The following is a 57,671-nucleotide window of genomic DNA, read 5'->3' as shown; positions in this document are numbered from 1 at the left end:
ACCAAAGTACATTTTCACTTCACCGTCACTGGCCGTAATTTGAAAACCAATGTGGTGGAACGCGCGATCAAACTGTCGCATGACAAATACTGCTCGGCGTCGATCATGATGGAAAAGACAGCGGAAATTACGCACTCATTTGAAATCGTGGATGACTTGTCGGTAACACCTGCTGCAATCTGATCCTGAAATAGAAAACGACCGCTTTGCCTAAAGGCAGATGCGGCCATTTTTGATTTCCAAGCTTGGAGCTTCAACATTCCAACCACTACTTTCGCCGCGGCTCGCACTAAAAACTTAGCTTACTAAATATAGTAAGCAGCTGTCGTCATGATCTTCGACATGGCTTTCATACCCTTTTGCGCCAAAGGCGGCACAGCTTCAGCACCCAAAGCCTGAGCCGCGGCACCATGCGCAACTTCATCCGCGCTCATCTGCGCTACCACCGCTAGAGACTTCGCATCTTGTGGCGGCAATTTTTGCAGATGTTCATTTAAATGCGCCTCGACTTGACGCTCGGTTTCCACCACAAATCCCAAACTACGCGCATCGCCTAATTTGCCGGCAACCGCACCAAGCGCATAAGCACCCGCATACCAAAGCGGATTAAGCAAACTTGGGTGCGAACCCAATTCGCGCAAGCGCTGCGCCGTCCACGCCAAGTGATCTTCTTCTTCACGACCCGCAATCAAAAATTGCTGGCGTATCGCATCCGTATGCGCGAACTGCGCTTGCGCCTGATACAAAGCCTGCGCGCACACCTCGCCCACATGATTCACGCGCATCAAGCCTGCGCTATGACGACGCTCGGCATCCGCCAACGCACCATCCGCCAATCCAGTTGCTGGACTAGGACGCGACGCCACAGAAACGCCGCTAATAACGCGCAAAGCGCCATCGAAATGTTGAATAAACTGATCGAAAGGTGTCATGAGATTTCAAACCACGTTAAAACTAAAAAATTGTTGCATCCGAACGACAGACTATCACGACAGATCTGCCTGATTTAGCAAATGCTGACCGATATCAAAAGAAGAATATACGAATTACGTTTAGCCTGTGCTTGCTATACAGAAATCGACTTACTGGACGTAATACAAGAATGCTAAAAATAAAACGCTCCACTTTTCCTTCAATACCATTCACGCGCTTCGCTTTCGTTTTCACAAACGCGCTAATAAGCACTGCTTACGCAGACGCGCCGTCCATGACTATCTATGGGACTTTCGATCGCGATCCGCGTTCCCTAACAGCCGAGCCGGAAGGCAGCCAGTTTCGAAAAGCGCCGGCAATCTCGCAATCATCGATCAGCATCTACGGCACGATCGATGGCGGTATCCGTCATTTAACCAATGCGACACCTGCGGGCAGCACCACAAAGATCGGTTCGAACGGCGAGTATTACAACAATCGGCTCGGCTTCAAAGGAGTGGAAGATCTGGGCGGCGGCATGAATGCCCATTTTCATCTCGAAGGCGGTTTTAATACTGGAACCGGCGCAAGTGATAATAAAGAAGGCCGCGCCTTCAACCGTATTTCATCTGTCGGGATCGCAGGCCCTTTCGGCTCCATCGACTTTGGACGTCAACCATCGGTAGCGTGCAAAGCGGTTTATGCCTACGAGCCATTTCAATATCGCTACGTTCACATCATTCCTTTAGCCGGCGCCGTTGCTGGGAATAACGATGGAAACGTAAGTCGACCATTTGGAACCGCAGACGGCCCACGCTTTAGTAACGCCATTCAATACCTGGGAAAATTTGGCGGGTTTACCGCCAGCGCAGAATACGCGATGGGGGAAGTCGCCAGCAACATCAATAGCGGAAGCGCCAAAGCCTTAGGGCTCGGCTATACAGATGGCACATTTACAGTCGGTGGCGCCTACACTCGCCAAAACCCGAACGTCGCGACTACCGGCGCAGCCGATTATCGCGAACAAGACCAAGTCACTTTTGGCGGCGCCTACAAGATAGGCGACATCCGCATTGCCGGCGGCTATATCAATACAACGACCGAGCCGGCCGCTACTAGCCAGGCTAAAAATATCTGGCTAGGCGCACGCTATGACGTGACATCTATCATTAGCCTGACAACCGGCTACTACCGCACAACACTGGAAACCTCCAACCGCGAAATCGCCAGACGCAACTTTTTCATATTAGGCGCAACCTACGCCCTATCTTCACGTACCAGCCTTTATGCGGACATAGACCAAGCGGTCTTGCACGGAGTTGTCGCGCTAAGACCCGGAGAACCAACCCGGCAAATAGGCACGTCCATCGGCATCAACCATATGTTTTGATGTTGAAAGCACAAGAGCACATTAGTTGGCAGAACTACATGCACTTCTAAAATCGCCCATAACCGAGCCGACGCAAGGCGAAGTCTTCTCGATATTCAAAAAGATATTCAAGTTGTTTGCCTTTTTGCATCAAGACAACACAAGCGCGCCTCATTTTGGAATGCGAACGCACTATGCTGTTGCAAAAAAACGTCACTCACACCAATTCATCCATGCCCTTTTGATATTTTGGTTGTCAGCCCGGGCGTATTTTGTTTCAATCGATCTGTCGTCTCGCAAAGAGGTTAGGCAAGACAGGCAGCTTCGCAGAATATGTATGCACTTATATAAATAAGTGTGTATTTCTAAACAACATTTGAGGAAACATCTAAATGAAAAAATCGCTTTTGGCTCTTGCCGTTTTGGGCGCATTCGCTGGTGCAGCATCGGCACAATCGTCGGTTACCGTCTACGGTATCGTTGATCTGGGATTTGACAGCACAGACAACGGCGCAGCTGCTGGCCGTACAAACGGTATCAAATCGGGTGGCCAATCGGCTAGCCGTATCGGCTTCAAAGGTACTGAAGATTTGGGCGGCGGTTTGAATGCATTGTTCCAATTGGAAGCAACCATCCAAGCTGATACTGGCGCGGCATTTGGCGCAGGCGCAGCTGGCACAGGTCCAAACGCTGGTGCAAATCAAAGTGCTGGCGGTTTCAACCGTATCGCTACTGTTGGTCTGCAAAGCAATGCATTTGGTACTGTTAATCTGGGTCGTCAAACTTCAGTCATCAAAGATGCATACGACGTAGTTGATCCGTTCGGCGACGGCGGCACAATCGCTCCTATCAGCACGATTTTCTTCAACGGCGCTTTGACTAGCGACTTTGGCCGTATTTCAAACTCGGTTAAGTATTCGACACCATCGTTCGGCGGCTTCAAAGTTGCTGCTGCTTATGGCTTCGGTGAAACACCAGGCGATACCGGCGCAAACAGCAACTACGGCATTGGTGCTGGCTATGCAAACGGCCCATTGAATGTTCAGTTCGCTTACCATAACCAAGATCGTTCGACTGTTGCCAACCCAGCAGTTCAAACTATTGAAAACAAATTGGCTTTTGTTGGTGCAACTTACAATTTCGGCGTAGTGAAATTGCATGGCGCATATGCTGACACCAAACTGGAAACATTTGGCCCAGCAGCTGAAACAAAATATCGTAACTACTTGGTTGGCGTAAGCTTGCCACTGGGCGCAGCTGGTAACTTGTTTGCTTCGTACGCTGTCAACGACAACCGTACAACAAACAACGCTGATGCACAAAAAGCTGCAATCATGTACACCTACGATCTGTCGAAACGTACTAACCTGTACACAGGTTATTCACATACATCGAACGACAATGGTTCGCGTATCGGCTTGGACGCAACTGCTCCAGTTGGTGAAAGTGCTTCGGCAATCAACGTCGGTATCCGTCACAAGTTCTAATTCCCGGCAGGCCTAGCCTGCTTGGTTTGAAATGCAATAAAAAAGGCACCTTCGGGGTGCCTTTTTTATTTCCTTGATTTTCCAGGGCATTGAATTCACATCAATAACTGATTTCTAGGAAAGGACTGCTCACAAATCAATAGATCGCAAGTTAGCCGATTTCTATTTGTGCAATAACAAAGCTAGCGCGCGTCATATTTTCGTTTCGGTCGAAACACAGAAACATCCTGATAAAAGGCATCATCCTGCCCTTCCCACCATGTCGGCACGCCAAGAACTGGCAACGGTGAAAAATCAGCTGTACTCAAACCATTCGCCAACTGCAGCGCTACGTGAGCATCGATCCCACTGAGCTGATCGAGAAGTGTAAGAGCTTCGAGATCCAGATTCATATTAAGCGATACGATCCACGCATGCCCAGTAATAGCTTTATAGGGCGCCACCAGTTTTTCCATCAACGCATGGCCGAATAGAAAAACCCCACAATCCTGGGAAAAATCATTTCGACGCGCAATGAAAGCATCTTCCCACTCATGCGCACGCAAGGCTGTCACCAACTCACGATTGGATGTGACTAGCAAGATTGCATTTTCATCGAAGATCGTCGCTGCATCGCGTAGCTTGCCGCGCGGCGCAGTGGTACTTTGGGTGATCACGCGCTCAATCTCCATGGCTTGTAGCAAATTGAGTTGTACTTTGATTCGAGGGAAAGTCAGCCAAACCAGTGCATTGAAGAAATCATGCAGATTGTCGCGAGTAGGAACGCAACCAGTATTACTGATGAAGGTTTCGTAAGCGGTATCGGCAGGCAAATCTGCCTGCAAGACAAATCGAATAGAAAGCTTGCGATGATTGTGCAAAGCCATTGCAGCGGCACAAAGATTCAACTCCAACCGCCAATCAGGGGCGCTGGCGATGCGCTCGCCAATATTTCGCACATGCTTAAGCCACGGCCGGGACCAATCTATACAGTCCAGAAACGAAGTACTCACAGCTCACTCATATCGGTAATTTTCATTCGCCGAGCAAGCCTGCAGCTGCCCATCACGCTTAAACGAACTTCCAGCCTATCGTTTCGCCGCCATTCAAGGGAACGACAGTCGTATTCCCAAGCGGGAGTTCCGCCGGCAATTGCCATTCTTCACGTTTCAGCGTGATCGTGCCGGTATTGCGCGGCAGACTGTAGAAATCCGGTCCATTGAAGCTGGCAAACTGTTCCAGCTTGTCCAGAGCATTGAGCTGATCGAAAGCCTGGGTGTACAGCTCCATTGCATGCAAAGCGGTATAGCAACCGGCACAACCACATGCGTGTTCTTTCAAACCTTTAGGGTGTGGCGCAGAGTCTGTGCCGAGGAAGAATTTATTGCTGCCCGAAATCGCCGCCACCACCAAGGCCTGGCGATGGATTTCGCGCTTCAATACTGGCAGACAGTAGTAATGCGGACGGATGCCGCCTTTGAAGATTTCATTGCGGTTGTACAGCAAGTGATGAGCGGTAATCGTCGCGCCTACGTGGCCATCTGCTTCCGCAACATACTGCGCCGCGTCTTTTGTCGTGATGTGTTCGAACACGACTTTCAACTCTGGCATGTCGCGGCGCAAAGGCGTCATCACGCGATCGATAAACACTGCTTCACGATCGAAGATATCAATCTCAGGATCGGTAACTTCGCCATGCACTAGGAATGGCATGCGGACCTTTTGCATCATTTCCAGCGTCTTGTAGCATTTCGATAAATCGCTGACACCTGCGTCTGAATTGGTCGTCGCGCCAGCTGGATAAAGTTTAACTGCGTGCACAACGCCACTATCTTTAGCGCGCTGAATTTCTTCCGGTGGCGTATTGTTGGTCAGGTACAAAACCATCAATGGCTCGAACTGCATGCCCGCCGGCAAGGCAGCCAGAATACGGTCACGATAGGCAAGCGCTTGCTCGGTAGTCGTCACTGGCGGCTTAAGATTAGGCATCACAATCGCGCGTGCAAACTGGCGTGCTGTATCGGGCAGCACTGAAGCCATCGTCGCGCCATCGCGCAGATGCAGATGCCAATCGTCAGGACGTGTAATGGTGATGCTGGAAGGCTGAGCAGATGTTGTAGTCATAGCGGTTCTTTCTTGGATTGCCGCTATTTTACCTGTTCGCCTTGCGATACTGCAGCGGGCTGCGCTGTCATTCCCGCATAAATTACTTTGTCACTCGCCTAAAGCCGCACTGCCGTTTGTAATCAATATGTGAAAGTGCGGCCGTGCATAGATAAAATTACATCACTTTGACTCAGTGAATAATCTTCGCCAAGAAGTCACGCGCCCGATCCGAGCGTGGCGTACCAAAGAATTCATCTTTGGTGCAATCTTCAACGATCGAACCTTTGTCCATGAAGATCACGCGATTCGCTACTTTTTTCGCGAAGCCCATTTCATGCGTAACCACCATCATCGTCATGCCGTCTTGTGCCAGCCCGACCATGACGTCCAGCACTTCATTGATCATTTCAGGATCTAGTGCTGAAGTCGGCTCGTCGAATAACATCGCAATCGGGTCCATAGACAAGGCGCGGGCAATCGCCACACGTTGCTGCTGCCCACCAGATAACTGCCCTGGAAATTTGTCTTTTTGCGCGATCAAACCGACGCGATCCAGATATTTCAAACCGCGCTCAATCGCTTCATCCTTGCTTCGGCCCAGTACCTTGATTTGTCCCAGAGTCAGATTCTCGCGTATAGACAAATGAGGAAACAATTCAAAGTTCTGGAACACCATGCCTATGCGCGAACGCAGCTTGGACATATTCGTTCCAGCTTCACCCACACCAATACCATCCACAGTAATACGCCCTTTTTGAAATGGCTCCAATCCGTTAACTGTTTTGATCAGTGTTGATTTACCCGAACCGGATGGTCCGCATACGACGACGACATCGCCTTTGGCGACTTGCGTCGAGCATTCCGTCAGCACCTGAAAATCGCCGTACCACTTGCTTACGTTTTCCATTTCTATCATGGTCTTTTTTCCTTTAGCGAATGATGGCGTAGCGTTTTTGTACTTGCCGCACTGCCATCGACAGCGCAAAGCTCAACACAAAATATACAACGGCGACAAAGATATACATCTCAACAACGCGACTATCGCGTTGCGCAATCTTGACAGATGCTCCGACCAAATCCGTGACGTTGAGCAAGGACACCAAGGACACATCCTGGAACAAGATGATAGTTTGAGTAAGTAACAAAGGCAGCATATTGCGCACGGCTTGCGGTAAAACAATCAGCCGCATCGATTGGCCATAATCCAAACCCAGCGCATAACCGGCATTCACTTGGCCTCGCGGAATACTCTGAATACCGGCACGCATGATTTCGCAGAAATACGCCGCCTCAAACAAAATGAACGTGATGTAAGCCGAACGATCCGCTCCAATCGCGATGGGCCATTCCGATCCCATCAAGGATTGCAAGGCAATCGGCATCAAGAAGTAGAACCAAAAAATCACCAGCAAGAGCGGTACCGAGCGCATCACATTGACGTAAGCAGCGGCCAGCATGGACAAGGTTTTGTACTTCGATAGTCGAGCCAGCGCCAACAACGTGCCCAACACCACGCCGCCTATTGTTGCAATAACGGTCAGCTGCAAGGTGTATTTCAAGCCGAGCAATAGCAAGGGCCAGCTATCGAAAATAACTGCGAAGTCGAAATCAGACATGGCGACCTCCCGAGGCTTGGCCTGGAATCGCAAGCCTGCGCTCGATCAGCGCCATCACACGGTTTGCTGCCAGCGCAATCACAAGATACATCAGCGTCGCCGCAGCAAACGCCTCGAAATAACGGAAAGTCATCTCGCCCATTTCACGCGTGCGGAAGAACAGTTCGACCAGACCGATGGAATACGCGACAGCAGTATTTTTGATCAGATTCATCAACTCTGAAGTCAGTGGTGGGATGATCATCCGATATGCAACCGGAAGCAGCACATATAGATAGGTTTGTACCTGCGTCAAACCCAATGCGTAACCGGCATTACGCTGACCGCGCGGCAAAGCTTGAATGCCGGAGCGAACCTGTTCAGCGATACGTGCGGCAGTAAAACAACCTAGACAAATCACCGCCGTGATGAATTGCTGTTGAATCGGATCAAGTTGAATCACCAGCGTCTTGACCACAGGGATCACACCCGGCACGACGAAATACCACAAGAAAAATTGCACCAGTAATGGAATGTTGCGGAACACTTCGACGTACGCACCACCCAGAAAAACCAGCCAGCGTTTTTCAGATGTACGTGCAATACCAATCAGCGATCCGAGCACAAATGCCACGATCCACGACAAGGCGGCGACGGCCAGCGTCCAGCCTAGTCCCGATAACAACATGGCACCCCAGGTAGGATCGCCAGCCGCCATCGGCTCAAAAAATATACTCAGGTCCATGCGGCATTCCTTTTCCAGGAAAGTTCTTCACGTGGTGCGCGATAAGAACAACAACTAATGTCTGCAAAATGATTGATGCGTTCCGCCACAGCTCACACGCCCTTGTCATTCGGATGCTTGAATGCTTCTTCTAGTGCCGCCGGCACAGGGAAATTCAAATTCAATTTCCTCGGTGGAATCGGCGCCATAAACCACTTCGCATAAATTTGATTAATCTCGCCGGAAAGCATCACGTCACCAACCGACTTATCTACCAATGCCTTGAACTGCGGATCATCCTTGCGCAAGACCATGCTGTATGGCTCCTGCCGCAATGATTCAGGCAATATTTTGTAATTGCCGGGCCGCTTCGCATTTGCGATTTGTCCCGCCAACAAAATGTCATCCATCACGAAGGCAACCGCCCTATCTTCTGCCATCAGCAGAAACGATTCTGCGTGATCCTTGCCGTAGATTTCCTTGACGATTATTTCCTTGCCGCTCTGATCCTTACCTTTTTGATAGCTGCGCAATAAAGGGACAGAGGTAGTGCCGGATGTAGTCGAAACAGTTTTACCATTCAGCTCGGCAATCGAAGCTATGTTCGAGGTTTTTTTGACGGCGGCAGTGACATTGATCAGAAAGTAAGTTGGGCCAAACGCCACCTGCTTTTGCCGCGCGACGGAATTGGTCGTGGAGCCGCACTCCAGATCGATAGTGCCATTCTTGAGTAATGGAATGCGATTGCTTGAAGTGACCGGCTGCATGCGGACCTTCAAGTCGGGCATGTTGAGGTCACGCTTGACGGCATCGACGATCTTCATGCAAAGATCCATCGCATAGCCGATAGGCTCGGCGCGGTTATCAAGATAAGAAAAAGGAATGGAAGATTCGCGATGACCGATGGTGATCGTGCCGGTCTGCTTGATCTTCCTTAAAGTGCCAGTTAATTCCTGCGCCTGGACGATAGAAACAGTACTTGTCAGCACCAGCACGCCCATCGTCAGTGCAAAACATCTGCGTAGTTTCATGCTGTCTCCGAAAGGATGGACAAACTTGGGGAAGCAAGTGGCGTACTGTTCGCCACCGCGCATGATTCATCACTGCATATTAGATCGCGTTATGCGTTTATTCATTCGCAGAATAACATCGGCACGCGATTGCGCCAATACGACTTTCTAAAAAGAAGAGTGTAAGGTTCGGCTATCCGCAGATAGATACAGTTTTCCTGCTTGAGTTCCGCAGCGTAGGCATACGCGTCAAATCACCACGTATTGGGCGCTACCGCGCCATCAATATCATCACGGTCTAGCGGAGAAGAAATCGGCACGTCCTGACGCGCCTGCTGGCGCAACCACATCTGCGCATAGGCGCCATCAGCCGTCAGCAATTGCGCATGCGTGCCGCGTTCAACGATGCGGCCGTGATCCAGTACCAAAATCTGCGCCGCATCAACAATGGTCGACAAGCGATGCGCAATTACCAGCGTGGTTCTATCCTTGGCGATTTCTTTCAGCTGAGCCTGTATCGCCTGCTCAGCTTTTGAATCAAGAGCCGAGGTCGCTTCATCAAAAATCAAAATCGCAGGATGCTTCAACAAGGTGCGCGCGATTGCCACTCTTTGTTTTTCACCACCGGATAATTTCAACCCGCGTTCGCCGACCATCGTTGCGTAACCATCCGGCAACGATTCGATGAAGTCGTGAATGTAGGCAGACTTCGCTGCTGCGATGATGTCATCCTTGCTCGCGCCTGGCTTGCCGTAGGCGATGTTGTATTCGATCGTATCGTTGAACAGCACCGTATCTTGCGGCACGATCCCTATCGTCTGCCGCAGCGAAGCTTGCGTCACATCCCGCACGTCCTGACCATCAATCAAAATCGCACCATCATTCACATCATAGAAACGGAATAGCAAACGCGACAAGGTCGATTTACCGGAGCCGCTATGGCCCACTACCGCAGTAGTCGTCCCCGCAGCAATCGTGAAATCAACATCAAACAAAATCTGCCGCTTGGCTTCATAACTAAACTCGACATGTGAGAAACGTACTTCTGCACCTTGCACGAGCAACGCTTTCGTATTCGGCTTGTCAGCAATTTCCTTGTGCTGATCCAGCAGCGCAAACAGCCGCTCCATATCCGCCAGGCTTTGTTTGATTTCGCGATAAATCACGCCAAGAAAATTCAGTGGAATATACAGCTGAATCATGAATGCGTTGACCAATACCAAATCGCCCAGCGTCATCGAACCATCGATCACGCCTTCAGTGGCACGCCATAAAATCAAGGTCACAGCGACTGCAATAATGCTGGACTGGCCGGTATTCAATACCGATAAGGACGTTTGAGATTTAACGGCAGCAGTTTCGTAATGTTTTAAGCCTTCGTCGTAACGCTTGGCTTCGTAGTCTTCGTTGCCAAAGTATTTAACCGTTTCGTAATTGATCAATGAATCGATGGCTTTGGTATTCGCCTTGGAATCAAGATCATTCATCGTGCGGCGGAAATGCGTGCGCCATTCCGTCACGATCACTGTGAAAGCGATGTAGCTGAGCAGCGCAACGCCTGTGATGATCGAAAACCACATGTCGTAATGCAGGATCAGGTAACCCAACACCAATACGATCTCAACCAGCGTCGGCAGAATACTGAACAACGTGTACGACACCAGCGAAGAAATACCGCGCGTGCCGCGTTCGATATCGCGCGTCATGCCGCCAGTTTGGCGATTCAAATGAAAACACAAGGACAGCGAATGCAAATGTCTGAACACCTGCAATGCAACCGTGCGCACCGCACGTTGTGTGACTCTGGCGAAAGTATATTCACGCAACTCTGTGAAAAGCGTAGTCGATAGACGCAAAGCACCATAAGCGACCAACACACCAATAGGCAAAATCAGCAAGGCATGCGGATTGGTCGGATTGATCGTCAAACTATCGATCAGTCGCTTCAATACCAAGGGCACACCAACGTTGGCGAATTTCGCCGCGATCAAAAACAATAGCGCCAATGCGACTCGCCATTTGTACGTCCACAAATACGGAATCAAGGTCTTGAGCGTGGCCCAATCGTTACGATTGGTAGCAGGTGGAGCTGGCTCGGAGGATGGCGAAGAACGGCGCATGAAATGGGGCTTGGTTAGTTGGTTTATGCTTCAGAGTCAGGATTGTAGCGGCAAGCCCTATTCGCCGCTTATAAGCAACAGATATAAGCAAAGCACATAGCAAAGCCCGCCAGCGACCTTAAAAACCCTACGTAAGCACAGAGTAAGCATCAGCACCCAAAATCATCGCAACGGGAGACAACATGGCTAGCGAACACCACACCAACCTGCCTGCAGGGAAAATTCCACAAATGCGCGTTGTGCCTATGCCGCACGACGCCAATATGCACGGCGATGTATTCGGCGGCTGGATCATGGCGCAGGTCGATTTGGCTGGCGCGGTCTGCGCAACACGACGCGCGAATGGCCGCGTCGTTACGATCGCAGTGAATTCGTTTTTATTCAAGCATCCGGTATTCGTCGGAGATCTGCTTTCCATATACGCAGACATCGTAAAGGTCGGCAATACATCGATCACTGTGAATGTGGAATGCTACGCAGAGCGTAATCGTCTCGAAGTGGAAATCGTGAAAGTCACCGAAGCGACCTTGACTTACGTTGCAACCAGCGATGATCGCAAGCCGCGGCCATTGCCAGCGCCTATCGCACCCAATAAATAATCCGAGGGGCTTGATTCATCCACGATCACCAGGAGATCGTGGATGAATTTTTTTATCGTGAAATAAAGATACCGCAGCGCTTCAATATCAGCCAGCCTTGATTTCGTCGCGTAGTTCGCGGCGCAAGATCTTGCCTACATTCGACTTCGGCAATTCGGTACGGAACTCGATAGAGCGCGGTTTCTTGTAACCGGTAAATTGCTCTTTGCAATACGCCATCAAATCTTCTGCGGTCAATCCCGGATCTCTGCGTACCACAAATAACTTCACCGCCTCGCCAGTATGTTCATCCGGCACGCCTATGCATGCGCATTCCAATACGCCAGGATGTGCCGCGACTACGCTTTCAATTTCACTCGGATAAACATTGAAGCCGGAAACTAGAATCATGTCTTTCTTGCGATCGACAATTTTTGTATAGCCACGCGCATCCATGATGCCGATATCACCGGTTTTGAAGAAGCCATCTGCCGTCATCGATAATGCAGTTTCCACTGGATTGTTCCAGTAACCTGCCATCACTTGCGGGCCACGAATTGCGATCTCTCCTGGCTCACCCAGTGCGACTTCGTTGTCACTACTGTCGATGATTTTTATTTCAGTTGAAGAAACCGGCAAACCTATCGTGCCGGAAAATTCAGTCGCAGCAGCAGGGTTAGACGCAGCAACTGGCGAGGTTTCCGACAGCCCATATCCTTCAACAATAGAAACGCCAGTCACTGCGCGCCAGCGGTCGTTGACGACTTTCTGCACCGCCATGCCGCCGCCATTACACAGCTTGAGCTCGGAGAAATCGACCTTGGCAAAATCAGGATTATTCAACAAGCCGTTGTAGAGCGTATTCACCGCCGGCAGCAAATTGATTTTGTACTTCATCAATTCTTTAATCAGCCCCGGGATATCACGCGGATTGGGAATCAGAATATTCATCACGCCGAGTCGCGTGCCCAGCATGCAGCACGCCGTCAACGCGAAGATATGATACAGCGGCAGCGCGCAGACAAAGCTGAAAGATTTGCCGGCTGGCTCCTTGCTCAATACGGGCCAGATCCATGCTTCGTTTTGCAATACATTGGCGACGATATTACGATGCGTCAGCACCGCACCTTTCGCGGTGCCTGTGGTGCCGCCGGTGTATTGCAAGAACGCGATGTCTGACGCTTCAAGTACAGGCTTTTGCAAGGTCATGCTGGATGACTGCTCCAGCACATCATTGAATGAAACCGCTTGCGGCAACGAGAATGCCGGCACCATCTTCTTGACGTGGCGCACGACGAAATTAACTATCGTGCCTTTCAATCCGCCCAACATATCGCCCATGGTTGCAACCACCACATGTTTGACATGCGTAGTGCTGATTACTTTTTCCAGCGTGGTGGCGAAATTTTCCAGAATGATGATGGCTTCTGCGCCGGAGTCTTCGAGTTGATGTTGCAATTCACGTGGCTTGTACAAAGGATTGACGTTGACCACCACGTAACCGGCCCGTAGCACCGCCGCAATCGCAATCGGATATTGCAAAACATTCGGCATCATCAAAGCAACGCGCGCACCTTTTTGCATGTCTGTGCTTTGCAGCCACGCGCCGACTTTTAAAGAAAGTGCATCGACTTCACCATACGTAATGCGCTTGTCCATACAGACATACGCATCGCGATCAGCATATTTGCGGAAGGATTCCTCCAGCAACTGCACCAGTGAATCGTATTGAGTGAAATCAATCTCGGCAGGTACGCCTTCCGGATACGACTGCAACCAAAACTTGTCCATGTTTGCCTCTGTCTCTGTTGTAATTTATCTTGTCAGTCGAGCGGGTACTTGCATATCCATTTGAAACAATCATGTCACGGCTGCGCGATGAATGCAAACTCACGGCCCAGCCAGCGCCCTGTCTGTATTGTCCTTGACCGCGATAGGCTTGCTTGCGCCTAAAATCGCCAATTTTCTGTGTCGGTCTGGTTTATCCAATGCGGATAGATTGATTACGGCCTGATAGAAATCAACGAAAGCTTTATTCTCTTGTAACAGCGCCTTAAACCCAGGCACAAGCTCATGATAAGTCGCGATCGATGCGAGATGCGCGTTAGTGAGCGGCTCTGCAAACCAGCGATCGTATCCGGCAAAACCATTCCATGAGATTTTCAACGTTTGATAATCACGCTGTAACGCCGCAAAGATTTCGACTTTGCGTCTACGCTTTTCATTATCAGAGACCATACTCGCATAGTTGACGGCCAGCGCGCTTCGATAGCGCAGCAGCAAAGCAAGAAACTCATCGCGCCGCACTTTGAACTCAGCATACAACCGCTTGGTATTTGCATCACCATGCAAGTCGAACCAACGCTCAACACCGACTTCTTCTACCGTCGTTGCAAACGATTCATTGAACTGCGTATCGTCTTTTACATACACAACCTGATGCGCCAATTCATGAAAAATCAATCGTGCCAACTCGCCATCCGGATAACGTATGAACGTCGATAAAACCGGATCGTTGAACCAGCCCAATGTCGAGTATGTCGGCACGCCTATGACTTGCACATCATAGCCATCAGCCCGTAACGTGGCGGCAAAGGCATGCGCATTATCCTTGCTGTAGTAGCCGCGATAACTGACGCAACCCGCAATCGGAAAACACCATTGCAGTGGTCGCAACGATAACTCAGGAGTCGCCACCACATTCCACAATGCAAACGGCCGCTGCAAATCGGCATAACTTTTATAACTAGCGTTATCAGGCAGGCCAAATTCACTGACGGCAAACTCGCGTATCTGTTTTGCCTTCAGCAATCGCTGTCGAAGTTTTTCATCTACATCGGGATCGAGCAACAGATCATCTATAGGCTTGGCCGCTGCCATCAATGAAGACTGGCCGTGCGTTGCTTGCGCGTAATAGCTCAGTTGCGCGCAGCCACCAAGAAGCGTTACCGATAGACATGCCAATAGGCTGCGCAAACCCGATCTCGACTGAATAGTTATCTTAGCTAGTTGCATAGTCAACTTCGTCCGCCTCTTTATAAATAACATTGGTGATGCAAGACAACTCAATATTTACGAAGACATTCTAGTACGCCGACTTATATGGTCTCCTTTATAAGTCGCGTATAAAACGGGTCGCCAACATCAAGGATTTGAGTTGGCGTAAGATAGACGGCTACGCACACGCCAAGACTATCGGCAAACCGCAACAATGTGGAGACACCATGAAGTTGATCGACCCTATCATCGAATTTCATCACGAACTGCAGAGCATACGCCGCGAGATACACGCCAATCCGGAACTGTGTTTTGAAGAACGCGAAACGGCAGATTTGGTTGCAAAAAAATTAACCGAATGGGGCATTCCGATTTTACGCGGCATGGGTGTGACCGGCGTCGTCGGCATCATCAAGAACGGCACCAGCGACCGCGCCATCGGCTTGCGCGCGGACATGGATGCGCTACCCATGCAAGAGATCAACACCTTCGCGCATGCCTCACGCAATGACGGCAAGATGCATGCGTGCGGCCATGACGGCCACACCGCGATGTTGCTGGGTGCGGCGCATTATTTATCTCAAAATAAAAATTTTGACGGCACCGTGTATGTGATTTTCCAACCGGCCGAAGAAGGTGGTGGCGGCGCCAAGCGCATGATGGATGATGGTCTGTTTACCCAATGCCCGATGGAAGCCGTGTTCGGCATGCATAACTGGCCAGGAATCCCGGTTGGCGAATTCGGCGTCACTGTGGGCCCGATGATGGCTTCCAGCAATGAGTTTGAAGTGATCGTCAAAGGCAAGGGTTCGCATGCAGCACAGCCGCACAAAAGCGTGGACCCGATCATGGTCGCAGTGCAGATTGCGCAAAGCTGGCAAACCATCATCACGCGCAACAACAGCCCGATTGATGCCGCCGTGTTATCGATCACGCAAATTCACGCTGGTAGCGCAACCAATGTAATTCCAGATAATGCGTCATTGATAGGCACAGTGCGTACCTTCGATTTGAAAGTACTCGATTTGATCGAAAGCCGCATGCGCGCAATTGCGGAGCACACAGCCGAAGCCTTCGACGCCAAAGTTGAATTCCGCTTCCACCGCAACTACCCTCCACTTATCAATCACGCGAAAGAAACCGCGTTCGCAGTTGAAGTATTGCAATCGATAGTGGGCGTGGAAAAGGTCAATGCGCAAGTAGAGCCGACCATGGGTGCGGAAGACTTTGCCTACATGTTGCAAGGCAAACCCGGCTGCTACGTTTTCATCGGCAATGGCGAAGGCGATCACCGTTCAGCCGGCCACGGGCTCGGCCCGTGCAATTTGCACAATCCTAGTTATGACTTCAATGATGATTTATTGCCGATAGGTGCAACTTATTGGGTGCGCTTGGCAGAACAATTTTTGAAGCCGCAATAAGATCTTACAAAAGCCATCCATTCTTCATTTTCAAGAAGAATGGATGTGCCAGCGCTTAAGCTAGTATTGCCACAGTCTGGCTGCCATAAGCGATCAAATACCCACCGTTCTCCTTTTGCCAATCCAATGCCGTCGCTTCATTGGGAAACCAATTTTGCTGAAAGTCTCCGAACAAACCCAACTCCAAACGATAGCGATCAAGCTTTGCAGTGTGGCAAGTATCGATCTGCTGCTTGCAAAGTTCCCATGCAGCGTAGCCAAGTTCTTTTGCCAAGGTATGCAGAATATGTTTGAGTTGGATGGTTGTACGCACCGAATACAGATCGGTAACGCGTAGTTCCGGCATTACTTTCATCGCAATAATGCGACGTAAAACAGGCAAGGATTTGCTGGATTCGAATGAGCGCGCATCGCGTAAAAGACGACGTGCATAACGACGCAAGAAATCACTATTACTAAGATGATTTCCGAAATCGTTGCTGGAGTTTTTGCTAATGGGAGGAGAAGTAGACCACATAACGTTTCCTTTCAAAGTACCGTTTCTCGCTACGGCTTCAAGGGTTTAACGTTGCGGACTTCATGTTGCGGATACGCAAACAGAAAATTGCAAAACACAGGTGCATCAGCTTTTGCGAGAGCAGGCACCCTGCATGCCTGCTTCTATTCTAGCGTAAATATTACAGATACAACGACTTAACGCGTTGCTTCCGGCAAATGCAAATCAGCTATAGGCTCATTGGGTCTAAGTTGAATATCGCGATACCAGGCTTCTACCGTTTCGCCGGTATTGTCAGTATCGGTCAGCACCCCAACACCAATCAAACGTCCTGGTTTTTCACCAAAAGCGCGTTCGTAATCAGCCGCAATATCGCGCGAAAATGAGCGCCATTCACCGACGCCATCTTTACCTGTCGCGACGACGATCATCTTGACGCGGCCACTACGCGAATTGGAAATCACCGTATCCACTGGTGCCTTCTTGGCACGGATATACATCAAGGTCGCATAGGGAATTTCGCGGCCGGTAATCACGCGCGCGGTTTCAAACATGATTTGATCGGCAAAAGGCAGTTCATCCTTATTGCCATCGAAACCGAGAATAATGCGAGCCGGCGCATCCTCGCGCGCACGGTCAGTATTATCGGCCGATTCAATCAGGCGACTGATGCGCCATTCCCACGTCAAGCGTGAATCCTGCAAAGGATCGATATCCAATTTGTGCATCAAGCCAGACGCTGCTCCGGCAGCACGCGCATGCAAAACCTTTTTTCCCTGATCCGAAACGACTTTATATTCCGTGCGTTTTTTGTTGCGATTGATGAGCATGGGCTCCCACTCGGCAGACAAGACATTGGTTTGATTTTGCGAGAATGCAGCAATTTCTTCCTCGTCATCGGCAATCGTCACTTCTTCACCGCCATAGGTTGCGATCGCATCCGTCGCTTTAGGCGTGTGCGTGCACGCCGCGATGCTGAGCAACATCGTGGCAAATAAAAATCGGGAAAGAATTTTTGAATACTGCAGTGACTTCATGCTCTGACTATCATTGTTATGGCTAGACGCGTACCGAGGCTTTCTATTGTACAAGTGGGATCAACGCGCGTTCTGCCTGCCCCCAAGTTTGCTGCACTGAATTGTATATTGTCTGCGTAAAATTTCATCATCATTGACGACGCTCGCATGTGGATCAACAACAAACTGCCAGCGTATCTTGTGATGCTTCGCCACACTCTCGCGATGCGCAATACTGACGATGACCGACTCTGGCAATTCTTGCAATATCAATTGATACACAAGTTCTTCCGTTTCAGTATCCAGCGCACTGCTCGCTTCATCCAGGAACAAGGCATCCGGACGCGTCAATAATGCACGCACGAAAGCGATACGTTGCTGTTCACCTGGCGACAAACGCTGACCCCAGTTATCTGTTTGCGCCAGTAGCGTTTTTAAATGCGACAAATTGCACAAATCGAAATAGTGTTGAATCGCCAAATCCGTATAACTATTTTCGCCAGCGGGATAAGCAACAGCGGCGCGCAAGGTACCGATAGGCAAATAACTTTTTTGCGGCAGGAAAAGTAATTTCCAGTTTTGTGGCACTTCAATATTGCCGCTGCCATAAGGCCAGATGCCGGCAATTGCGCGTACCAAGGTTGACTTGCCGCAGCCCGAAGGCCCAGTGACGAGAATGTGCTGCCCCATTTGAATATCAATTGAAGGCAGAGTGACGAGTGCATGACCGTCGGGCAGGTTCATGCGTACTTGATCGATCAGTATCGCGCCGACATTATTTGCCGTGACCGTGATGCCCTCGACCTCGGCGTGCACGTCTTCCACCGCTGCATGAAAACCGGCCAGACGATTGACGCTGGCCTTCCATTCCGCAAGGTCAGTGAAGGCAGACACGAACCATGACAAAGCGCCTTGCACTTGACCAAATGCAGAACTGATCTGCATCAAACCACCCAAGGTAATCGCGCCGGAAAAATAACGCGGCGCCGCCATCAGGAAAGGGAAAATAATCGCGAACTGCGAATAGAAAGTCGACACAAGATTCAGATACTTGGTGGTGCGCATGATGCCCCACCAGTTATCGCGTATGCGCTGGAAACGTCCGGCCAATTGCACCTTCTCTTGCGCTTCGCCTTTATACAAAGCCACTGCTTCCGCATGCTCACGCACACGTATCAAGTCGAAACGAAAATCTGCTTCAAAGCGCTGTTGCATAAAATTCTTCGCCACCAACGGTCGACCAACCCAGCCAACTGCCAGCGAACCCACTACCGCATAGGCAATCGCAAACCAGACCATGTAACCGGGAATCGTGATTTCCTGCGAAGACAAAATGAATGAAATCGGGCCGCTAACTGACCATAGAATCCCGACGAATGACAACAGCGTCACAACACTCGACAACAAACCCAGCGATAGCGACAAGGCGCCGCTACACAATAAATTCAAATCTTCGGCGATCCGTTGATCTGGATTATCTGCCGATTGTTTTTGCTCAATACGGTAATAAGTCTGATGCTTGAGCCAGCGCGCCATGTACTGCCTGGTCATCCACGTACGCCAGCGCATCTGCAAAGATTGCGTCAGATAGATACGATAAACCGCGACTGCAATTAATGAAAACGCCAGATAGGAAAAGCGCCACAGCTGCTCTTTGAAGACAGGATAATTTTTGGTCTCCAGCGCATTATAAAAATCGCGATTCCACGCATTGAACAAGACTTCCAGATACACCATGCCCAAGGCGAGCGCCACGATCGCCAACAGCAGCCCGCGCGCCTTCCATTTTTCTTCAGAAACCCAATACGGTTGAATCAGGCGCCAGACATGGCGCCAATGGATGCGTTCTTTTGGCATGATAATCGTGTGCATGCGTGGACCGAATGAAAAAATGAAAAGCGAAAATTGAGTTGAAATCTATCTGAAAAATTTATGCAAAATCTTTGTAGATTTCAACTGGATGCTCACGATATCAAAGCTGTCTTAAACTTGTTGAAACTAACTTGGCAATTGATCCTTTATCGTCCCCAGGCGCTGCCCCGGATTAGTTTGCTCCAGCGCCAACAACACCGCTGACTGATCCGCTTGGGGCGACTGTTGCAATATGCTTTGATAATTTTCCGTAACCAGTTCTGTGACCGGCAAACGCAAACCTGCGTTGGCAGCAGCGATCAACACGTTTTCCAAATCCTTGAACTGACTTTTAACCTGACCACCAGGCATGAAGTTGCGCTCCAACATACGCTGACCATGCACTTCAAGAATCCGACTTTCTGCAAAGCCACCACGGATAGCGGCACGCACCGCGGTCGGATCTGCGCCACCGGCTTGCGCCAGCAACAATGCTTCGGCGACGATATTCAACGTACCACCTACGATCAATTGATTACACAGCTTGGCGATCTGACCGCAACCCGCCGGGCCAACCAAAGTCGGGCGCCCCATTACTGTTAATACAGATGCTGCTTCAGCAAAATCTTCTGCGCTACCTCCCGCCATGATTGCTAACGAGCCAGCTTGCGCACCCACTACGCCACCAGATACCGGCGCATCAATAAAACGCACACCATGTTTCGCCAAGGTCGCATGCGCGTCCTGTGCTTCTGACTGGCGCGTGGAACTCATATCGATCAGCAATGCGCCTTTGCGCAAACCCGGCAATGCTGCATCTATCACTTGCGCGACGATAGGTCCGGCTTCCAGCATCGTGATGACGATATCGGCATTGCGTACGGCATCGGCGACCTGCGCTTCAACTTTTGCACCCAAGGGCGTGAGCTCATCTGCCTTGCTGCGAGTGCGATTCCAGGCGGTGACTTGATAGCCGGCTTGCAGCAAACGGCTAGCCATAGGCTTGCCCATCAGGCCTATACCTAAAAAGGTAATTGTCGGTTTGGTTTCGGACTGATTTAAATCAAACTGCGTCATGCTTCAAACTCCTTATTGCGTCAATTTTCACTGCATAATGGCGCATTCTCCACACAAAAAGCAACAGCCATGTCGACGGAAAAGATAAGCGCCATTCTGGATACACGCATGCAGTTGGGCGAATGCCCAATCTGGCATCCGCAAGAAGCGGCCTTGTACTGGATAGACATCGATGGCCGCGCCGTGCATCGCTTTGATCCGGCCAGCAAAACACATCGCCACTGGCCCATGCCATCCGAACCTGGGTGCATCGCAATCAACGCTACTGGCGGCCTGATCGTCGCTTTGCGCTCCGGCTTGGAATTGCTCGATACCGACAGCGGCCAACTCAGCATGATCGCCGCTGCGCCCTACGATCCTGAAACTACGCGATTCAACGATGGCCGTTGTGATGCAGCGGGACGATTATGGGTAGGGACAATTTACGAACCACGCACGCATCCCGACGCCGCATTATTTTGCATAGAACATGCTGAAATTCGCGACAGCGGAAAACGTGCGACGGTCTCCAACGGAGTTGCCTTCAGTCCCGATAACAAAACCCTGTATCACGCCGATACGACTTCGCATCAGATACGTGCATACGAATATGATCTGACGAAGGGCGCGCTCGGCAATAGCCGCGTGCTGAAGCAATTTTCGACAGACAAGTCGAATAATTATGGCGGTCGACCCGATGGGGCGGCAGTCGATAGCGAAGGCGCGTATTGGTGCGCGATGTATGAAGGCGGTCGACTTTTGCGCCTATCACCAGAGGGTGATGTGCTCAATGAAATTACGTTGCCGGTACGTTGTCCGACCATGATGGCTTTCGGCGGTGAAGACTTGCGTACTTTATACATAACGACTGTCAGCAAAAATCGTCCCGCTGCGGAGTTGGAACAATATCCATTGTCCGGTTGCGTGTTAAGCCTGCGAGTCGACATACGCGGGCTGTCCGAACACGCCTATCTTCCTTGATGAATATCTGACAAAGAACCTGGCTTAGCGATGAGCAAATTCATACTCGCAATCGATCAAGGAACTACCAGCTCGCGTGCGATCCTGTTCAATCATGCCGGTCAGATTCACGGCACGGCGCAACAGGAATATGCACAGATATTTCCCGAGCCGGGCTGGGTCGAGCACAACGCCAACGACATTTGGCAAAGCCAGCTTGCGGTTGTGCAGCAGGTATTGAAAGAACATCAGCTCAACGCATCCGACATTGCAGCAATCGGCATCACCAACCAGCGCGAAACGACTGTGCTGTGGGATAGAAAAACCGGCGAACCGATTGCGAATGCTATCGTCTGGCAAGACAGACGCACGGCAGCACTGTGCGATCAATTACGTGCAGAAGGCAAAGCTGCATTGTTCCAGCAGAAAACCGGCTTAATACTGGATGCCTATTTTTCAGGCACCAAACTGAAATGGCTGCTCGACAATATTCCCGGTGCAAGATCAAAAGCCGAACGCGGCGAACTCGCATTTGGCACTGTCGATAGCTGGTTGATTTTTAAATTAAGCGGTAAGCACGTCACCGATAGCAGCAATGCATCGCGCACCTTGCTCTTCAATATTCATACAAAGCAATGGGACGATGAGTTGTTGAGCTTGCTGAATATTCCGTCTTCACTATTGCCAGAAGTTCTTGCCAGCAGCGGTATCGCAGCGCACACGCATGCCGAATTATTCGGTGCGCCCATCGCGATTGCCGGTATCGCAGGCGATCAACAAGCCGCCACCTTTGGTCAGGCTTGCCACAAACCCGGAATGGCAAAGAACACTTATGGCACCGGCTGCTTCATGCTGCTGAATACCGGCGAACAAGCCATCACCTCGCACAACAATCTGCTGACAACCATAGGTTGGACACTCGGCACAGGTAAAGCTGCACGCACCGATTACATGCTGGAAGGCAGCGTCTTCATGGCTGGCGCCATCGTTCAATGGCTGCGCGACGGGTTAGGCATCATCAACAATTCCAGCGAAGTAGAAGCGCTAGCGAGCAGCGTGCCAGATAACGGCGGCGTCGTATTCGTGCCCGCGTTCAGCGGTCTGGGTGCGCCGTATTGGGATGCGTATGCGCGCGGCACCATCATCGGTATGACACGCGGCAGCAATAAGGCCCACATCGCACGCGCTGCGCTGGAAAGCATCGCCTACCAAACTGTCGATCTATTGCAAGCGATGCAAAAAGACGCTGGCATCTCCTTGCATGAACTACGCGTTGATGGCGGCGCAGCACGCAATGATTTGCTGATGCAATTTCAGGCAGATATATTGAATGTGCCGGTGGTGCGACCTATCATCACAGAAACCACCGCCTTGGGCGCGGCCTATCTTGCTGGACTGGCCGTCTCGTTCTGGGCGTCGAAGGAAGAAATTTCTGCTCAGTGGCAAATGGATAAACGCTTCGAACCGAACATGAAATCGGATGAACGTCAGCAACGATTAGATACTTGGCATAGAGCAGTGGAACGCGCAAAAGCGTGGGCCGATTAATATCCTAAGCGACTTGTTTATTGTTCGTTTTCTGCAAGCGAATTTCCCAGCGCTTGACACCACCACGTTCCAATTCATTTTGGGTACCGTCGGCGACGTAACCGAATTTTTCATAAAACCGAATCGCTCTATGATTCTCACGCAGTACCCATAAGGTCGTCTTCGGTGCGAAGTGCAAGACCGCTTCGATGCCGCTCATCAATGCTGCACCTATTTGCTTGCCCCAATAGGCTGGCAATACATAGATTGCGTGCAGCTCCGAACTGCCGTTGCCATCGGCATCGCGACTAAGGCCACCCGATGCCCACGCTACGATGGCTCCATTTGCTTCAGCAACCAGCGTGACATTTTGATTGTCTTCCAACAATTGCTGCCATGCCTTGGTACGCGCTTCTATCGAAAGACCTGCAAGATATTCAGCGGGGAAAATATCCGCATACGCAGACTGCCATGACTTTACATGGATGCTTGCGATGGCTGCCGCATCTTCGCTTGTTGCATTACGTATCGATGGTTCTTCGGATGATTTAGACGACTTCATACTTGAACGCCCAAAAGAATGGCCATGTTTTAAAGACTGCGTTTTTAGCGGAATCTGCTATGAGCGATTGCAGCTCAGCTTCGTCTGGGAAATTTTTCAGCACACGATGCGTCTCACCGTTCTTCAAAACTCTATTTTGAAAAGTATTGCCATTGGCGTCCTCTTCGACGATAGCGGAGCTACTGTTTTCAACGTAGCGATTATCGAGCAGGATCACCCGTGCACCTGGCTTCAAGCGCGCGTGCAAACCAGATAAAAATTCCTGACGTCTTTCCTTCGGTACATGAGAAAACCAAAAAGCCTGCAAACGCGCCATCGAAACCGCCTTCAACGTGTGGCAATGCATAAGCATCGCCAACCTCAAAGTGGACATCATTATTGCGTACACGCTGCTCCGCTATCTTCAGCGTTTCTGCCGTCGCATCAATAGCAGTAATCGCTGAAGCAAGCGGCGCAATAAATTGCGTCCAGTAGCCAGTACCGCATGCCACTTCCAATACGTGCGCATCAATAAAGCGAGACAAGAGCCAACGCTCGATCGCACGTAAATCGGCTTGCCGCTCCGGCTTTAAATAAACCTCGTCATATTCAAGCGCGCGGGCGGCGTAATAGGCTTGCAGTGTTGTCTCTGACATCAGCTTGCCTTTGCTGCGGCGTCTTCCTTTTCTTTCGCCTTGGCTTCTTCCTTTTCTTTTTCAGCCGCAGCCCATGCGGCATCCGGCACGGTACCGTTCAAGTAGTAATCGCCAATCGCACGTTCACGGAAAATCGCTGGATTATGCGAGGCCGCAGTGCGCGCGTTACGCCAGTGGCGATCAAGACGACGAGTTTCGCTGGTAGCCGATGCACCACCAACTTCAAACAGCAAAGTACTCGCTTGCAGCACTAGATCAATCACCACTTGTTGCGCCTGGAATGCCTTGATTTCAGTTTCTACATACAGCGATTCATCGGCAGTATCCGCCAGACGCGCTTGATGCACTTCTTCCAAAGCGAGCGCAATGCCTTCCACGATCGTATCTGCGGCAAACGACAAACTAGCCAGACGGCCAACTACGCGTTGTACAAGTGGATCGTTACGTGGACTGGATTCCCCCATCACGCCGAACGCACGCGTCTTGCGCTGTACGAATGCAATGCCATCACGCTTGATCGCACGACCGACACCGGCGATCGACGCCAGCAAGATCAATTGCAAAAAAGCTTTTTGATATGACTGCGCGTAGCTATCTTTGCCGGTCAGACGACGATTGATATTCGCCGGGTCGATTTCGACTTGCTCAAAAATCGTGGTGCCGCTGCCCGTCATGCGTTGACCGAAACCATCCCAATCATCTTCGCGTGTCACGCCTGGCGAATTCGCAAGCAATGCAACGCTGACGCGCTCCTCGCCATCCACGACAGAGGCCACGATCCAGTCCGCGTAAATAGTCCCAGTGCTGTAATACTTTTTGCCGTTCAAGAACCACTTTCCATCTGTCTGCGTGATGGTAGCGCTGGTACCGGTGACTTCGGTCAACTCTGCCATTGCATAGCCGATCAAGGCACCTTCCACGATTTTTGGAAACCAGAATTCGCGCACCGCTTCATCGGTGTGATTGATGCGGCTTTCGAGAAATGCGAAATGGCCACGCAACAAATGCGATACGTTGGAATCTGCAGTTGCCAGCTCTACCAACAAACGGAACAGTTGTGGAATCGTCGCGCCAAAACCGCCATATGCTTGCGGAATACGTACCCGGCCAAAGCCAGCTTCACGCAGCCACTTCACTGCTTCATACGGAAGTGCACGGTTTTGTTCTCGCTCAACCGCACCTTCGGCAATGCGCTCAAAGATAGGTCGAAAGCGTTGCGCCAACTCTTCGTAAGTAGGACGAACAAAGCCAGCGTGGGCGGCAGATTTTTGTTCAAGATGATGAACGGTAGCAGTTTGAGTCATGATATTCAGGCCTTGCTTAAGAAAATTTAAATTACGATTAATTAGGTTGCGCGTACACGTGGATCGATCAATCCATACAGAACGTCAACAACCAGATTGACAACGACATAGATGAAGGCAGCCAGCAAAGTGATGCCAAGCACGATAGGTACATCCTTGCTGTTGGCAGCATCCAGCATCAGTCGCCCTACGCCCTGACGTGCAAACAACATCTCGACTACCACTGCACCGCCTAACAAACTGGCAAACACAAAGCCGGACAAGGTGACAAGAGGGATCAATGCATGTCGCAAAGCATGACGAAAACGCACGCCGGTATCCGACATGCCGCGTGCGCGTGCAGTCAAAATAAAAGGTTGCTCAAGCACGTCTTCCACCTCCTGTCGCAGCACCTGCGTCAACACCCCAATGATGGGCAAAGACAGCGCAATTGTCGGTAGTACTAAGGAGCGCCAACCTTGTGAACCCGATGCCGGAAAGAAGTGAAAATAAAACGAAAACACCAGCAGTAACAAAATGCCGATCACAAACGATGGTGCGGAAGTAAGCGTCAGTTCAGCACCAGAAGTAAATGAGCGTATCCATTGCGCGCGACGTGCCGTCAACAACGCCAGCAGAACGGAAACCGTGATCGACAAGATGCCCGCGCACAATGCCAGTTGCACAGTCGCACCTAGTTGTTGCGTGACTGCTTGCAGAACAGGAACGCGCAGACGATAAGATTCGCCAAGATCACCTTGCGCTAGACGACCAAGGTAATTTCCATACTGGACGATCAATGGTTTATCGAGACCGTATTCGATACGTACACGCGCCAAGACTTCGGCAGTCGGCATCGCATCCGGTCCGCCGACAATCGCCAGCGCCGTGTCGCCACCGGTAACATTGATGGCAATGAAGGTCAATGTTGCAGCGCCCCACAACACGCCAATGCCTGCCAGCAAACGGAAAAGTATTCGCTTTAGATTATTCATTGCGCCGCCTTGTCCAGCCACACGCCGATGAATAAAGGAGTGTTATGCGAGGTATCAAAGATCACGCCCTTAACTTCTTTGCGATAAGCAATCATGTGATGACTTTCGTAAGAAGGAACAGCCGGCACCAGCTCCGTCAATCTTCGTTGCGCAGTGCTGTAAAGCGCCTGCAACTCGGATGGATCGGTGGACTTGCGAGCACGCTCCAATGCGTCGTCGAGTTCTGGATCACGCAAGCGCGAACTGTTTTGTCCTATCAACTTTTCGCTGGCGATCGAATTGCTGTGATAAAGAATGTAGAGTCCATCCGGCGTATTCGTGTGCCAATAGCCGCCACCCAAAGCTTGATAGTCGCCCGCGTAGCGTCGTTCAGTTGACACCGCCAAAGGCACCATCTCAATCTTTAGTTCAAATCCGGCTTTACGCGCATCGGCCTGAATCGCCACAGCAACGCTATTTGGAAAACCCGGATTTTCGGTAATCAACAAAGTCGCTGAAAGACGCTGACCATTCTTTGTGCGATATCCCTCTGCATCACGTTCAGTCCAGCCCGCCTGATCAAACAAACGCGCAGCTTCGGTGACGTTATAAACCAATGCGTTTTTAAACGACGGATCGTAGTAACGCGTGTTAGCCGCAAGATAATCGCTCTTTGGCAAAAACTCACCGAAGCCGGCAATCCATGCGACGCCTTCTCTATCGATTGCCAACGCCAAAGCCTTGCGTACCAACACATCATCAAAGGGCGCGCGCTCGGTATTGAAGGTCAGACTGCGGAATGGATTCGCTTTACGGATGCGGCTATGAAAACGCAAATCAGGATTCGCACGAATCGCTTGTGCATTTTGTGGCGGCGCATCCAGCGTGAAATCAGACTGGCCGCTTTGCAACGATGAATAACGAATCATCGCTTCCGGTACAAAGATCAGCTCTATGCGATCCAGATATGCCGGACCTTGATGTCGCACTACCGGCGGCGCCCAGTTGTAGTCCGCACGCTTGACGAAGCTTGCACCCTGACTGCGTGTGTAACTCTCAAGTACAAACGGGCCAGAACCGATCGGCTTTTCGGCAATCGATTTTGGATCTTCCTTGATCTGCTTAGGTGAAATCATGCTCAACCATGATTGCGCCAATACATCGAGGAAAGGCGCGTACGGTTCCTTCAAGGTCGCTTCGAAAGTGTAGGGATCAATAATCCGCCCGCGCACATAAGGCTTGATGTAAGCAGCAGCCAGTGGCGACTTGGTCGCTGGATCACGCATGTGCTCCAGATTCACTTGCACTGCTTCGGCATTGAAAGGCGTGCCATCGCTGAACGTGACGCCCTCACGCAAATGAAAGGTATATACCTTGCCATCTGCAGAGATGTCCCACGACTTCGCCAACCATGGAGAAATATTGCCTTCTTCATCTTGATAGACCAGAGCATCGTAGATGATCCGACCCAGCCATTGCACATTACCGTGCGAAATCGAATGCACATCAAACGTGTTCGTATCCGCCGCCACCGTGGCACGCAAAGTACCGCCAGGCTTGCCTTCGCTTTGCTGATAATAATCCGCAGCAGAATAGCTCAGTTGGCCATTCTTCAAGATCCCGGAACCTGTCGGATTCGTTCCGGCTGCTTTTGTTTCACTATCGCCTGATGAGCAGGCGCTCAACACACAAGCGCCTGCCAACAAGCTGATACGTAACAGCGCATTCAGCAAAGAGATCGATCCATTGCCTTTGGCAATCCGCATCATATTTACAGCCCCTTCATTTATTACATTTAAAGATCAATTACAGATCGATTAAAAGCGGTACGACGCACCTGCAAACGCACCGAAGCCATCGCCAACATAGATCGCACGCGTGGTATCCAGACCGCGAACGTTATATGCCGGACTGATCGCTGTTGCATACGCTTTGTCAGTCAGATTTCTCAAATCGAGGAAGACGCTCCATTTACCACCGGGTTGCTCATAACCAAATTTGGCGCCGAAGATTGTGTAATTCGGAGCAGCCAATGAGTTGGCATAATCGATCCAGGTTTTCGAGGCGTAGCGGACATTGACACCAGCATAGAAGCCGCTTGGATGCTGGTATTGCGCTTCTGCACTGTAGACATGCTTAGGTAGACCAGGCAAATCGTTCCCGCCGAAAACAGGATCGTTTTTGTAGTGAAAGTCGCTATAGGTATACGCCTGACGCAACACGATGTTGTCGCCACCCGCACCTTTCCACAAACGTGCATCCAGACCAGCCTCTAATCCTTGGTGAACCGTAGGCGTGGCGTTTCGTTTTTCATTTTCCGCAGGTAACACTCCTGGAATTTGCGCAGTCAACAGCTCATTGCGTACCTCAGAGCGATACAACGCCACACTGCCGGTGAAAGTGTCGTTACTTCCACGCAAACCGATTTCGAATGTATTAGCCTTCTGCTCGGTCAGGTTTTTCACACCCCTTTGTGCAGTCGTGGCCACTCCAGAGCCAGTAAATCCCCAGGTAACAGGCGGATCAATAGAACGGCTAACGTTAGCAAACGCCACGACCTTTGGTGCCAGCTCATAACGCAAACCAAGACGTGGCGCCAGGTCAAGATGGTCATAGGTGGTTCCAGCATTGGAAACTGGAACATTCGAATAAACCGTATTTACGTCACGACGTATATTCACAACTGACAAACCACTAGACAACCAGGTACGAGGGTTCAGCTGCAGCTCATTCCCCGCTGCCAGAACGGTATCGGATGAACTGTCATATTTTGCATACTTCAACAATGCTTTTGTAGTTCCGTTGTATGTTTTGACGCTGGAGTCGATAGCCTGCGTGCGTGTCAAACTGATTGCGGTTTCACTTTGCAAACCAAACAGTTGCTCGCTGCGTAGGTAACGCAGGGATGCATTGACGTCGCGCCATGTCCAATAGTTAGGCGATGTTGGATTGTTGATGCCAAGAATTTGCGGGTAATCGTGATAGACCAAACCGAACTCAAGTTTGGAAATATCATCGATGGTGTAAGTCGTTTTACTACCGATGAAAGTTGACCCGGGTTTGGTCCCATCACCACGTGAGGTAAGTTGCGCAGGATCAGTTTGCGTACTATCCGCTTTCATCTGCGCGATCGTCAACGCTCCAGCATTTTGGTGATACTCCTCACGATAACGAACAAAGAGTCGTGTCTCTAGTTGCGGGGTCAGACGGAAACCAAAGTTACCGACTATCCCCTTCGCGTCGACGTTCGTCCATTTCTGATAGCCACGACGTTCCGAATTAGTGACGCTGACGTAGTAGTCGTTGTCACCTGATTCTGATACGCCGCCGACACTCAACTGTTGTTTACGCCAACCAAAACTACCAGCCTCAACCCGTACATAAGCGCCAGGGGAAGTCCGTCCGGTATGTGTCGCCAAATTAATGGCGCCACCTAATGCCAATGCGCCATATTGAAAAGCATTCGCGCCACGCAGCACTTCCGTGTAATCAATCCCAGACATTTCAAGCAATTCATAAGGCGTGCCGCCTGAACCAGTCAGCGCTAAACCGTCAAACAGAAATGCAGTACCTTCCCGAAATACACCCGAACCGGTGGCGATACCAGAACCACGAATAGAAATCTTGACTGCATCATTGCCACCAGCCGCCTGCGCGAACACACCTGGCTCAAAGGCCAGCACATCTTCCAAAGTCGATGAACGGCCTTTTTCAACATCAGCATTTTTCACCACGCTGACGTTGCCCGTCACGCTCTCAAGTTTGACTTTGGACTTGTCTGGTGCCGAGAGAGCTTTACCCTTGACGACAACCGTATCTTCCACTTGCGTCGTCGCTTCTTGTGCATAGACAGCACCACTAGCCAACAGCAACACAGCACTTGCGCTCCATGTCCGTAACGCAAAATGAGAGCGCCATGACGATATATTTTTTACTTGCTTGACTGCTTTATTCACGATTAATTCTTCCTGAGAGAGTAGCTATTTGCTTCGCACTTTTGAAAGTACGGAAGCCGAAAATTTGGGTATGACCTGCAATCAAATGTCAGACGAGGGCTGCAGCTCGACAACAGCGACATGTTGTGAAGTGCATAAAGTAGAAATTTCGGATCATGGGCTGCTCCGATCCAGCCACACCGTTGTAAAGACAATAGTGTTGTGCGAGGTGTCGTAGATGACGCCTTTTACATCGTTGTAGCGCGCAGTCAGACTGTAGTTTTCGTACAGTGGAAGTGAGGGCACCAATTCCGTCAGACGTTTTTGCGCCTGACTGTAAAGCGCAGCCGCCTTTTGAGCGTCTACAGTACCGCGTGCCTCGAGCAGAACTTGATCCAGTTTGGCGTCGCGCAAGCGGGATGTGTTTTGTCCGATACGTTTAGGAGAAATGATCTCGTTGCTGTGATACAGAATGTAGAGACCATCTGCAGTATTGGTGTGCCATACGCCAGAACCCAGCGCCTGATATTCATTCGCACGACGTCGATCAACAATTTGCACAACCGGCAACTGCACGATATTCAGGTCGAACCCGACCTTCTTCACATCCGCTTGAATGGCGACGATGTCGGTCAAATTACTGAGACCGGACACCAGCACATCGGTCGCGAGTCGCTTGCCATCACGTACGCGAAACCCTTCTGCATCGCGTTGCGTCCAGCCGGCAGCATCCAGCAATTTGTTGGATTGTTCCGGGGAGAACAACAACGCCTTGGTATAGGCCGGATCGTAGTAGCGCGTATTCGCGGCCAGGTAATCACTTTTGGGTTGGTATTCGCCAAAGCCACTGATGCGGATCACGCCTTCGCGATCAACGGCCAACGCAAATGCTTTGCGCACTTGCACATCGTCAAATGGAAATTTCTCTGTATTGAAGGTAATGCCGCGATTCGGATTGCCCTGACGAATACGACTGTCAAATGCAAGTCGCGCATCATTGCGAACATTGGATGCATTCTGCGCGGGCGCATCGATGGTCAGATCGTACTGCCCCGCCGCAAGCGAACTGTAGCGAATCAATGCATCCGGTACGAAGTCCAGCTCGATACGATTCAGATAAGCAGCGCCCTTGTGCTTGATGAAATCAGGTGCCCATGCGTAATCGGCACGACGCACCAAACGAATCCCGCGCTGACGTGTATAGCTTTCCACAACGAACGGCCCTGATCCCGCAGGCGCTTCAGCAATACTGCGTGGCGCTTCCTTGATCTGCTTGGGCGACAACATCGCCAACCATGACTGAGCAAGTACATTCAAGAACGGCGCATACGGTTCACGCAGATGCGCACGGAAGGTGTACTCATCAACAATTTCGCCATTGATATAAGGCGAGATATACGCTGCAGCCAAAGGCGACTTGGTAGCTGGATTGCGCATGTGCTCAAGGTTGATGCGCACCGCTTCTGCATTGAACTTTGAACCATCGCTGAACGACACATCGTCACGCAAATGGAAAGTGTAGGTCTTGCCATCAGGTGAGATGTCCCATGATTTTGCCAACCATGGAGTCGGCTCACCTTTGTCGTCGAGATAAACGAGATTGTCGTAAATCAAGCGCCCCAGCCATTCCGCATTAGTGTGCGAAATAGCATGCATATCGAAAGAGTCTGTATCTGATGCAACCGAAACGCGTAAGGTGCCGCCGGGGCGACCTGGTGCGGTTTCAATGTAATCACTCACCGGATGTTTGGTTACGACCTTGCCTTGTGCCGGGGACGCGCTACTGCCCGACTCGCCCTGGCAAGCAGCGAGCGCGAACAGCAGAGCAATACCGGCCATGCGAATTACACCTTTAGACAAGGCGCGTGCCGCATCAGGTAATGTCATGACTCCTTTGAATATGCTGATTGCCATTATCAGAACCGGACGGATACGCCGGTGTAGACGGAGAAGCCATCACCTGGGTAGAAGTTGGGTGAATCCACACCACCTGCGTTATCGACGGTATTCGCAGCGGCTGCATATTTTTTGTCAAACAGGTTGCGGAAGTCGATATAGGCTTTCCACTTTTTCGCAGGCTCTTCGTAACCAAACTTCGCGCCCCACACCGTTGCTTCTGCGCCTTTGAATGAATTGGCATAATCGATGTAATAACCGGACATCGCGCGTACATTCACACCCGAATAAAACCCACCTGCCTGCTGGAATAACAACTCACCCTGATAAACATGACGCGGCAAACTCGGCAATTCGTTTTTGCCGTATCTAGAATCATTGCGGTAGTAGAAGTCGTTAAAGGTATATGCCTGACGATAGCTCAAGCGATCACCGCCGCCGCTCTTCCACAATTTGGAAGTCAGTGCCGCCTCGATACCTTGATGTATGGTCTTGCTGGCATTGGTATTGGCAACCAACGCTGGAGTTGCACCAACCGCAGGACTTGCTATCGACGTAAGCAATTCGTCGCTTACATATGAGCGATAGAAAGCCAGACTTCCTTCATGATTGTCATTGCTGGCACGCAGACCAATTTCCGCAGTGTTGGCTTTTTGTGGTTTCAACGGGCGTACATATCTGCTACCTGTACTGCCCATTTGCCAAGTCACAGGTGGATCGATCGAGCGCGAGACATTACCAAACACTTGAAGATCTGGCGTCGCCTGATAACGCAAACCTAAGCGCGGTGCAAGTGAACGATCCTTGTAGCTAACTGCCTGCGGGAATGGCAAAGGACTTACCGGCAAGGTAGAACGCTCAATACGAACATCACGATCTATTTCAATGAGTGACAAGCCGCTCGACAATGTGTACTTGTCAGTAAGATGAAGCTCATTACTCGCGGAAAGCACCGTATCGCGTGAACCGCTGTACTTTGTATATTGACGTTCGGTTGTACGCACGCCGGGAGTTGGCTGGTTATAGGCAGTCACATCACCGTCGATCAAACGCGTATCACTAAAGCTGATCGTAGTATCGCTAAGCTTGCCAAACAAAGTATCGCCAGTGCGCAGATATCTCAGTGAAGTAGTGAAATCCTTGGAACGCCAATCCTGCGGCTGCGTGTTGTAGATCCAGCCGTTATCCAAGGGATAGTCGTTATAGGCAAAACCAAGTTCAAATTTCGACTTGTCATCCAATGTGAATGTGGTCTTGTTGGTAATCAGCGTAGTCCCTGGTTTCCTGCGCGCCGAGGCGGTGGAGGTGCTGTTGCGAGGGTCGGCTTCGAGTTGCGCTCGCGTCAGTGTGCTGCCATTTCTTAACTGTTCACCGCGATGGCGAATGACAAAACGTGTTTCTACGCGATCATTGAACTTGTGACCCAGATTGACGATATAGTCCTCGCCCGAATTCGGACTATTGATTTGAAAACCATCACGTTGATTGTGAATATACGAAAGGTAGTAATCGGTATCCCCAGACTCTGATACACCGCCGGTGCTCACCTGGTATTTACGATAACCAAAACTGCCGGCTTCTATGCTGACGAAGTTGCCTGGTGAAGAGCGACCTGTATGCGTGACAAAGTTGATCGCACCGCCTAGCGAGAGTGCGGAGTAAGCGAAGGCATTCGCACCGTTGAGAATTTCTGTGTAATCAACACCACCCAAAGTCAGCAAATCCTCCTGCGTACCTCCCGGTCCGGTAATAGGTAATCCGTCATACAGATATTTAATGCCCAGCGAATAACCCTGATAGAAGGCATTCAAGCCTGATCCGCGTATCGAAATTTTGTTAGCCCCGGTGCCACTGGTAGCAGCAGCGAAAACACCTGGCTGATAAGCCAATACGTCCTCGGCATTCGCCGCACGACCACGTTCAACATCTGCGTTGTTAACGACACTTGCAGTACCCGCAACATTTTTGAGTTTTTCCTTGGCCTTTTCAGAATCCTTCAAGGCCTTACCCTTGATGACAACTGTTTCTTCAACTTGCGTTGCCGATTCCTGCGCGTAGACTGCGCCGCTAGCGAACAGCAACACTGCGCTTGCGCTCAATGTGCGCAATACAGTCCCTCTTCTTTTTGCGATCAACGCATGTACTGCGGCATCATGCTGCATCGAGTTCTTCTTCTTTTTCACTTTTACTGTTCCCTGAATCAATTGAATGAACTGCGCGCTTTCTTTTTCCCAGTTGCGGGATTGCGCTCAATAAAGATTGCGTATAAACGTGCTGCGGATTTTCAAATACTTCACGTACACCACCAGACTCGACTACCACGCCATCCTTCATTACAAGGATGCGATCGCTCACGCGATAGATGACACCAAGATCATGCGAAATAAACAGGCAAGACAAACCCAGTCGATCTTTCAGGTCGAGCAGCAGATCCAGAATTTGGGCTTGCACTGATACATCGAGTGCCGATACCGGCTCATCGCAAACCAGCACTTCAGGCTCAGGCGCAAGCGCGCGTGCGATGGCGATGCGTTGACGTTGACCACCAGATAATTCGATAGGGCGACGGCTGAGATAACTTTGATCAAGTCGCACCAGATGCAGTAATTCAATTGCGCGTTCGCGCGTCTTGGCTGCGTTGGTGTAACCAGCGACGCCCAGCGCTTCGAACAAGACGCGCTCGACTGTGTAACGCGGGTCGAAGGAGCTGAGCGGGTCCTGGAATACCACCTGAATACGTTTGCGCTCTGCGCGCTGCTGAGCAGCCGTCAAGTCACTCCAGACTTGATCGCGCAGTCGCACGTTGCCTATGTCCGGCTTTTCCAGACCTAGCACCATGCGTGTCAATGTAGTTTTGCCTGAGCCTGATTCGCCGACGATGCCTACGGTCTCACCCTTGCGCAATGCGAACGACACTTCGGAAACAGCAGTACGTTTTGTTCCATCGTGTGCAGCAAATGTCTTGGTCAGGTTGTTGCATTCAACAACGACGGGATACGTATTGATGATGGCTGGTGGCAGTTCACTCGGCACAGCAGCCAGATGACCATCTTCGGCCACGGCTATTTTTTGATGTACAGGTTCACGTCTCTGCACGGAAGAGACTGCCGCCAATAAAGACTTGGTGTAAGGATGTTGCGGATCATGCAGAATCTCGTCCAGCGGACCTTGCTCAACAATCACACCGTGCTGCATCACTGCAACGCGATCAGCAAGTCGTGACACCACAGCAAAATCGTGACTGACAATCAGCATTGATGTATCGGGTGTGCGCAACGACTCCAACAAATCCAAAACTTGCGCCTGCACTGCGGCATCGAGTGCAGTGGTCGGCTCATCCGCGATCAAGAGTTGCGGATTGCACGCGATGGCCGATGCGATCAACGCACGTTGACGCAAGCCGCCAGAGAGTTGATGCGGATATTGGTGTATGCGCGCTTCAGGATCGGGAATGCCGACAGAGCGTAAAAGCTCGATTACTTTTTCTTCGCGTTGTTGACGCGTCAAATTGGTGTGCAGCTTGAGAGGTTCGGCGACTTCATCACCGATAGTGCGCAATGCATCCAGTGAACCCAGTGCATCTTGCATGACAAAGCCAATGCGACTGCCACGAATATTGCGCCAGGTACGTTCATTAAAGCGGCGTAAATCTGCACCGTCGAAATCCAACCGATCTGCGCTCAACTGACTACGGTGACCAGTTAGGCCGACCAAGGTACGAGACGTCACGCTTTTGCCGGAGCCGGATTCGCCGACCAAGGCAAGGCATTCGCCGCGATATAGTTCAAACGAGATTCCTTTGATGACAGTTGCACCGTCATGTCCAAAGCGAACATGCAGGTTTTCAACTGTGACCAACGGATTCTGTTTACCGTGCGTGCTGTTGCTTGCTACTGTCATGTGCGCTTACCTTCGCTGCGCAATGCCAGCTCGCGACCCAATGCCGTGATGGAGATCACTGTCAATGTCACTGCAACGCTAGGGGCGGTGACTAGCCACCATGCATTCGATAAAAAGTTACGGCCGACCGACAACATCGAACCCCATTCAGGCGAAGGTGGCGGCGCACCAAACCCAAGAAAACTCAAAGCAGCACCAGCAGCAATTTTGCCGCCTATTCCTATCGTGGCAAGAATCAATATCGGCTTGATCGCATTTGGCAAGATATGACGGAAGATCAGCGTCGAGGTACTCAAACCCAATGTGATTGCCGCTTCTACATACTGCGCATTACGGACGATATGTGTTTGTGCGCGGACCATACGTGCGTAGCGCGGCACACTCGCAACACCGACCGCGACAATTGCGTTGATCATGCCCTGGCCCCAGAAAGTGATGATCACCAGCGCGAGCAACAGATCAGGAAAAGCCAGCAACACATCAATGAAGCGCATCAGCAAGTTATCGATTACGCGATGACCAAGACCTGCAAACAAACCTATCGCAACGCCGATCACCAGACCAATCACCGTTGCAGCCAAACCCATCAACAAGGATGGGCGCACGCCGTAGATCAAGCGCGTCAAGACATCGCGGCCGTTTTCATCTGTGCCCAACCAATGTGCAGCACTTGGTGCGCGAAAGGCTTCACGTGCGGAAGCGGCTAACGGATCGCCAGAGACCAGCCATGAAGGCTGCAATGCAGCGATGATCAAGAACAGAACGAAGATCGCCGCCAGCACAAGTCCCGGCCGTATGCCATACAAACGCGCCCATGGCGCAGACGATTTGCCGCTGCGTGCGATCGATTGATCGATCGTTACGCCGAAATCATTCCTGTCCAGCTGGCCGGTAGCGGTGCTTAAAATACTGCTCATTACAGAAAATTCCCGTCGTTACTGATGCATTCGTATGTCATGGAGATTTCGCCGGAGGCGAAGGCTGTCTTGCAAGACCTCAGGCACTGAGCAATGCTTCCTGCTCTTCTTCATACTGACTTCTTGGTCTGGACAAGCCGAGGTGATGACGCAAGGTGGTGCCTGTGTATTCGGTGCGGAAGATGCCGCGGCGACGCAAAAGAGGCACGACTTCATCGACGAAAATTTCGGCACCAGACGGGAACATGTCCGGCATGATGTTGAAGCCATCACCAGCACCGGACAGGAACCATTCTTCCAATGTGTCGGCGATTTGCTCTGGCGTACCAACCACCAGACGATGACCACTACGTATGCGTTTTGATAATTGACGAACGGTCAGGTTTTCGCGTTTGGCGAGATTGATTTGCGCCTCGAAGAAACCATGCGAGCTTTTCGTCACGTCTTGCACTGTGCCAATTCGGTGCCACGGCAAAGGCGCGTCAATATCCAATTCCTTGACTGAGATGCCGATACGCGCAGCGATCTGGCCAACCAATCCCTGCTCGCCCTGGAACTCGTCGAGCTGATCGCAACGACGATGCGCTTCTTCTTCCGTGCTGCCGATGACGGTAGACAGACCAGGCATGATCTTCAGCGAATCAGGATCGCGACCCCATGCGCGCGCACGATTTTTCATCTCGGCGTAGAAGGCTTGTCCATCCGGCAAAGTAGTTTGTGTCGTGAAGATCGCATCTGCATAACGCGAGCCGACCGACTTGCCGCCTTCGGACGAACCTGCTTGCACAACTACTGGCCGACCTTGCGGTGAGCGGCGCACATTCAACGGGCCTTTGACAGAGAAATGCTTGCCTACGTGATCGATGGCATGGACTTTTTCCGGATGTGCGAAGAAACCATTCTGCCAATCATTGACGATCGCATCGTCTTCCCAGCTATCCCATAGCTTGATGGCGATCTCGAGAAATTCTGCAGCGCGACCGTAGCGATCTTCATGCAAAGGTGCGCCGGTCAATCCAAAGTTCAGCGCAGCAATATCACCTGCGGTGGTGACCACGTTCCATGCTGCACGACCACCACTGATGTGATCAATCGACGCGAGGCGACGTGCCAGATTGTAGGGATCGTTGTAGGTTGTCGAAGCAGTGGCGATGACACCGATGTATTTGGTTGCGAGCGCAACTGCGGTCAACAAAACGGTGGGCTCGAGGCCGCCAACTGGATGGTGCGCGACATTGCCGCCAAGCGCAGGACCATCTGCCAGGAAAATTGCATCCAGCGTACCGCGCTCCGAGATGCGTGCAATGTTGCGGAAGTATTCGACATCGACCAGTGAACTGCTTGGCACCTCCGCCATACGCCAGGCTGCAGCATGGCCTCCCAGACCAAGGATGTTCATACCGATACTCATTTGACGCGGGGGCGTTGCCATTTCCGTTCCTTCTCAATACTTAAATCTTGCAATGCGCAAGTGATTCAATTTTTTGAGAAGTTACAGCGAGCGAACTTGTGTCACAAACAATTAAAAGTGCGATCTATAGCAGCAGAATAGGAATAACGATCAGCCTTTTTTGTTTTGGTATGCAAATTTCGCATATGCCATATATATGGGAGAAGACAAAAATTTAATGCGTGTGATCCGCCCCGGACAAAGTTGCAGCGCAATTCCATCTGTCGCATTTGCACACATCTATTTAATATTTAAAACCGCATACGTTGTACAAAATACGCATCCGATTTTTCCAAGCGCATAAGAAATACTAAAAGACAGGCGTAATTTTTCTATCCTAATAAACTTTTTTTCACGAAGAATAATCCGGTAGATACGACTCAAAGATAGCGGGTATTGAGCAGCATGCAAACGAACAAATAAGCACATGCAAATACGCAATGACGATGTAGCACCTTCAGACTTCAGATATGCATATTCGGACAAATTCGTTGTCAGCATCAGGCTTCCGTTTCTATGATTAGCATCATTGGATTTTATTGATAGCCATTTTTAAAGATAAAACGACATGTTTAGTCGGCTGCCACGGACACGTATTCAATTAGCGCCGTAGCCGATCAACATGCAAATACCAAATATCTTTAACGCATAGAAAAATATCCAAACGATTTTTTATTGGTTCTTATATGACACCGCCATCGTTATGCTAAAGAAATCAATCCTTCGATCACGCTGCCGTCAGTAGTTATTTTTTGATGGTAGTTATGCGGATTATTTATATAGCCAGACTTGTCGGATACGAGAACACAAACGCATCCAGACACAAGTAGCCTAAGCAATAGCGGAGAAAGACCCATGAATTTTCAACAATTACGATTTGTACGTGAAGCCATACGCAACAACCTCAATCTGACGGAGGTTGCCGCTGTACTCTATACATCGCAATCCGGCGTGAGTAAGCAGATCAAGGATCTGGAAGACGAGCTGGGCATCGACCTTTTCGTACGTTCAGGTAAACGTCTGACTTCCGTCACGCGTGCCGGTGATGGCGCGGTAGAAATCGTTAAGCGCATTCTGTTGGAAACTGAAAATCTGCGACGCTACGCCAGTCAGTATTCCGGCGTCGATACCGGTCAACTCGTGATTGCAGCAACGCATACACAGGCACGTTACACGCTGCCTAAAGTGGTGGAACAATTTAATGAAGAGTTCCCAAAAGTAAAACTGGAACTGCATCAAGGCACGCCAAATCAAGTGGCCGCCATGATCAGCAATGGCGAAGCAGATATCGGCATCGCCAGCGAAGTGCTCGATCAATCACCCGACATCATTGCCTACCCATGCTTCTCGTGGAATCACCAGGTGATCGTGCCGGCAGGTCATCCGTTAATCAAGAGCGAACCGGTCACACTCGCAGATATCGCGCAATACCCATTGATCACCTACAACCCGCAATTCACTGGCCGTAAATGCGTAGACGCAGCATTCAGCCAGGCTGCATTGGTACCTGATTTCCGCCTGACCGCAATGGATGCAGATGTCATTAAAACCTATGTCAAACGTGGCTTGGGTATCGGTATCGTGGCGGAAATGGCGCTGGATGAAATTGAACGTGACGGCTTGACCGTACTCGAAACCGATGGCGTATTGTTCGGCTCCTGCACGACGCTGGTTGCAGTACGCAACGGGACCTTCCTGCCCTCGTTCGCCTATCGATTCATAGAAATGTTTGCACCGAATTTAAAGCTGGAAGATTTGAAGGCGGCTTGATCTATCGATAAATCTAACTCGACGCTATTTGATTGCATTAGTCATACACATCAAGTACACAGCATGGGGTAGGCTTGCATAAAGTACATATTTCATCGAAAGAAATTCATGAATAAAGTTCTCGCACTTCTTCTCATCGCATTCAGCGTACAAGCGCAAAGCGCCACCATCGATGCACGCACTTCGCAGCGTCTTGAGCAGATACTCGCCAGCGACCATCGCGCGCCGGAAAATCGTCTGCGCGATCAATATCGGCATCCTGCAGAAACGCTTGCCTTCTTTGGCATTACTGACACACAAACCGTAGTCGAGATATTTCCAGGCGGTGGCTGGTACACAGAAATCCTTGCGCCATTATTGAAGCCGCATGGAAAACTCTACGAAGCTAACTACTCTGATACCAGCCCTAACAGCACGCCTTATCAAGTCAGAGGGACCACCAGCTTTAAAAAGAAACTGGCGGCACACCCTGCGCTCTATAACGCAGTCACCGTCACTGCATTGCAGATCCCTGACGCGACAACTATTGCACCCGCAGGATCTGTCGATTTGATACTGACCTTCCGCAATGTTCACAACTGGTTGAAGGATGGCAGCGCAGATCAAATACTCTCAACCTTTTACAAGACGCTGAAACCGGGCGGCGTACTGGGCCTGGTCGAGCATCGCGCCAAACCGGGAACAACTCTAGAGCAAACCATCAAGAGTGGTTACGTGACAGAGTCAGAAGTGATACGGCTCGCTGAAAAAGCTGGCTTCCATTTGGCAGCGAAAAGCGAAATCAATGCGAACCCAAAAGACAGCAAAGATTATCCCGACGGTGTATGGACCTTGCCGCCATCGCTGTCAGGCAACCCCGCCGAGCGCGAACGCTATCTGGCGATTGGCGAAAGCGATCGAATGACATTGAAGTTTTACAAGCCATAAGCAAATTATGCGCACTCATAAGACGCATAAACATATTGCAAATGGTTCGTTGCAAGTTCAGCTAGCCGGCGGTATTGTGGACATTCGCTGAAATGAGTTCGGCATACGTTTCACCGAATTAGAAATAGACCACCGGAGCCGGCGGTTCGAAAATATACCGGCACCAATTCCACATGAATGATTGTCTGATTTTTCAACGTGCTCATTTTCTCGCTCCTGCTGAGGCTGCAATCACTTGCCGCAAGTTCGTTCAAAGCCCGCTGAAGTAATACGACGTTACAACCCGTTTGCGATCCTTCCGTAGAAGAATTTTTGAAGCAAGCTGGTTCTCTGCTTTACCGTGATGAAGCGACGGACAGTCTGATGCTGGGCCTTTGCGGCAACATCTCATGCTCAAACTATCCTCTGCGCATTAACCAATTTTTATTAGAGTTTTGAAAAATGGCCGCACTTTCACTGCCGCTGTCCCAACGCCACCTAGAAATCTGGTGATCACTTATGCCTTGATCAAAAAGTTTGAGTTTTTTGGCGAATTATTCAAAAGAGCTCGATGCAAATTTCCCAAGAGTGGTCTACCCAGCCCAAGAGACCGAAGCATTCTCGACTAGCTACGTCTTCCTGCATCCCTCTTCTTCGCATGAACTAGAAGGAAAGGACCTCACTGGTCCATTCAGGCGCGCCGTCCAAGCCAACAACAGAACGATCAAGTTGACTGTAGCCTTTAAAGAAATCGTGGTTATCGTAAATATTCTGCGGCATAAGCGTCAAGAAAAGTTATCTGCTAAAAATTCGTATTTGTAATTTATCCAGCTGAAGCTCTATTTAATAAATCATCCCAGCGCAAGCGCGATCACGCCGATTGCGATGAATATTGCGCCTATCAGTCGCTGCAATCGATCACCTTCTTTCAATAGATGGCCGCCTATGATTGCGGCAAAGAGCATCGATACTTCGCGTGCTGGTGCGACATGTGAGAGTGGTGCCAGCTTGACTGCATACAGCACGAGCACATAAGACACAGGGCTGATCACGCCGACAACCAAGGCGGCTCTCCACTGTTTCTTCCACAGAGCAATTCCTTCGGCTCGGTCGCGGAAAAATGTTGGTGCGAGTACACCGACGCGTACGAAATTTCCCATGTAGTCGATCAGTATTGGCGACATCAACATGAACTTGACGGCATAGCCATCGACCACTGTATAGCACGCGATAAAAGCGCCTGTGAGCAGGCCGTAGAAAATGCCGACGTGCACACGCCTGCGATGTACTGGATCCTTTGCTGCGCGCAACAAACCGGGACCGCCCGCGATCAAAAACACGCCAAGCACAACGCCTGCAATTCCCAGAATGCCGAGTGCCGATATCTGTTCGCCTAATAATGTGATCGCAGCAATCGATGACAGCAGTGGCCCTGATCCTCTTGCCAACGGATATACAACCGTCAGGTCAGCTTTGCGATAACCGCGCAACAACACCACGTAATAGATCACATGCAGAATGCCGCTCAGGACGATGAATGCCCACTCTTGCACACCCCAACCAGGGACGATATCCCAAGCCATCCATAAGCCTAGTGGCGCCCATACCACCGCAAGAAATACGCTGGTGAAAAATGCAAATCGCGCGTCGCCACCAGCCTGCTTGGCGACAATATTCCAAGCTGCGTGGATAAAACCAGCAGTGATCAGGAGTACAAGTGCGGATAAAGGCATGGAGAAACTTCTTGTTGAAAGAGACAATAACTATTGCCTCATTATATTGGTAAGCGTTTTACTTACTCAGTTTGATTCTTGATCTTTAAAACGACTGCTACAACTTACTCACTCAGGTTTTCAACAAACTAAATTATTCCCGAAAAAATAAAAATAGCAAATCAGCTGTTCGCTACGTGTTCACCTTCAGCCTCGACAAAATCATCAAACGATTCATTGCTGCTGGCATGCAGCTTGGCGTATAAGCCTTTGTTCTCCAGCAGTTCTTCGTGTGAACCTTTTTCAACGATGCGGCCTTTTTGCAGAACCACAATCACGTCAGCATCACGAATCGTTGCCAATCGATGCGCAATGATGATGGTGGTCCGGCCCTTGCGCAGTACATTCAACGCGCGTTGAATTTCCAGCTCTGTAAAACTGTCGATGTTGGCAGTTGCCTCATCCAGAATCAAAATCTTTGGTTTGGCCAGCAATGCACGTGCAAAACTCAAGAGCTGACGCTGGCCAATGGACAAATTACGGCCGCGTTGACCGAGCATGGTGTCGTAACCATTTGGCAAACGCATGATGAAGTCATGCGCGCGCACTGCCTTGGCGGCTTCGATCACTTGCTCGCGTGTCGCCCATTGCAAACCGTAGCGCATGTTGTCGGCGATAGTGCCGCTGAAGAGGAATGGTTCCTGCAAGACCATGCCCACGCATTGACCTAAAGAATCCAGCGTGATATCGCGCACATCCTGACCGCCGACTTTCACTTCGCCATCCCACACATCGTAGAAGCGATGGATCAGCGCGGCGATACTCGTTTTGCCTGAGCCGGTAGGCCCGACCAAAGCGACCGTTTGATACGGCTGAATATGCAGATTCAAATCATGCAACACGGGTTGGTTAGGACGATAGCCAAAGGTGACATGATTGAACTCGATTGCTGGCGGCACATCAGCCAATTCCTTGGCTTCAGCCTTATTGCTCAAGGTGACTTCAATATCCAGCACTTCAAAAATGCGATGACCGGATGCCATCGCGCGCTGCATCACCGTGTACTGCATGGTCAATGTGCGAATAGGATCAAAGAAGCGCTGAACGCAAAAGATGAAAGCGACCATCACACCGACATCAAGCTGCCCCGACACAACCGACGAACCACCGACCACCACCACGATCGCCATCGCCAGGCCGGTCAAGGTATCGACAGTCGGCATCATCACTTGTGATGCGCGGGATGAACCAATTTGCGCTTCCAGATTTTCAATCGCACGCAAATCGTAACGTTCGAAGTTGACGACCTCGCGACGATTTTCTTGCACGGTGCGGATGCCGTTGATGTTTTCTGCGAGTGCAGAATTCACGCTGGAGGATGCTTCACGGGCGCGCGTAAATGCCTTTCGCGCCCACGGCAGCCATACTTTGCGTACCAGCAGCAACACAGGCAACACGCACAATGTAAGCAGTGCGAGTTTGACATCCATGAACAGCAATACACCGACGATACCAATCAACAGGAAGAAATCACCCACTGCAGAAACTGAAGTCTCCATGAATTCCTGCAGCGAGTTGACGTCACCTTGCAAGCGCGACATCAGTCGTCCAACCTGTGTTTGATCCAGGATGGACAAGGACACATGCTGCAGATGATTAAACATCGCACGACGCAAATCGAAAATGACGCGCTGTGCCAGTCGTGCTGCCACCCATTCTTGAAAGAAGTTGGATACCGCATTCAACACAATCAGGAAGCCGAATACGATCAACACCGTATTGAACGCAAAGGATGAATTACCTACTGCGCTGTCGACTGCGTAACGCACCGTCACAGGAATCAACACTTGAACGATCGTAAATAATGCGACGGTAAAAACGACCGCAATCAATGCCAGACGATGCGGACGGATGTATTCCCACAATCGCGTCGCTACGCGACTGTCGTAGCGTGCAAAGATTTCTTCGCCGCGATTGTGTGCATTGAGGTCTATGCTACGTTTTGCTTCTGGTGCGCTCAAGATGTTAACTCCACGTTTTCGTTTTGCTTGTTCGCGGCTAAAGATTCGCTCACCGCATCGCGCTGTTCTTGCGCACCGCGATTCTGCAAGGTCCATAGCGCAGCGTAATGTCCACCGGCAGCAACCAGTTCTGCATGCGTACCACGCTCAACGATGCGGCCCTCATCCAGCACAATGATTTGGTCCGCGTGTTTGAGCGAACTCAACCTGTGCGCAATGATGATGGTGGCGCTGTTCTTCATCGATTCTTGCAAGGCAGCACGAACGCGCTGCTCGGTCGCAGGATCAATCGCGGCGGTGGAATCGTCCAGCACCAGAATCGCTGGTTTATCCAGCAAGCCGCGCGCAATCGTCATGCGCTGACGCTGACCACCGGACAAGGCAACACCGCGCTCACCAACGCGCGTTGTATACCCGCCGGGTAGTTGCTCGACGTGCTCATGTATCTGTGCAATCGAGGCGGCGTCAATCACGCTGTCCTCATCCGCGAATGGCTCCGAATAAGCGACGTTGTTGTGTACAGACGTATCGAACAAGAAATTTTCCTGCTGCACCAAACCAACTGCACGGCGCAATGAATCCAATTTCAAGGAACGCAGATCCTGTCCATCGATCGTGATGCGACCGGAACCAACTTCGTAGAAGCGCGGAATCAAATGTGCGATGGTTGACTTGCCGCTACCGGGTGCGCCAACGATGCCAAGTACCTGACCTTGTCGCACTTCAAAGTTGATGTCTTGTAGCGTCGCTTTATCGTTTTGCTCATGACCGTATGAAAAATTGACGTTCTCAAAACGAAGTACGCCTTTATCAATAGTCAGGTCATGTGCGTTTGGTGCATCCTTGATTTCCGGATCTGTATCCAGCACGTCGAACAGGCGCGCACCGGAACCGGTTGCGCGTGCGCTGGCATTCACTATCATGCCGATCTGACGCAAAGGTTGTTGCAGGATCGTGATGAAGGTCAAAAATTCCGTCAGCGAACCCACAGTCAAGGTACCGGCAGAGACCTGCTTGCCGCCTACCCACAAGACCAATGCCATCGAGGTGTAATACGCCAAGGTCATCGCACTCATGTTGCCCATGCGTTCTGTGATGCGCTGATTCGACAGCTTCAATGCCTTGTCGGAGATAACATCAAACTTTGCCATTTCGTGCAAACGTGAGGTAAATGCTCGCACCACGCGCACACCTTGCAGGTTCTCTTCCATGTTCAGCGTCAGTTCAGACATCATCTTTTGCAGACGCTGCCAGCTAACGCGCAACTGGAGTCCTGTCTTCACAGCATTCCACGCAACGAACGGAACAAAACTCAAGGCCAGCAAACCCAGCGTGACGTCGATGCTCAACAAGCGCCATGAACCAACACCAAGCAACAAAGTTAATGTCATCACTCGCAACACGCCGAACTCAAGGAAGGCACGCACGCCTTCCAGATCCAGCATGCCGCGTGCGATCAAGTCGCCGGTGTGAATCTTGTCGTGATAGCTGAAGCTGAGTCTTTGCAGCTTTTCAAAGAAAGCCATGCGCAAGTCGTAACCTACTTTTTGCGCCAGCGTCTCGCCGAGATAACCCTGCAAGCCAGTGAGAATGCCACGCATCGCGCAAGTGACAACGATCAACGCGCCGCTGGTAAGTAGTACCCCGCGCACTGCACTTGCACCCAGTTCGGCATCGGCTTGCAAATGACCAGCTAGATCGACTGCATGGCCAAGCAACAGCGGCATCAACAGATTGAAAACCGCAGCACCCAATGCAGCCAAAACCGCAAACGCGCAGCGCCACGGATAACGTATCGCCAGTTTGGTCAAACGACCGAGCACCTGCGGCATTGCCTGCACATCAATTTGTTCAGAATGATGTGGCAATATTTTAGGCACTACTTTTTTAGCCTTGTTGGCAGATTGCTCGGCTGCCTGTATGGCAGCGCTTGCGTCTGGATCATCGGCAGAAGGGACAGAAGAAATACTCATAGAACGGCTATCCACAAAATAATATTATTCAAAATTAAAAATCCTGCTGTGCTGTAGCACTAACAGCGGAAGCGCACTTACTTTGCATTGCGTGGCACGCGACCAACTACTGGATAAGCAGGGTCGGTGTAGCCCGGTGTACTCGGATGGCCTTGCGGCACAAGGCGATCAAACAAGGCTTCATCTTCGGCACTGAATTGATAGTTCAATCCCTGCAGATACCCTTGCCATTGTTCGAAAGTGCGCGGACCACCAATCACTGAAGTGATGAGTTTGTTATTCAGCACCCACGCCACCGCCAGCTCAACATTGGTCGTGCCGTGCAACTGCGCATGTTCATGCAGTGCTTGTGCAAGCGCGAGCGATTCTGGACGCCATTCGGTTTGTAAGGCGCGCTTGTCACCACGCCCAATACGGCTGTTTTGATCCGGTTCGCTGCCTGGCAGATATTTGCCTGTCAATACGCCGCGCGCGAGTGGGCTGTAAGGCACCACACCCAAACCATAAAAATCGCAGGCAGGCAAATGTTCTACTTCAGGCAAGCGATTCGCGGCGTTGTAATACGGCTGCGAGACGATAGGTTGTGCGACACCTAACTGCTGACTGACGCGCACTACTTCTGCGACTTGCCATGCAGTGAAGTTCGACAAACCGTAGTAACGAATTTTTCCTTGAGCAATCAACTCTCCCAAGGTACGTATCGTTTCGTGCAAAGGCGTTTCTGCATCTGGTCTGTGCAGGTAATAGATATCAATATAGTCAGTGCCCAGTCTTTGCAGACTCTGTTCGACCGCTTGTATCAGGCGACGACGCGACAGACCTTTTTCATTCGGCCAGTTGTCGTGTCCATTACCAACCTTGGTTGCCAGCACCCATTTATCGCGCTTCGTCGCGATGCCTTTGCCAACTACGCGCTCCGATTCGCCGCCGTTGTAAATATCGGCGGTATCGATGAAGTTAATGCCTTGATCGTGCGCGTGATGAATGATCTGATGTGACGTTGCTTCATCGGCAGTGCCACCGAACATCATGGTGCCAAGACAAAGACGTGATACCTTCAGGCCGCTTTTTCCGAGATTTTCATATTGCATGTTTTATACTTTCTTCTGCTGTGCTTTTATTAATTCTGTGTTGACGAACATGTCGCTTGCGCTCAACTTTTGGACAGCCAAACATTGGCGAAGTTGTGATAGGTCTGGCGAGGAACTCTACGATGATGTACACGGAATTGGTAGGTAAAACTAGCCTGGACTCATTTCCATGTTCGATATTGAGCCGCAGTGTGGTTGTCATGAAGCTTGGCGCCTTGGCCAAACAGCTTTTGCCGCAATGTGCCCTCTTCGTAGGCCTCTTTGTATAAACCCCTGGTTTGCAACTCCGGAATCACCAGATCGATAAACTCGCGATAGGTTTCCGGTGCGACGGTACGTGTCAGGTTGAAGCCATCGACGTCTGTCTCTGCCACATACTTTGCAATCTCATCTGCCACTTGCGATGGTGTGCCGACGATCGCGGAATTCTGCGCACCGAAGCCGCGCGTTGCCAGCAACTGACGGCGCGTCGTGCCTTCGAGAAATCTTCCACCACGCGCATTACCGGTACGCTTGATACGGCCCGGATACATGACTTCCAATTTCTCAGCCGTGATCTCTTCATCTAGTCCGAAGCGTTCCAGATCGATCGCCGCGCCGCTGCACATGTGCGCCAATGATCCTTCGGCGCTGGCGTACTGCTTGTAGTCTTCGTACTTCTCTTGCGCGGCTTTTTCATTGGTATCGACCACTACGGTCAAACCTGAGAACACCAGAATGTCATTCGCCTGGCGTCCAGCCTCTACTGCCAGTTTGCGGATATTGGTAATGCCTTTGGCCAGCGCTTCACGCGTTGGGCCGCCAGTAAAAACACATTCCGCGTGGCGCGCGGCAAACTCGTTGCCACGTTGCGATGCGCCAGCCTGGTACAAGACCGGCGTACGTTGCGGCGATGGTTCGGTCAGGTTGTACACGCCATCAACTTTGTAATACGGACCATCGTGATAGACGCGATGAATCTTCTTTGGATCGGCGTAGATGCCGCGCAGCTTGTCTTTCAATACGGCGTCGTCTTCCCAACTACCTTCCAGCAATTTGTAAAACACTTCCATGAAATCGTCGCCGCGATCGTAGCGATCGTCATGATCGATTTGCTGCTTCAATCCCATCGCGCGTGCTGCGCTATCCAGATAACCGGTGACGATATTCCAGCCGATACGACCGTTGCTCAAATGATCCAGCGTCGCCAAACGGCGTGCGAATAAATACGGTTGCTCGTACGTCAAGTTGCAGGTGACGCCAAAGCCCAAATGCTTGGTCGCTTGCGCCATCAATGGCACCACATACAGCGGATCGTTGACCGGCAGTTGTACCGCCTCTCGCGCAGTCGCTTCTATGCCATCACCGAGCACGTCATAAACACCGACGATATCCGCCAAGAAGATGCCGTCAAACAAACCACGCTCCAACAGCTTCGCCAACTCAGTCCAATACTCAGGCTTGTTGTAATCGGTCGAGTTATCGCGCGGATGCTTCCACAAGCCGTGATGAATATGGCCTACGCAGTTCATGTTGAAAGCATTCAAACGGATCTTCTTGGTCATTCTTTATCTCTATCGATTACTGCAGTATTTAATGAGGGCGTTAACGGGAAAACCGCGCGGGAAGTGTGCCTCGCGCAGCAAACGGCAACAAATTAGTAAGAACATCGTTAAAGACTTCTGAGCTGCGGCGGCTGGCCGCATTACTTAGCTGTCAACTCGTTGGATGTTTTAATGATGTCGTCGACAACTCAGCGAGATTGTTCGCTTAGACGAGACTTAAACGTTCCGGTCAGAGAGACAATAGCAATGGATAGCGCGCGAAAGAACCAAGCAAATTTCATTTCATTATTCCGATTTGGTTCGGAGTTCATGCAGTCAATCTGAAATGCTTAGCAGAAAATGTGGATAGCGAAAGATGGCAAAATAGTTGCGCTTTGATGAAACAACAACAGTGCGCAGTATGGCGCTGCGCACTGAAAATAGCTGAGTACTTATGCCTTACCAGCGATATGCACTTGCGCCAAAATTGGCTTCATAGAACGGCGCGACGTGAGTACCTGATGGAATGATGGTATCGATGCGTTTCAGATCTTCTGGCGTGAAAGTTACTTCTAGCGCCTTGATCGCATCTTCCAGTTGTTCCAGCGTGCGCGGTCCCGTAATCGAGCTGGTGATGCCAGGCTGTTGCGTGGTCCATGCCAGCGACAATTGCGATAGCGGCACACCTTTTTCCGCAGCCAGTTCCGACAATGGTTCAATCACATCGAACACACGTTCGACAAAACGTTTTGCCTGCATAGGATTTGGATTGGTATAGCGCGAATCCAGCGGCAAAGGCTGACCCTTGCGATACTTGCCAGACAACAAACCACCACCAATCGGACTCCATGGAATTACTGCCAGACCAAAGGTTTGCGCAACGGGCAACAACTCACGTTCGATGCGTCTATCCAGCAAGTTGTATGGAGGTTGTTCGGAAACAAAACGATTCAAACCCAATTCTTTACTTGCCCACAGAGCCTCGACCACTTGCCAACCTGCAAACGTCGTGGAACCGACGTAACGCACCTTGCCCGATTTCACCAAATCATCCAAGGCACGCAAGGTTTCATCGATGGCGGTGGTCGGTTCTGGCCTGTGAATTTGATACAGATCGAGATAGTCGGTTTGCAGGCGACGCAGACTGTCTTCCACTTGCTGAATGATATGGCGACGCGAACTGCCGCGCAGATTGCCGTCGGTGTCATGCATAGGCAAATGCACTTTAGACGCCAGGAAAATTTCATGCCGTTTGCCATTGCGCTTCAAGGCTTCGCCGGTAAATTCTTCGCTGCGGCCACGCGCATATACGTTGGCGGTATCAATCAGGTTGATGCCGGCTTCGATGGCTCTGTCGATGATGCGGATAGTTTCATCCAGCTCGGTCTTATTACCGAACATCATGCAACCCAAGGTGAGCGGGGAAACTTTGACGCCGGTGCGGCCGAAATTGCGATAGTCGTTAAGTGCCATATTGATTTCTATAAAAGTAAAACGTACATAAAAATGCATCAGGAATCCGCAAGAAATACATTGCTGCGATCTAGCGAGGATAGCTTGATGAGATTGAAATTCCAGCAGACTGGAGAAATTTTGGCCTGTCAATAAAGAGAATATTCAAGAGAATATTTAACGCAGCAGCGCGGTTATTTTCTCCAGCCAAAATTGGTCTTCGGCAGAAAATTCATCGAGCCTTGAGCTATCAATATCAAGCACGCCGGCGACGGCACCAGCGGCATCGAAATATGGCACTACGATTTCTGAACGAGACAATGCGCTGCATGCAATATGTCCAGGGAATTGGTCGACATCCGGCACGACGATGGTGGCGGCCTGCTGCCATGCACTGCCACAAACGCCTTTGCCTTTGGGAATGCGCGTGCAAGCGACAGGGCCTTGAAAAGGCCCAAGTACCAACTCATCGTTTTGCACACGATAAAAGCCTGTCCAATGAAAACCGAAGGCATCATTTAATACAGCAGATATATTTGCCTGGTTTGCGATCAGATCAGATTCATCGCTCAGCAATGATTCAATTTGCGGCAGTAATTCGGCGTACACATCGCGTCTGCTGCGATGCGCTACCAGCGCTAATGCATCAACCATTTGAAACCAAGCTCAAAACACAATTTCTAGTTATCGAGAAAACTGCACATGCGCTTTCACACGTGCCGATGCTCGACTTACTGTGCAAATTTTTCATTGCCAACCAAACCAAGTTTATTTGCGCCCAAACGCTGCGCCGATGCCAATACTGCGGCCACCACTTTGTATGGGGTGTCACGCTCAGCGCGCAAATGCAATTCCGGCTGCGTCTCTTGCGCGGCTGCGCCAGATAATTTTGCTTCCAGCACATCGCGATTCGGGATCGCTTCACCATTCCAGCTAATCAAACCTGCAGAATTTATATTGACCTCGACTACTTCCGGTATCACGATTTGCGGCGGCGGATTGCCGGAAGGAAGATTCAAGTTCACGTTATGCAATTGAATCGGGATTGTGATGATCAACATGATCAACAACACCAACATGACGTCGATCAATGGCGTGGTATTCATTTCTGCCATGACCTCAAGTTCATCCGAGCCGCTTGCGGCACCTACACTCATGCTCATTGCTTGTTCCTTAATGTCGAATAGAAATAGGCAGCGATTTCTATCGTGCTACATACCTATGTGAAGCGTTGCCTTACGCACCGACGGGTGCGGGTTCCGTAACAAAACCGATTTTTACAATGCCGGCGCGCTGGCAGGCAAAAATCACACGGCCTATCGCTTCATATTTTGCTTCGCCATCGCCGCGAATTTGAATTTCAGGCTGCGGCTCTTTCAGCGATACGGTTTTCAGTCGCGTCGTCAATGCATCAACACCACCGACTGCATCCGTACCCCAGAATATCTTGCCGTCTTTATCGACAGACAGATTGATATTGTCCGGCTTGGCTTGCTGCACATGATTCGTTTCATTCGGCAGATTGACCTTGATCGTATTGGTCACGACCGGGATCGTGATCAAGAAAATGATCAACAGTACGAGCATGACGTCGACCAAGGGAGTGGTATTAATCTCGGACAAGACGCCGTCTTCTTCTGCGTTGTCAAAAGTCAGTGCCATGCTTAAGCCGCCTTAGGCGCCGAGCTCAGCAACACTGCATGCAATGTCGAACTGAAGTCTTGCACTTTTTCCAGTGCTGCCTTGTTACGACGCACCAGCAAGTTGTAGCCGAGTACCGCTGGCACAGCGACTGCCAGACCAATTGCGGTCATGATCAACGCTTCGCCAACGGGACCAGCGACTTTATCGATTGATGCCTGACCCGATGCGCCAATGGCTGTCAACGCGTGATAAATACCCCAGACGGTGCCGAACAAGCCGACGAAGGGCGCGGTCGAACCAACCGTCGCTAAAAATGCGAGGCCATCTTGCAAACGACTCTTCACAGTATCAACCGAGCTATGCAACGATTGCACTACCCAGGTATTGAAATCGACATGTTCCAGCAAGCCGCCGTGGTGTTCGGTTGCCTTGACTGCGCGGGTACCGATGAAATGGAAAGGCGTGCCTTTTTCCAAGGTATCCAGACCTTGGCGTACCGAGCCGGCATCCCAGAATGTATTGTTGGTATCACGTGCTTGCTTGTGCAATTTGCGTTGTGCGAGCAACTTGGCGACGATGATGTACCAGCTGCCGATTGAAAACAGCAGCAAGATCAGCAGAGTTCCTTTTGCAACGATATCGCTACCGTTCCACAGAGCGGAAACGCCATATGGATTTGCTTCTTTATGTACCGCTGGACCGTTCGCCAAGTCACCCGCAATACTTGTAGCGCCACTCGAGGAAGACTGCGCTGCGACAACTGTGGCGGTCGATGTCGTTGCGAGGACCGAAGTAGTCGCTGCAAATGCCGGCGCTGTAATAGAAAGTGCCAGAGCAGTTGCAAGGGCTGATAAAGAATGACGACTGAACATGATTTCTCCAATAAAGATTTGAACCAGCTACTCGCTGAGATGTTTGATGTTGGTAGAGCGTATGCGTATGAAAAGTCGCTTACTCCACTTTGAATTCGAATGGCACCTGGACGGTGACTTCACGACCTTGGCCTACGCAGTTGAACCTTTGTGCGGCATCGAGTGCTGCGCGATTAAGCAATGGGTGCGCTGAACGCAGCAAAGTGAAATCTTTTGATGCGCCATTGGCTCCCACTACAAACTGGACCAGCACATTGCCAGTGATGTTGTTCTGCAAGGCTTGACGGGGATATTCCAACGATTGACGGATGCGGGTGGAGTCCGGGCATGCCAGCCCGACCTTGGCAATCGCAGGAGTCGGCGCGGCAACTGGTGGCACGTAAGGCTCAGGTGGCACAGTACTGACGGTCGCGATCACGTTTTCCTGCGGTTGCACATTGACGCGTACTTCTGGTGGCGGCACATACGCTGGAGGCGGCTTCACGAATTTTGGCGGCGGCGTTTTTACTTGTGGCGGCGGTGGCGGCAACTTGATTTCTTCAATGATGCGCGTCTCGATAGGCTTGGTAATGACATTGATAACGTCACGCGCAAGTCCGGTGATCAAGGCATAACCTATCGCCAGATGCAGCAAGACGGTGATGCCTATGCTTGCTATCGATTTATTTGATAATTGCTGCTGTTGCTGCGGGTCTAATGCGAAATCCATTTTATTTCTCCGTACGTCAGAGCGATGCGCCAGGCAAACTCGACATAGTATTTGGCATTGCTAAATCAACTATCGTCAGGACGTTCGGCTATCACCGCGGAGACAATCCGCACTGAAATCAGCTACCATCCAGACTCCCGTTTATCGCGGCACATGACGTGCATCACCGCGAAAACACGACAGCATCAAATGCTCCACAGAGCGATCTAACCTTCCTGTCGAGGCCAGAATAGCATCGGCCTTTCCGATTCAATACCAACAAAATTTCACTTCCATATCCAGATTCCCTCATAACCAAATTCCAAAAAATGAAATTGCTCAAACGATAAATGAGCGAGAAAAAAGCGAGGGTGGAATTGGGATGTTTTAGAGGGAGATGGGAGCTTTCGGATCTACAAGATAGTGTCGACCTATGGCGGCGACTGTTATCTGGAGGGAATTGAGGAGGGAATTCGTGCGTCCTGGTGACGCATCAAAAGCGCAACAAATTTTGCGCCCAGGTCGGTCAACTCAGCAAACCCGTAGCCCCGGATTGTCAGGTAAACGGAAAAGGGCCGGCATTTACCGACCCTTGTATGCGCAAATAATTGCCGCACATTTATTACACGATCTGTTTACGCCGAATCATCGTGCGCAAGCAGATAAGCATGGTTGATGACACTTACTCCACAGCCAACCACAAGAACGTCAGTCCGACACCAATTGGAATACCGAAGCGTTGCAGCTTGCTGGCGTTTTCCTTGGCGACGACTTCGACCGGCAAATCGGTCAAGGCCATGACTTTGTTGACGACCGAGCCTTCGAAGAAGCGCGCCAATGCATTTTTACGCGTGGTACCCATAATGATTTTTTGCGACTGCGTTTTCTGCGCGCAGGCAACGATGGCTTCGGCCGCATCGCCTCTGTCCATATGTACCGAATATTCTACGCCGGCTTTGGACAACATATCAACAGCACCTTTCAGTGCTTCTTCTGCGCGCTCTTGTTGGAACATACGCACGTTGTTCGATGGCACGAAGCGCGTCAAATATTTTGACAAACGGGGTTGGACATTCGTCAGGTTCACGTTGATCAATTCGCTATGCAATGCGCGATATTGAATAACGTATTCCACTGCCCGCAATGCATTCCGTGAGCCGTCTACAGGGATAAGAATGTTTAGCATGATGATCTCCTCGCAATGTTGAACGTTAGTTTTTTTATGTGAACGGTTTTCATGGATGTCTTGGCCTACCCTCCCTCTGCCGCGGTTTTACAGGCGCGCTTCTAAGCAATCCGCTTAGTACGACCCCGCCTATTACCAGGCCGTAAAGTAACCAGACTACAAATGGATACGGTTCAAAAAATGCATGCAATGCCGGCTCCTGCGCAATCATCTTGGCGGCAGTCCATGCGAGAACTGCTGCACCTATATAAATGATCACCGGATACCGCTCTACCCATTTCAAGATCAAGGTGCTGCCAGCAATCATGATCGGTACGCTAATCAGCAAGCCCACAATGACCAACATGAATTCGCCTTGCGCCGCACCGGCAACTCCGAGCACGTTATCCATTCCCATCACTGCATCCGCAACGACTATGGTGCGGATGGCAGACCATAATCCGATGCGCTTTCCTGATAAATTCAGCCCGGCTTTTTCTTCCTGCAACGGTGCGAGCAATTTATAAGCGATCCATATCAGCAGCACGCCGCCTATGAACAGCAAACCCGGCACATTCAACAACCAAACAATGGCCAGCGTCATCACTATCCGAACCACAACCGCACCTATCGTGCCGCCCAATATTGTGATGCGTTGCAAGTGCTGCGGCAGCTTGCGCGCAACCAATGCAATAACGATCGCGTTGTCCCCGGCCAGCACCAGATCAATCACGATGATCGCCAGCAATGCGGAAACAAATTCGGCTGAGAATAAATCCATTTTCTCCTCCAGCAACCGTGCTCGCTCGCCTTGCCGACACAGCAAAAATTCTGAGCGAAAAAAAACCTTTACCTGTCATCGGTAAAGGTCTCGCCACAACGCGTACGTTGCCTGCAGGCCGGGGAAATTTTCCCGTAATGACGGCTTCTGCAGTGAGGCTACTCCCCTTTAAGGGAAACTACTTATCTTCAACATAGAGCACGAGATGCCTAGTGTCAATGGATTTATAAAGATTACGTTAAATATTATTTAATGAAATCTTAATTTAATTGTAAGCACATGAATTTATTAATATTTTTTATGTTTTCTGAGCTTCGCTGAATAAGGATGAATCAAAAAAACTTCTCAGAAGACTCCGAAGAGCCGTTGTCCAAGATAGGTATTAAGTAAGAGCTTCCGTCGCTTATTTAGCAAATTTTTTCACCTAGGCGATGCGTCTAAATTGACTTATGCGAGACCGAGAATATGAAATAGAAATATCGAAATAGAAATGAAAAATGCCTTACGCGAAACCGCGTAAGGCATTTATTTTTTGGTGCTGATGAGGCGAATCGAACACCCGACCTACTGATTACGAATCAGTTGCTCTACCAACTGAGCTACATCAGCGAAGCCTTCTATTTTACCAATAAATACCATGCAGCTGTTAGAGCAAAAACGGATTTTGCTTGGACGTCCTTAGCGCTTTAATTGTAGTACAACGTATTTTTGCGGAGGAGGGAGGAGAAGCTTCTGGTTGTCACCGATTGATGTACTCGTATCAGGTATTTCTAAGCGATTAACTTATCCATAACAACATACTCATGCTGAAGACGGTGATGAAGGCCGAATTAATGTGTGCCTGAATGCAGCAATAGGAGAGCACATAGCCCTATTACGTCAGCGATACTTGGCACCGAGTCTATGAACTAGCGGTTGTTCATACGAGCATGGCCATTAGAGACGTAATGGAACAACGAATAATGTAATCACGCGTTTCGCAGATCTGTAGTAAGTACAAATCACACAACCGAAATCGGGGAGTAAATAAAATCGTGCGAGCAGCGTTAGCCATTTTATGAATGTTGCTCCAACGCGCAGCAGCTATTTAGTTACGGAAGTGTGCGTATTGGATTTGCAGGTCGAACTATTGGACTGAGTGCGAGGAAATGGCGGCGTTAGGAGCAAGCGGTTCCGCTGAGCGTTTGGTCTGATTTTCTATTAAAGCTATTTTCACAAACTGATTGCACAAAGCAAAAACCCCCGACCAGATATTCTGGAAGGGGGTTTTCTAATAAAAGCCTGACGATGACCTACTTTCACACTGGTTGCAGCACT

General features: G+C 50.5%; 48 protein-coding genes and 1 tRNA gene (1 of these 49 running past the window's edge). 9 read left to right on the top strand and 40 right to left on the bottom strand.

Annotated features, from left to right (window positions below):
- Positions 1-183, top strand: the 3' end of a protein-coding gene (locus Q7T66_RS16430; protein WP_304934181.1) for an OsmC family protein. Its footprint begins 264 nt before the window's first position; the window shows 183 of its 447 coding nt (coding positions 265-447); the start codon falls outside the window, past its left edge; its stop codon occupies positions 181-183.
- A 122-nt stretch (positions 184-305) separates the two neighbouring features.
- On the opposite strand, the gene coq7 is transcribed toward Q7T66_RS16430, so the two are convergent.
- Positions 306-932, bottom strand: a complete 627-nt coding sequence (gene coq7 / locus Q7T66_RS16425; protein WP_304934180.1) for a 2-polyprenyl-3-methyl-6-methoxy-1,4-benzoquinone monooxygenase — start codon at positions 930-932, stop codon at positions 306-308.
- Positions 933-1,207: 275 nt separating this feature from the next.
- On the opposite strand from coq7, the gene Q7T66_RS16420 reads away from it, so the two are divergent.
- Together Q7T66_RS16420 and Q7T66_RS16415 are read left to right on the top strand one after the other, a co-directional pair.
- Positions 1,208-2,302, top strand: a complete 1,095-nt coding sequence (locus Q7T66_RS16420) for a porin (protein ID WP_304934179.1) — start codon at positions 1,208-1,210, stop codon at positions 2,300-2,302.
- A gap of 371 nt (positions 2,303-2,673) precedes the next feature.
- Entirely contained in the window at positions 2,674-3,768 is a 1,095-nt protein-coding gene (locus tag Q7T66_RS16415) for a porin (protein ID WP_304934178.1), read from the top strand.
- A 182-nt stretch (positions 3,769-3,950) separates the two neighbouring features.
- Here the strand turns inward: Q7T66_RS16415 and Q7T66_RS16410 are convergent, their stop codons facing one another.
- The 7 genes from Q7T66_RS16410 to Q7T66_RS16380 form a co-directional block, all read right to left on the bottom strand.
- Positions 3,951-4,760, bottom strand: coding sequence for a DUF3025 domain-containing protein (locus Q7T66_RS16410; RefSeq protein WP_304934177.1), 810 nt, complete (start codon positions 4,758-4,760; stop codon positions 3,951-3,953).
- A gap of 58 nt (positions 4,761-4,818) precedes the next feature.
- Entirely contained in the window at positions 4,819-5,871 is a 1,053-nt protein-coding gene (gene pyrC, locus Q7T66_RS16405) for a dihydroorotase (RefSeq protein WP_304934176.1), read from the bottom strand.
- 172 nt (positions 5,872-6,043) lie between these two features.
- Positions 6,044-6,769 carry an amino acid ABC transporter ATP-binding protein gene (locus Q7T66_RS16400; RefSeq protein WP_304934175.1) on the bottom strand — a complete coding sequence of 242 codons (726 nt, stop codon included), beginning with the start codon at positions 6,767-6,769 and terminating at the stop codon, positions 6,044-6,046.
- Positions 6,770-6,782: 13 nt separating this feature from the next.
- Positions 6,783-7,469 (bottom strand): amino acid ABC transporter permease, encoded by a 687-nt coding sequence (locus Q7T66_RS16395; RefSeq protein ID WP_304934174.1) that lies wholly within the window; start codon positions 7,467-7,469, stop codon positions 6,783-6,785.
- Positions 7,462-8,193, bottom strand: a complete 732-nt coding sequence (locus Q7T66_RS16390; protein WP_304934173.1) for an amino acid ABC transporter permease — start codon at positions 8,191-8,193, stop codon at positions 7,462-7,464. The genes Q7T66_RS16395 and Q7T66_RS16390 overlap by 8 nt, the downstream gene beginning before the upstream one ends.
- Before the next feature lie 92 nt (positions 8,194-8,285).
- On the bottom strand, positions 8,286-9,203 hold the full coding sequence (locus tag Q7T66_RS16385) for a transporter substrate-binding domain-containing protein (protein WP_304934172.1): 918 nt from the start codon (positions 9,201-9,203) through the stop codon (positions 8,286-8,288).
- Between the two features lie 233 nt (positions 9,204-9,436).
- Positions 9,437-11,302 (bottom strand): ABC transporter ATP-binding protein/permease, encoded by a 1,866-nt coding sequence (locus Q7T66_RS16380; RefSeq protein WP_304934171.1) that lies wholly within the window; start codon positions 11,300-11,302, stop codon positions 9,437-9,439.
- Positions 11,303-11,484: 182 nt separating this feature from the next.
- Here Q7T66_RS16380 and Q7T66_RS16375 point away from each other — a divergent pair, with 182 nt between their 5' ends.
- Entirely contained in the window at positions 11,485-11,901 is a 417-nt protein-coding gene (locus tag Q7T66_RS16375; RefSeq protein ID WP_112992750.1) for an acyl-CoA thioesterase, read from the top strand.
- An 87-nt stretch (positions 11,902-11,988) separates the two neighbouring features.
- On the opposite strand, the gene Q7T66_RS16370 is transcribed toward Q7T66_RS16375, so the two are convergent.
- Positions 11,989-13,671, bottom strand: coding sequence for a long-chain-fatty-acid--CoA ligase (locus Q7T66_RS16370; protein ID WP_304934170.1), 1,683 nt, complete (start codon positions 13,669-13,671; stop codon positions 11,989-11,991).
- 99 nt (positions 13,672-13,770) lie between these two features.
- On the bottom strand, positions 13,771-14,895 hold the full coding sequence (locus tag Q7T66_RS16365; protein ID WP_304934169.1) for an aminopeptidase: 1,125 nt from the start codon (positions 14,893-14,895) through the stop codon (positions 13,771-13,773).
- Between the two features lie 209 nt (positions 14,896-15,104).
- Here Q7T66_RS16365 and Q7T66_RS16360 point away from each other — a divergent pair, with 209 nt between their 5' ends.
- Entirely contained in the window at positions 15,105-16,298 is a 1,194-nt protein-coding gene (locus tag Q7T66_RS16360) for a M20 aminoacylase family protein (protein WP_304934168.1), read from the top strand.
- 55 nt (positions 16,299-16,353) lie between these two features.
- On the opposite strand, the gene Q7T66_RS16355 is transcribed toward Q7T66_RS16360, so the two are convergent.
- The 4 genes from Q7T66_RS16355 to Q7T66_RS16340 all read right to left on the bottom strand — a co-directional run bounded on the left by Q7T66_RS16355 (position 16,354) and on the right by Q7T66_RS16340 (position 20,738).
- Entirely contained in the window at positions 16,354-16,815 is a 462-nt protein-coding gene (locus tag Q7T66_RS16355) for a hypothetical protein (protein WP_304934167.1), read from the bottom strand.
- 176 nt (positions 16,816-16,991) lie between these two features.
- Entirely contained in the window at positions 16,992-17,780 is a 789-nt protein-coding gene (locus tag Q7T66_RS16350; protein ID WP_304934166.1) for a DUF3047 domain-containing protein, read from the bottom strand.
- Between the two features lie 111 nt (positions 17,781-17,891).
- Positions 17,892-19,682: an ABC transporter ATP-binding protein/permease gene (locus tag Q7T66_RS16345; RefSeq protein ID WP_304934165.1), complete on the bottom strand. Its 1,791-nt coding sequence runs from the start codon at positions 19,680-19,682 to the stop codon at positions 17,892-17,894.
- 126 nt (positions 19,683-19,808) lie between these two features.
- Positions 19,809-20,738: an NAD(P)-dependent oxidoreductase gene (locus Q7T66_RS16340; RefSeq protein WP_304934164.1), complete on the bottom strand. Its 930-nt coding sequence runs from the start codon at positions 20,736-20,738 to the stop codon at positions 19,809-19,811.
- Between the two features lie 69 nt (positions 20,739-20,807).
- On the opposite strand from Q7T66_RS16340, the gene Q7T66_RS16335 reads away from it, so the two are divergent.
- The gene (locus tag Q7T66_RS16335) at positions 20,808-21,698 is read left to right on the top strand and encodes an SMP-30/gluconolactonase/LRE family protein (RefSeq protein ID WP_304934163.1); all 891 of its coding nucleotides are present in this window, start codon (positions 20,808-20,810) and stop codon (positions 21,696-21,698) included.
- Between the two features lie 30 nt (positions 21,699-21,728).
- Entirely contained in the window at positions 21,729-23,225 is a 1,497-nt protein-coding gene (gene glpK / locus Q7T66_RS16330; RefSeq protein ID WP_304934162.1) for a glycerol kinase GlpK, read from the top strand.
- A gap of 4 nt (positions 23,226-23,229) precedes the next feature.
- Here glpK and Q7T66_RS16325 read toward each other — a convergent pair whose 3' ends face one another.
- The 12 genes from Q7T66_RS16325 to Q7T66_RS16270 all read right to left on the bottom strand — a co-directional run bounded on the left by Q7T66_RS16325 (position 23,230) and on the right by Q7T66_RS16270 (position 38,738).
- The gene (locus tag Q7T66_RS16325; protein ID WP_304934161.1) at positions 23,230-23,766 is read right to left on the bottom strand and encodes a GNAT family N-acetyltransferase; all 537 of its coding nucleotides are present in this window, start codon (positions 23,764-23,766) and stop codon (positions 23,230-23,232) included.
- On the bottom strand, positions 23,753-23,983 hold the full coding sequence (locus Q7T66_RS16320) for a hypothetical protein (RefSeq protein WP_304934160.1): 231 nt from the start codon (positions 23,981-23,983) through the stop codon (positions 23,753-23,755). The genes Q7T66_RS16325 and Q7T66_RS16320 overlap by 14 nt, the downstream gene beginning before the upstream one ends.
- Positions 23,967-24,401, bottom strand: coding sequence for a class I SAM-dependent methyltransferase (locus Q7T66_RS16315; protein WP_304934159.1), 435 nt, complete (start codon positions 24,399-24,401; stop codon positions 23,967-23,969). Before Q7T66_RS16315 ends, Q7T66_RS16320 begins: the two co-directional genes overlap by 17 nt.
- A complete protein-coding gene (locus Q7T66_RS16310; protein ID WP_304934158.1) occupies positions 24,401-25,705 on the bottom strand; it encodes an acyl-CoA dehydrogenase family protein in 1,305 nt (434 codons plus the stop codon). Before Q7T66_RS16310 ends, Q7T66_RS16315 begins: the two co-directional genes overlap by 1 nt.
- Positions 25,706-25,746: 41 nt before the next feature.
- Positions 25,747-26,679, bottom strand: coding sequence for an ABC transporter permease (locus tag Q7T66_RS16305; protein WP_304934157.1), 933 nt, complete (start codon positions 26,677-26,679; stop codon positions 25,747-25,749).
- Positions 26,676-28,427 carry an ABC transporter substrate-binding protein gene (locus tag Q7T66_RS16300; RefSeq protein ID WP_304934156.1) on the bottom strand — a complete coding sequence of 584 codons (1,752 nt, stop codon included), beginning with the start codon at positions 28,425-28,427 and terminating at the stop codon, positions 26,676-26,678. Before Q7T66_RS16300 ends, Q7T66_RS16305 begins: the two co-directional genes overlap by 4 nt.
- Before the next feature lie 48 nt (positions 28,428-28,475).
- Positions 28,476-30,614, bottom strand: a complete 2,139-nt coding sequence (locus tag Q7T66_RS16295; protein WP_304934155.1) for a TonB-dependent receptor — start codon at positions 30,612-30,614, stop codon at positions 28,476-28,478.
- A gap of 153 nt (positions 30,615-30,767) precedes the next feature.
- Entirely contained in the window at positions 30,768-32,480 is a 1,713-nt protein-coding gene (locus Q7T66_RS16290) for an ABC transporter substrate-binding protein (RefSeq protein ID WP_304934154.1), read from the bottom strand.
- 29 nt (positions 32,481-32,509) lie between these two features.
- On the bottom strand, positions 32,510-34,672 hold the full coding sequence (locus Q7T66_RS16285) for a TonB-dependent receptor domain-containing protein (RefSeq protein ID WP_304934153.1): 2,163 nt from the start codon (positions 34,670-34,672) through the stop codon (positions 32,510-32,512).
- The gene (locus Q7T66_RS16280; protein ID WP_304934152.1) at positions 34,641-36,389 is read right to left on the bottom strand and encodes an ABC transporter ATP-binding protein; all 1,749 of its coding nucleotides are present in this window, start codon (positions 36,387-36,389) and stop codon (positions 34,641-34,643) included. The genes Q7T66_RS16285 and Q7T66_RS16280 overlap by 32 nt, the downstream gene beginning before the upstream one ends.
- On the bottom strand, positions 36,386-37,306 hold the full coding sequence (locus Q7T66_RS16275; RefSeq protein WP_304934151.1) for an ABC transporter permease: 921 nt from the start codon (positions 37,304-37,306) through the stop codon (positions 36,386-36,388). Before Q7T66_RS16275 ends, Q7T66_RS16280 begins: the two co-directional genes overlap by 4 nt.
- 79 nt (positions 37,307-37,385) lie before the next feature.
- Entirely contained in the window at positions 37,386-38,738 is a 1,353-nt protein-coding gene (locus Q7T66_RS16270; RefSeq protein ID WP_304934150.1) for an LLM class flavin-dependent oxidoreductase, read from the bottom strand.
- 873 nt (positions 38,739-39,611) lie between these two features.
- Between Q7T66_RS16270 and Q7T66_RS16265 the strand changes: the two genes are divergently transcribed.
- Both Q7T66_RS16265 and Q7T66_RS16260 read left to right on the top strand, forming a co-directional pair.
- The gene (locus Q7T66_RS16265) at positions 39,612-40,526 is read left to right on the top strand and encodes a CysB family HTH-type transcriptional regulator (protein ID WP_304934149.1); all 915 of its coding nucleotides are present in this window, start codon (positions 39,612-39,614) and stop codon (positions 40,524-40,526) included.
- Between the two features lie 108 nt (positions 40,527-40,634).
- Positions 40,635-41,453 carry a class I SAM-dependent methyltransferase gene (locus Q7T66_RS16260; protein WP_304934148.1) on the top strand — a complete coding sequence of 273 codons (819 nt, stop codon included), beginning with the start codon at positions 40,635-40,637 and terminating at the stop codon, positions 41,451-41,453.
- Positions 41,454-42,283: 830 nt separating this feature from the next.
- Here Q7T66_RS16260 and Q7T66_RS16250 read toward each other — a convergent pair.
- The 14 genes from Q7T66_RS16250 to Q7T66_RS16185 all read right to left on the bottom strand — a co-directional run bounded on the left by Q7T66_RS16250 (position 42,284) and on the right by Q7T66_RS16185 (position 56,963).
- Positions 42,284-43,165: a DMT family transporter gene (locus Q7T66_RS16250; RefSeq protein ID WP_304934147.1), complete on the bottom strand. Its 882-nt coding sequence runs from the start codon at positions 43,163-43,165 to the stop codon at positions 42,284-42,286.
- 161 nt (positions 43,166-43,326) lie between these two features.
- Positions 43,327-45,165 (bottom strand): ABC transporter ATP-binding protein, encoded by a 1,839-nt coding sequence (locus tag Q7T66_RS16245; protein ID WP_304934146.1) that lies wholly within the window; start codon positions 45,163-45,165, stop codon positions 43,327-43,329.
- A complete protein-coding gene (locus tag Q7T66_RS16240) occupies positions 45,162-47,138 on the bottom strand; it encodes an ABC transporter ATP-binding protein (protein WP_304934145.1) in 1,977 nt (658 codons plus the stop codon). The genes Q7T66_RS16245 and Q7T66_RS16240 overlap by 4 nt, the downstream gene beginning before the upstream one ends.
- Positions 47,139-47,215: 77 nt before the next feature.
- Positions 47,216-48,229, bottom strand: coding sequence for an aldo/keto reductase (locus Q7T66_RS16235; RefSeq protein WP_304934144.1), 1,014 nt, complete (start codon positions 48,227-48,229; stop codon positions 47,216-47,218).
- Positions 48,230-48,390: 161 nt separating this feature from the next.
- Positions 48,391-49,773 (bottom strand): LLM class flavin-dependent oxidoreductase, encoded by a 1,383-nt coding sequence (locus Q7T66_RS16230; protein ID WP_304934143.1) that lies wholly within the window; start codon positions 49,771-49,773, stop codon positions 48,391-48,393.
- A 438-nt stretch (positions 49,774-50,211) separates the two neighbouring features.
- Positions 50,212-51,225, bottom strand: coding sequence for an aldo/keto reductase (locus tag Q7T66_RS16225; RefSeq protein WP_304934142.1), 1,014 nt, complete (start codon positions 51,223-51,225; stop codon positions 50,212-50,214).
- A 156-nt stretch (positions 51,226-51,381) separates the two neighbouring features.
- A complete protein-coding gene (locus Q7T66_RS16220; RefSeq protein ID WP_304934141.1) occupies positions 51,382-51,858 on the bottom strand; it encodes a GAF domain-containing protein in 477 nt (158 codons plus the stop codon).
- A 77-nt stretch (positions 51,859-51,935) separates the two neighbouring features.
- A complete protein-coding gene (locus tag Q7T66_RS16215) occupies positions 51,936-52,367 on the bottom strand; it encodes a biopolymer transporter ExbD (protein WP_304934140.1) in 432 nt (143 codons plus the stop codon).
- A 73-nt stretch (positions 52,368-52,440) separates the two neighbouring features.
- A complete protein-coding gene (locus tag Q7T66_RS16210) occupies positions 52,441-52,866 on the bottom strand; it encodes a biopolymer transporter ExbD (RefSeq protein WP_304934139.1) in 426 nt (141 codons plus the stop codon).
- A gap of 2 nt (positions 52,867-52,868) precedes the next feature.
- Positions 52,869-53,720, bottom strand: coding sequence for a MotA/TolQ/ExbB proton channel family protein (locus Q7T66_RS16205; RefSeq protein WP_304934138.1), 852 nt, complete (start codon positions 53,718-53,720; stop codon positions 52,869-52,871).
- A gap of 79 nt (positions 53,721-53,799) precedes the next feature.
- Positions 53,800-54,429 carry an energy transducer TonB gene (locus tag Q7T66_RS16200; RefSeq protein WP_304934137.1) on the bottom strand — a complete coding sequence of 210 codons (630 nt, stop codon included), beginning with the start codon at positions 54,427-54,429 and terminating at the stop codon, positions 53,800-53,802.
- A 661-nt stretch (positions 54,430-55,090) separates the two neighbouring features.
- A complete protein-coding gene (locus tag Q7T66_RS16195) occupies positions 55,091-55,594 on the bottom strand; it encodes a universal stress protein (protein WP_304934136.1) in 504 nt (167 codons plus the stop codon).
- A gap of 49 nt (positions 55,595-55,643) precedes the next feature.
- Entirely contained in the window at positions 55,644-56,354 is a 711-nt protein-coding gene (locus tag Q7T66_RS16190) for a TerC family protein (protein WP_370691659.1), read from the bottom strand.
- Between the two features lie 533 nt (positions 56,355-56,887).
- A tRNA-Thr gene (locus Q7T66_RS16185) sits at positions 56,888-56,963 on the bottom strand.
- Between the last annotated feature and the right edge of the window lie 708 nt (positions 56,964-57,671).

It is taken from the genome of Herminiimonas sp. (genome assembly GCF_030655415.1).
This window is presented reverse-complemented; position numbering and strand designations above follow the sequence as displayed.

Excerpts from the sequence above, each read along its gene's own strand:
- coq7 (WP_304934180.1), bottom strand. The coding sequence starts at position 932 with ATGACACCTTTCGATCAGTTTATTCAACATTTCGATGGCGCTTTGCGC.
- Q7T66_RS16420 (WP_304934179.1), top strand. The coding sequence starts at position 1,208 with ATGACTATCTATGGGACTTTCGATCGCGATCCGCGTTCCCTAACAGCC.
- Q7T66_RS16415 (WP_304934178.1), top strand. The coding sequence starts at position 2,674 with ATGAAAAAATCGCTTTTGGCTCTTGCCGTTTTGGGCGCATTCGCTGGT.
- pyrC (WP_304934176.1), bottom strand. The coding sequence starts at position 5,871 with ATGACTACAACATCTGCTCAGCCTTCCAGCATCACCATTACACGTCCT.
- Q7T66_RS16400 (WP_304934175.1), bottom strand. The coding sequence starts at position 6,769 with ATGATAGAAATGGAAAACGTAAGCAAGTGGTACGGCGATTTTCAGGTG.
- Q7T66_RS16395 (WP_304934174.1), bottom strand. The coding sequence starts at position 7,469 with ATGTCTGATTTCGACTTCGCAGTTATTTTCGATAGCTGGCCCTTGCTA.
- Q7T66_RS16390 (WP_304934173.1), bottom strand. The coding sequence starts at position 8,193 with ATGGACCTGAGTATATTTTTTGAGCCGATGGCGGCTGGCGATCCTACC.
- Q7T66_RS16385 (WP_304934172.1), bottom strand. The coding sequence starts at position 9,203 with ATGAAACTACGCAGATGTTTTGCACTGACGATGGGCGTGCTGGTGCTG.
- Q7T66_RS16380 (WP_304934171.1), bottom strand. The coding sequence starts at position 11,302 with ATGCGCCGTTCTTCGCCATCCTCCGAGCCAGCTCCACCTGCTACCAAT.
- Q7T66_RS16375 (WP_112992750.1), top strand. The coding sequence starts at position 11,485 with ATGGCTAGCGAACACCACACCAACCTGCCTGCAGGGAAAATTCCACAA.
- Q7T66_RS16370 (WP_304934170.1), bottom strand. The coding sequence starts at position 13,671 with ATGGACAAGTTTTGGTTGCAGTCGTATCCGGAAGGCGTACCTGCCGAG.
- Q7T66_RS16365 (WP_304934169.1), bottom strand. The coding sequence starts at position 14,895 with ATGCAACTAGCTAAGATAACTATTCAGTCGAGATCGGGTTTGCGCAGC.
- Q7T66_RS16360 (WP_304934168.1), top strand. The coding sequence starts at position 15,105 with ATGAAGTTGATCGACCCTATCATCGAATTTCATCACGAACTGCAGAGC.
- Q7T66_RS16355 (WP_304934167.1), bottom strand. The coding sequence starts at position 16,815 with ATGTGGTCTACTTCTCCTCCCATTAGCAAAAACTCCAGCAACGATTTC.
- Q7T66_RS16350 (WP_304934166.1), bottom strand. The coding sequence starts at position 17,780 with ATGTTGCTCAGCATCGCGGCGTGCACGCACACGCCTAAAGCGACGGAT.
- Q7T66_RS16345 (WP_304934165.1), bottom strand. The coding sequence starts at position 19,682 with ATGCACACGATTATCATGCCAAAAGAACGCATCCATTGGCGCCATGTC.
- Q7T66_RS16340 (WP_304934164.1), bottom strand. The coding sequence starts at position 20,738 with ATGACGCAGTTTGATTTAAATCAGTCCGAAACCAAACCGACAATTACC.
- Q7T66_RS16335 (WP_304934163.1), top strand. The coding sequence starts at position 20,808 with ATGTCGACGGAAAAGATAAGCGCCATTCTGGATACACGCATGCAGTTG.
- glpK (WP_304934162.1), top strand. The coding sequence starts at position 21,729 with ATGAGCAAATTCATACTCGCAATCGATCAAGGAACTACCAGCTCGCGT.
- Q7T66_RS16325 (WP_304934161.1), bottom strand. The coding sequence starts at position 23,766 with ATGAAGTCGTCTAAATCATCCGAAGAACCATCGATACGTAATGCAACA.
- Q7T66_RS16315 (WP_304934159.1), bottom strand. The coding sequence starts at position 24,401 with ATGTCAGAGACAACACTGCAAGCCTATTACGCCGCCCGCGCGCTTGAA.
- Q7T66_RS16310 (WP_304934158.1), bottom strand. The coding sequence starts at position 25,705 with ATGACTCAAACTGCTACCGTTCATCATCTTGAACAAAAATCTGCCGCC.
- Q7T66_RS16305 (WP_304934157.1), bottom strand. The coding sequence starts at position 26,679 with ATGAATAATCTAAAGCGAATACTTTTCCGTTTGCTGGCAGGCATTGGC.
- Q7T66_RS16300 (WP_304934156.1), bottom strand. The coding sequence starts at position 28,427 with ATGATGCGGATTGCCAAAGGCAATGGATCGATCTCTTTGCTGAATGCG.
- Q7T66_RS16290 (WP_304934154.1), bottom strand. The coding sequence starts at position 32,480 with ATGACATTACCTGATGCGGCACGCGCCTTGTCTAAAGGTGTAATTCGC.
- Q7T66_RS16280 (WP_304934152.1), bottom strand. The coding sequence starts at position 36,389 with ATGACAGTAGCAAGCAACAGCACGCACGGTAAACAGAATCCGTTGGTC.
- Q7T66_RS16275 (WP_304934151.1), bottom strand. The coding sequence starts at position 37,306 with ATGAGCAGTATTTTAAGCACCGCTACCGGCCAGCTGGACAGGAATGAT.
- Q7T66_RS16270 (WP_304934150.1), bottom strand. The coding sequence starts at position 38,738 with ATGGCAACGCCCCCGCGTCAAATGAGTATCGGTATGAACATCCTTGGT.
- Q7T66_RS16265 (WP_304934149.1), top strand. The coding sequence starts at position 39,612 with ATGAATTTTCAACAATTACGATTTGTACGTGAAGCCATACGCAACAAC.
- Q7T66_RS16260 (WP_304934148.1), top strand. The coding sequence starts at position 40,635 with ATGAATAAAGTTCTCGCACTTCTTCTCATCGCATTCAGCGTACAAGCG.
- Q7T66_RS16250 (WP_304934147.1), bottom strand. The coding sequence starts at position 43,165 with ATGCCTTTATCCGCACTTGTACTCCTGATCACTGCTGGTTTTATCCAC.
- Q7T66_RS16240 (WP_304934145.1), bottom strand. The coding sequence starts at position 47,138 with ATGAGTATTTCTTCTGTCCCTTCTGCCGATGATCCAGACGCAAGCGCT.
- Q7T66_RS16235 (WP_304934144.1), bottom strand. The coding sequence starts at position 48,229 with ATGCAATATGAAAATCTCGGAAAAAGCGGCCTGAAGGTATCACGTCTT.
- Q7T66_RS16230 (WP_304934143.1), bottom strand. The coding sequence starts at position 49,773 with ATGACCAAGAAGATCCGTTTGAATGCTTTCAACATGAACTGCGTAGGC.
- Q7T66_RS16225 (WP_304934142.1), bottom strand. The coding sequence starts at position 51,225 with ATGGCACTTAACGACTATCGCAATTTCGGCCGCACCGGCGTCAAAGTT.
- Q7T66_RS16220 (WP_304934141.1), bottom strand. The coding sequence starts at position 51,858 with ATGGTTGATGCATTAGCGCTGGTAGCGCATCGCAGCAGACGCGATGTG.
- Q7T66_RS16215 (WP_304934140.1), bottom strand. The coding sequence starts at position 52,367 with ATGAGCATGAGTGTAGGTGCCGCAAGCGGCTCGGATGAACTTGAGGTC.
- Q7T66_RS16210 (WP_304934139.1), bottom strand. The coding sequence starts at position 52,866 with ATGGCACTGACTTTTGACAACGCAGAAGAAGACGGCGTCTTGTCCGAG.
- Q7T66_RS16205 (WP_304934138.1), bottom strand. The coding sequence starts at position 53,720 with ATGTTCAGTCGTCATTCTTTATCAGCCCTTGCAACTGCTCTGGCACTT.
- Q7T66_RS16200 (WP_304934137.1), bottom strand. The coding sequence starts at position 54,429 with ATGGATTTCGCATTAGACCCGCAGCAACAGCAGCAATTATCAAATAAA.
- Q7T66_RS16195 (WP_304934136.1), bottom strand. The coding sequence starts at position 55,594 with ATGCTAAACATTCTTATCCCTGTAGACGGCTCACGGAATGCATTGCGG.
- Q7T66_RS16190 (WP_370691659.1), bottom strand. The coding sequence starts at position 56,354 with ATGGATTTATTCTCAGCCGAATTTGTTTCCGCATTGCTGGCGATCATC.